This window comes from Pseudomonas sp. 65/3-MNA-CIBAN-0223, from assembly GCF_040310425.1.
Lineage (GTDB): Bacteria > Pseudomonadota > Gammaproteobacteria > Pseudomonadales > Pseudomonadaceae > Aquipseudomonas > Aquipseudomonas gregormendelii.
This window is the reverse complement of record NZ_JBEOPV010000001.1, coordinates 173,015-230,685: the sequence shown is the minus strand read 5'-3', so window position 1 is coordinate 230,685 and position 57,671 is coordinate 173,015. Positions and strand designations below refer to the sequence as shown.

Here is a 57,671-nt window from a genome sequence, read left to right as displayed (position 1 = left end):
GACGGACTACGACGGCACCCGGGCACTAGGACAGTGCCTGGAGCAACTGGTGGAGGCAGGTCTGGATCGACTGCCGCTACCGGGGCAAGGCCACACGCTGGAGCGATTCCAGCGGTTGGCCGAGGTGGGCGGGCATGATCTGCGGTTGTGCAAATTGTATGAAGGGCACACTGACGCGCTGGCGATTTTCCAGCAACTCGGTGCGTTTGCGCCGCCGCCTGGCAGTACCTGGGGCATGTGGGCGGCCGAACCGCCGAATGCCCGGGTTCGGCTGACTCATTCAGCGCAGGCCGTCGCGCTCAATGGTCGCAAGGCCTGGTGCTCCGGCGCCGCCGTGCTCAGTCATGCGCTATTGACTGCCTGGGACGAACAGGACCGTCAACAACTGGTGGCAGTCGCCCTTGATCAGCCAGGAGTCACCGTGACCGATGTGGGCTGGCAAGCGGTCGGCATGGGTGCAACCGGCAGCGTCGAGGTCCTCTTCGACGACGCCCAGGCGACCGCCATCGGTAACCCCGGCGATTACCTGCAACGCCCCGGATTCTGGCAAGGCGGGATCGGCATTGCCGCCTGCTGGTATGGCGCGGCCTGCAGCATTGCCGAGCGGTTGCGCGAGCATTGTGCGCAGCGCGCTGAACCCCACGCCCTGGCCCATCTGGGCGCCGTCGACAGTGCCTTGCAAGGCGCTGCCGCGGTGTTGCGTGCCAGCGCCCTGGCGATAGATGCCGCCCCTCTCAAAGACGCCGAATTGCTCGCCCGACGCGCCCGTGCAGTGGTTGAAAACGCCGCCGAGCAAGTCATACATCATGTCGGCCGCGCGCTGGGCGCCGGCCCTTATTGCAAAGACCTACAGTTCGCGCAACTGAGCGCCGACCTGCCGGTTTTTCTGCGCCAGAGTCACGCCGAGCGCGATCTCGCGGGTCTGGGCCACTTAATGCGTGAAGGGACATGGACGTTATGAAAACCAATCCAATTGTCGGCCAGGGCACGCCGCTGTATCAGTGGCAAGCCTCCAGTCAACTGGCGCAGCTACCGGTGATCGATGTTCTGCAATTGGTCCCCGAGGGCTCTCGCGCGGTGATCATTGCACCACACCCGGACGACGAGATCCTCGGCTGTGGCGGTTTCCTGCAGCTGCTGGCCGAGGCGGGCCGTGACCTGCAGTTGATTTCGGTGACCGATGGCAGCGCCAGTCATCCGGGTTCAAAACGCTGGCCGGTGGAACGCCTGAGCACCGTCCGCCCCCAGGAGTCGGTGGAAGCGCTGCGGCGGCTCGGGTTGCCATTGCACAGCTTGAGGTGGTTGCGCGGTGGTTTTGCCGACAGCCAGGTGGCGGCCAGAGAGGACGAATTGAGCACATTTATCGAGCGTCATCTACGCGCCAGTGATGTGGTGTTCACCACCTGGCGCGAAGACGGGCACTGCGATCACGAAGCGGTGGGGCGTGCCAGTGCCGAAGCGGCGCAGCGTGTCGGGGCGACTTTGCATGAACTGCCGGTGTGGACCTGGCACTGGGCAACGCCTGAAGACCGCAGTGTTCCCTGGCATCGAGCGCGCAAGATCCTGTTGTCGCCGCCGTTGATTGCCCGCAAACGCCACGCGATCCATGCCTTCGCCAGTCAGCTCGAGGGCGACCCACAGATCGGTTTGCCACCGGTGCTCGCGCCCTACGTGCTGGAGCGGCTGCTACAACCCTTTGAGGTGGTGTTCGTATGAGCGTCTCTGACCGATATTTTGACGGTTTGTTTGCCAACAGTGACGATCCCTGGGCATTCCGCCAGCGCTGGTACGAACAACGCAAACGGGCCATTACCCTGGCTGCGCTGCCCCGTCCGCGCTACCGCGCCATTTTCGAACCGGGGTGCGCCAACGGCGAATTGAGCGCCGACCTCGCCACCCGCTGCGACCGCCTGCTGTGTTGCGATACCGCCAGTGCCGCCGTCGCCCTCGCGCGTACGCGTTTGAGTCCGTTCAACCATGCGCAGGTGCATCAGGCACGTTTGCCCGAGCAATGGCCGAGTGAGAAATTCGACCTGATCGTAATCAGCGAGCTTGGCTACTACCTGGATGCCAAAGACCTCAAGCGCCTGATCGAACAAGCCTCGCATTCCCTCACGGCCGACGGTCAACTGTTGGCATGCCACTGGCGCCCGCCTATCGAAGGTTGTCCCCTGAATGCCCGCCAGGTGCATGACCTGCTGCACGAGCACCTGCACCTGCCGCGCCTGGTGCTGCATCAGGAAGCCGACTTCCTGCTGGAACTATGGAGTCGCGAACCGCGTTCTGTGGCCACCCTGGAAGGCCTGCGAAGCAGCACCTGACGACGCCCCCCTGCAGGAGCGAGCTCGCTCGCGATGGTCTTGAACGGTAACGCGGCGCTCTCAGGTCATTCATAAACACGCTCGCTCCTGCATGGGAGATCAACATCGGCAAAAAATACGTACCAGATAGAACATGCACGCGACGAATCGCAATACATGAGCAATACTCCTTGCGCGGCAATCCATGGTTTGGAGCGTGCGCACCCACGCTCATACTCCCGGAACAAGGACGTAGCCCGATGAAAACCGTTTCCTTCAGCGAAAGCAGCCTGCCTGCGCAGATCTGGAACAGCGCGGCGCAACTGGACAATATCCCCGTCATCAACACCCAGACCCTCGTTCCACCGGGCGCTCGCGCGGTGGTGATCTCGCCCCATCCTGGCGACGAAGTGATGATGTGCGGCGGCCTGCTGCAACTGCTCAGCGCCCTGGGCCATCCCCTGCAATTACTTTCCATGACCGACGGCAGTGCCAGTTATCCGGGCTCGCAACAGTGGTCGGAAAAACGCCTGAGCGTGTTTCGCTCCCAGGAAAGCGTCGAGGCCTTGCGCCGCCTGGGCATGCCGATGCACAGCCTGAAATGGATTCGTGGCGGTTTTACCGATAACGCCCTGGCAGAACACGAAGCCCAGCTGGCCGATTTCATCGCCCGCTACCTGCGCCCCGGCGACGTGGTATTCAGCACCTGGAGCGAGGACCGCCATCTGGATCACGATGCCGTGGGCCGTGCGGCGGCCAAGGCCGCGAAAAGAGTCGGCGCGGCCTTCAACGAAGTACCCATTCGCGCCTGGCACCGACCGATCCGAGACCGCGAGCAAATCCCTTGGCACCGTGCGCGCAAGGTGCGCCTCGACACCTGGACCGTGGCGCGCAAGAGCCACGCCACCCATGCCTATGCCAGCCAGCTCGATGGCGAGCCCGCCTTGGGCCTCGCCCCCCTGCTACCCCGGGTGCTGCTGGAACGAATGCGCCTGCCTTACGAAATCGTCTTCGTCTGACACCAATCCCTGTGGGAGCAAGGCTTGCCCGCGATGACGGTGGCAAATGCTCCACCACAAACCAGTTCCCAGGGCCAAGGGCCTGGACAACAATCGATCGCCGATTTTCGCTGAACTGCGCGCGCCCCCATCAGTCGCATAGATATGGAACCGACTACCAGGAGTCAACGTGACCAGTGATCCAACGCAGCAGGCACTTGAAGACATGCCGCTGACTACGCCACCGGCCATCCACCGCCTCAGAGTGCTGACGGTCAACACCCACAAGGGCTTCACCGCGCTCAACCGGCGCTTCATCCTTCCGGAATTGCGCGAAGCGGTACGCAGTACCTCGGCCGACCTGGTATTTCTCCAGGAAGTGGTGGGCGAACACGAGCGTCATTCTTCACGCTTCAACGACTGGCCACAGACTTCCCAGTACGAATTCCTCGCCGACAGCATGTGGAGTGACTTCGCCTACGGTCGCAATGCCGTCTACCCCGACGGTCATCATGGCAACGCATTGCTGTCCAAGTACCCCATTCGCGAATACCGCAACCTCGACGTGTCGATCACCGGCCCCGAACGACGGGGCCTGTTGCACTGCGTACTCGATGTTCCGGGGCATGCCGAAGTCCATGCGATCTGCGTCCACCTGAGCCTGCTGGAAAGTCATCGCCAGCTGCAGCTCCAGTTGCTGTGCCAACTGCTTGAGTCCCTCCCCGATGATGCACCGGTGATCATCGCCGGGGACTTCAACGACTGGCAGCTGCAAGGCAACGCCGCCCTCGCCCGGCGCGACTATCTGCATGAAGCCTTTGAACGCCATCACGGTCGTCCCGCCAAGACCTACCCGGCGCGGTTCCCCCTGTTGCGCCTGGACCGCATTTACCTGCGCAATGCCAGCAGCCATGACCCGCGAATACTGGGAAACAAGCCCTGGACGCACCTTTCTGATCACTTGCCGTTGGCGGTGGAAGTGCATCTTTAAGTCATCAATAAATCCGACCTGCTGTCATTTGTGTCAGTGGTTATCGGCGAGTTCTGTTGGTACGGTATCAATTGAAGCGTTGGACGCCTTTACACACCTGGAGATATGCATGGACATTGCGACAGGTTTGCCTAAGTACCGTATCAGTGACTACCGTTTCAGTGCCCTCGCCGTTTCCATTTGTCTAAGCCTTGGATCGCCACAATTCGCTCAAGCCAGCTGTACATTCACGCCCACCGCCGGCAACGATAACCATGTCTGCGACAGCGGCATCGGCGGCGCACTGACCGATCTCACCGGCAACAACACCCTGAGCTTTCCCACCAGCGGCACGGGCCAAATCATCGGCAACGTGAATTTTGGTGCGGGCAATGATGGCCTGGTCATGAATTCCGGGACATTGACTGGCACCCTGAACCAGGGTGATGGTTCAGACACGGTGTTGATCACCAACGGCGTGATCACCGGCGCGGTGAATCAGGGCAATCAGATCGATGACTTCGTCATGAGTGGCGGGCGGATCCAGTCCCTGGCCCAAGGCGACGGCCGCGACACCTTCCTGATGACCAATGGCACCATAGTCGGGGCCTTCGAGGACGGGGACGTGGCGAGGATGTCCGGCGGCACTATCGGTCGGGTCGACATGAAGCTCGACAACAACATCTTCGACATGTCTGGCGGCGAGATCATCGGCAATCTGGTGACCGGCTTCGGCCTCGACACCATCATCATCTCCGGCGGCAAAATCGGCGGCAACGTCAGCGTCAGCGGTGGCAATGACAGCATCACTGTCACCGGCGGCGAAATCGTCGGGGAGATTCGCGCCAGCGTCGGTAATGACATCCTCAACTGGAACGGCGGCGGGATCATCCGTTCGGCGATCCTGATGGGCGAAGGCAATGACCTCGCCACCCTTTCCAACCTCACTGAAACCAGCCTGGCACCGATGCCGAGCATGGACGGTGGTCCCGGCACCGACACCCTGAATTTCAATCAGACCACCACAGCCGGCGCCTCCCGCTACATCAACTGGGAGTCGCTGAACCTGAGCAATAATTCGCGCCTTGACCTGGCCAGCGATTCGCTGATCCTGGGTGACAGTGCCAGTGGCACCGGGCTTATCAACGTCGACGCCAGCAGCACCCTCACCTCGGTGCAAGGCAGCATCGCGCCGTTCACTGCAGGCCAGCTCGCGACCTTGAACAATGCCGGGACCATCGACCTCACCAGCGCCAATTCGCGCAGCAACGACACACTGACGGTACAGGGCAATTACGCCGGTAACGGTGGCAAGCTGCTGCTGCAAAGCGTGCTGGGCGATGACAGCTCCCCCAGCGATAAACTGGTGGTCAATAACGGTACCTTGACCGGCAACACCGTCATTACCGTGCAGAACCTGGGCGGAGTCGGCGGGGTCACTCAACAGAACGGCATCCAGCTGGTTGAGGCACAAGGCTCGGCCGTGGCCAGCAACGGAGCCTTCGCCCTTAACGGCGGCCTGATTTCCGCAGGCGCTTTCGATTACCGTCTGTTCAAAGGCGGGGTCACCGCCGGTACGGAAAACAGCTGGTACCTGCGCTCGGCGGTGGTCGCCCCTGCGGTGACGACCATCCCCAATCCGGATCCGGCGTTGCCGCCTATTACGGTACCCGTCGTTGCGATACCGGTCGCCGCGCCCGCCCCTCCGGCTCCCACTCCTGAACCGGGAAGCCCGCCGCTACCAGCACCGGCACCGCTGCCGCCGTTGCCCGAAGCCGTTGCGGGTGCCGCGCCGATTCCCCTTTACCGTCCCGAAGTCGCCACCTGGTCAGTGCTGCCCCCTGCTGCGGCCCAGTTGACCCTGACAGCGCTCGGCACTTTCCACGATCGCCAGGGCGATCAACGCCTGCTCACCGAAACCGGGGCGTTTGGTGCGGGCTGGGGCCGGGCTTACGGAAAGAATCTCGACCAGACCTGGTCAGGCACCGTAACGCCGCGCTTCGATGGTTCGCTCAAGGGCTTTCAAGTGGGCAATGACCTCTACGGCTCCCAAACCTCGGGCGGGCACACGCAGCGAATCGGGTTCTTCGTGGGGCACACCGGCATGAAGGGCAATGTCGACGGCTTCAACGAGGGCTTTGAAGACAAACGCGCCGGCAAGATCGACCTGCGTGGCGACCATGTCGGCTTGTACTGGACATTGGTGGGCAACAGCGGCTGGTACTTCGATAACGTGATCATGTCGACCCGCTTTGATGGCGACAACCGCTCAGAGCGTGGCCTGAAACTGGATACCCGTGGCCACGGGCTCACAGTGTCCAGTGAAGCCGGTTATCCCATTGCCCTCAATGACACCTGGGTGCTCGAGCCCCAGGCGCAAATCATTCATCAGAAGATCTCTCTGGACAGCCAGGACGACGGGATTTCCAGGGTTTCCTTCGACTCCGACGGCGCATGGACCGGGCGCCTGGGTGCAAGGCTAAAGGGCAGCTATCAGGTCGGCGGTCGCCCGCTCGAACCCTACCTGCGGGCGAACCTGTGGCATACGTTATCCGGGACAGACACGGTGACCTTTGACGACGTCGACAGGGTCATCACTGAACAGAAGGCCTCCTCCGCCGACATCGGTGTGGGCCTGAACGTGAGCCTGGCTTCATCCGTCAGCGTCTACGCCGGTGCCGACTACAGCACCAATATCGACAGCCAGGACTTGCGCGGACTGTTTGGAAATGTCGGCGTGAGAATTAGCTGGTAGCCGTCATATAAAGGCTCTGGCGCGCGGTTTTTTGACGATGCCTCGTACAAACAACCACTTGCAAGCGCGGCGGAAATCAGTCACTTATAGGGCTTAAATTAGCCCTACCATTTATCGGCCATTTTCTTGACGCGATGTCAAGGGTCTTCTTAGCTACAGGTTACTACCCCCGGAAAACTACCAGGAACAAGCCTCACACCGCTCATGCAGGGGCCGGTGCAGGTTTGGCCTACTCCATTCGGTCGCCCCTCATTCGGGGTAGGAGAGACGCCAAAGCGAGACAGCGCATGCGATTGCAAGGTAGACCGCCATGAGAACATCACTCCCCCCGCTTGAGATCAAAGCCACTTTCTACACCCTTTCGAGTTCGCTGCTGTTGTGCTCATCGGTGGGAGCACAAGCCGGGCCCGCGGAAGATGAGACCTTGCCCTGGTATCGCCAGGACGTCCCGACGATGTCACTACCTGCAATCAATATCACGGCCCCCTACCCCGGGCATGTCAGCGCAGCATCCGACGCCCGCAGTTCACGGCTGACCATCGAAGACGCCGCACCCTCGACCTGGGACCAGCTCTACGGCAAGCCTTCGCGCCAGGCCCAGGACGACGTGCTGGCGCAAGGCTTTTCCGGGCCCGGTGCCAGCGAGTCCTGGGGCCCGGCGCTACTGACGTTGCAAAGTGCCGGCGGGCATACCCAGCGCGTTGGGCTGATCGGCGGCGTCAGCCAGTTCCAGAGTAACGGCAATGGCCTGCTGACCAGTCGCGCCCAGGCCGACCCCGCCACGGACACCCTCAACCTGCAAGGCCAGAGCCTTGGCGCCTACTGGAGCCTCACCGGAGCGCAAGGCTGGCACGTCGACCTGACGGCCAGTGGTGGCCGGGTCAACGGCTTCAGCCGCAACGAACAGGGCGTGAGGCAAGTGACTGAAGGCAGCGCGTTGACACTCTCGGTGGAAGGCGGATTCCCCATTGGGTTAAGCGATAACTGGGTGGTTGAACCCCAGGCGCAACTGATCAATCAACGTATCACCCTCGACACGCCCTACTCGGGTTCAGGCAATGCTTCGGCGAGCGACCTCAACTCATGGAGCGGCCGGGTCGGAGCGCGGTTGAAAGGGAGTTACGACATCAATGGCCTGGGGGTCGAGCCGTATGTGCGGACCAACTTGTGGCACACGGTTTATACCGGCAACACGGTATCGCTGGATCAGGTCGACAAAATCAGCAGCAGCCGCAAGTCGTCAACCGTGGATTTGGGGCTGGGATTGGTGGCGAAGGTGACACCGGCGGTGAGCCTGTATGTCAGTGCCGATTACAGCAGTGATGTGGATGACAACGATTTGAACGGGTTGATCGGCAGTCTAGGCGTGCGGATGCGTTGGTGAGGTTTTTTTAACAGCAAAAGATCGTCCGAACGCGGCCCGAGCCTGCGGCAGCTCCTACAGGGCATTGCGTGTAGGAGCTGCCGCAGGCTCGGGCCGCGATCGGACGATCTTTTGATCTACCTTCTGACCTACGCCTCAGGCCGCAGAATCAACACCGCCAACGGCGGCAAATTCAGCGACAGTGACAGCGGCTGTCCGTGGCTGGGTTCTTCCTCGGTAAACGCCCCGCCCCCATTGCCATAATTGGACCCGGCGTACATCGCCGCGTCGCTGTTGATGACCTCGGTCCAGCGACCGGCAAACGGCACGCCCACTCGATAACCCTGGCGCGGCACAGGCGTGAAGTTGGCAACCACCAGAACCGGGCTGCCATCCTTGCTCCAGCGCAGGAAGGCATAGACGCTGTTGATCGCATCGTCGCCAATCAACCACTGGAAGCCCTGTGGCGCGTCGTCCTGGTCGTGCATCGCCGGTTCTTCGCGGTAGAACCGGTTGAGGTCGCCCACCAGCTTTTGCACACCCTTGTGTTCCGAGTACTGCAGCAGGTACCAATCCAGTTGCTGGTCGTGATTCCACTCGCGCCACTGGCCGAACTCGCAGCCCATGAACAGCAGTTTCTTGCCCGGGTGCGACCACATGAAGCTCAGGTAAGCCCGCAAGTTGGCAAATTTCTGCCAGCGGTCGCCGGGCATCTTGTCGATCAGCGAATGCTTGCCATGCACCACTTCGTCATGGGAAATCGGCAGGATGAAGCGCTCGGACCAGGCATACACCAGGCCAAAGCTCAGCTCGTTGTGATGATGCCCACGGTACACCGGGTCCTGCTGGATGTAGTGCAACGAATCGTGCATCCAGCCCATGTTCCATTTGTAGTCGAAACCCAGGCCGCCCTGTTGCGTGCTCTGGCTGACGCCGGGCCACGCGGTGGATTCCTCGGCGATCACCAGGGCACCTGGGGCCTCAAGGTTGACCACGTCATTGAGGTGGCGCAGGAAGTCGATCGCTTCCAGGTTCTCCCGCCCGCCGTGGCGGTTGGGCACCCATTCGCCGGCCTTGCGCGAGTAGTCGCGATAGAGCATCGAGGCCACCGCATCGACGCGCAGGCCGTCGACGTGGAAATGCTTGAGCCAATGCAGCCCCGAGGCCAGCATGTAGCCGTGCACTTCGGTGCGGCCGAGGTTGTAGATCAGCGTGTCCCAATCCTGGTGAAAACCTTCCTGCGGGTTGCCATATTCGTACAACGCGGTGCCGTCGAATTGCGCCAGGCCGTGGGTGTCGGTCGGGAAATGCGCCGGTACCCAGTCAAGGATCACACCAATATCCGCCAGGTGGCAGGCGTTGACGAAGGCGGCAAAATCATCCGGCGAACCGTAGCGGGCACTTGGAGCGAACTGCGACAGCAGCTGATAACCCCATGATCCACCGAACGGGTGCTCCATGATCGGCATCAGCTCGATGTGGGTGAAACCCAGTTCCTTCACGTAAGGAATCAACCGCTCGCCCAGTTCGTGCCAGGTGTACTGGCGGGCGACTTCGCCCAGGTCATCCAGCTCACACTGCCAGGAGCCGGCGTGCAGCTCGTAGATCGATAGCGGCGCACTGGGGTGCTGGCGCTCGATGCGCGACTGCATCCACGCCTGGTCCTGCCATTCGATGCTCAGGGGCGAGGCGACCTTGGACGCCGTGTCTGGAGGCAAGGTGGTCGCCAGGGCCATCGGGTCGGCCTTCAGCGGCAAGATACCGTTGGCGCCGAGGATTTCGTATTTGTAGGTTTCGCCCGCCTGCATGCGCGGGATGAACAGCTCCCAGACACCCGTCGGATGCCGCAGGCGCATCGGATGACGGCGGCCGTCCCAGTTGTTGAAATCACCCACCACCGAAACCCGCTTGGCATTCGGCGCCCAGACGGCAAACCGCACGCCATCGACCCCGTCTACCGTTTTCAACTGTGCACCGAGGCAACTGCTCAAATCCCGATGGTTGCCCTCGGCAAACAGGTACAGGTCCATCTCGCCCAACAAGGGACCGAAGCTGTAGGGATCCTCGGAAACCTGCTCGCCTCCGGCCCAGCGGGTGCGCAACAGGTAAGGCTGGGCGCGATCGAAATGCCCGACGAACAAGCCTGGGATCTGGGTGGCCTCAAGATTGCCCAGTTCCTCACCGGAATCCTTCGCCAGTACTTGCACGCTCAGGGCATCCGGCAGATAGGCCCGAATGAATTGCCCGCCGGCGTTATCGGCATGGGGACCGAGAATTGCAAAAGGGTCGGGATGTGCGGCGCGCACCAGCGCGTCGAGGTCCTGCGATCCGGGCAGCAGCGCTTCTTTAGCGTGACCCAGTTCCTTGTTCTGGAAACTCATGACTACTCTCCACCAAGATCGGAAAAGGGTTTAAGCCCACTCAATAATCCATACAAACCATGTAACGGCACAGGCAGCCAGGTTGGGCGATTCTCAGCCTCGTAGGCCACCTCGTACGCGGCCTTTTCCAGACCGAACAACGCCAGCGCAGCGTCCTCGCCTGCCGGATCTTGCCACGCATGTCCAAGACTAGCTGCCGCCAGCCGATAAGCGTCGACAAATGCCTGGCGAGCCTCATTTAAATAGCGCTCTGCGACCCTGACTCGCGCCGCCTGTGCCGCTTCGGTGTTATCGACATTGTGCACATTGATGGTCATGGCTGCCGCGTAATCAAACGAGCGCAATACCCCGCTCACATCCTTGTACGGACTGTGCTTGCCCCGTCGCTCATGCAGTGGCCGGGCCGGTTCACCTTCAAAGTCGATCAGATAGGCATCGCCCTTGATCACCAGCACCTGGCCCAGGTGCAAGTCGCCGTGTACACGAATCCGCAGGCCACCTGCCGCCTTTTTGCCCAGCTCCTGAACATGGCTCAGGATCGCCTTTTTGTTGTCCACCAAGCGACTGACCAGCGCCTGGTCGGCCGGGTTCAGTTCGGTTTGATGCTGCTTGAGCAACTTCAAAGCATGTTCCACTTGCGCGGCGACGTCCTTGGCCGAGGCCAGGGCTTCTTTTTGCGTGGTGACCTGCGGCGCGAAGTCCGGGTCATCGGTGGGCGCGGCGAGAACCTGATGCATTTCACCCAGGCGCTGGCCGAGCATGCCGGCAAAATCCTTCAGCTCGCCCAAGGCGTTGTAGTGCTGTTCCTGTTCCGAAATGGCTTGCGCCAGTTCGTCACGTAATGCGCGTTCGAGGTTGTTCTGCGTCCATTCCCAGGCATCGCCCTGATTGCTCAGGAAGCCTTGGGCGATCATCAGCAGCGTGTCCTCGCCTTCGGCGTCACGACGAATCACCGAGCCCAGCAATGGGGAGATATTGGCGAACCCGGCGTTGGTCAGGTACGCACTCATTTCCAGTTCAGGGTGGACCCCGGAGGCGATCTTGCGGATCAGTTTCAGCACCAGGCTTTTGCCGACCACGACCGAACTGTTGGACTGCTCGGCCGACAGATAGCGCACCTCCGACTCCGCGTTGAGGCCCAGTTGAGCCAGCGCGGGGGTCGGTTCAAAGCGGATATCACCTTCGTCAGACGCCAGTACGGTGTTGTTGTGCATACCCTCCAACACCGCACGAATGAAGTTTTCCAGGGCAAATGCATCGGTAATGATGCCGACCTGACGACCGCGGCGAACTCGGGACAGTGCCAGTTGCTGCGGCAGCGCCGGACCGACCTGATCCTCGGCGATAAAGCCGAAAGGCAGCTGATACCGACTGGTCTGGCCATTGCTGGTGACGTCGATTTCGCTCAGCAACACCGGATGCTCTGCGTCGCCAAAGCGCACGCCATAGGCCAGTTTTACCTGTTCGATGGTGGCGTCCTTGCCGGCAAACCAGCGGCGATTTTGCAGCCAGTTGGGCAAAATGCCCTGCTCCATCGTGGCGCGAGACGGCGCTTCGAGGAGTTCTTCCATGCGGTGCTTGAGCACCAGGGTGGTGAAGTCCGGCAGGCTTTGCGCCGGCTCCACATGCCAGCTGGGCATCTGGTTCTCCGCCGCCAGGCCAAACCAGTAGAAGCCATACGGCGCCAAGGTCAGGAGGAAGTTAAGCTGGCCGATCGGTGGGAACGCGTTCCCACCGAGCATTTCCACCGGCACCATGCCGGTGTAGGCCGACAGGTCGAGCTCGGCCGCCTGGGCACTGCGCGATACGTTGGCCACGCACAGAATGATCTCGTGTTTACCGTCTTCGCCGGTGAATTCACGGGTATACGCCAGGATTCGGCGATTGCTTGGCGAAAGCATTTTCAGGGTGCCGCGCCCGAATGCCTTGGACTGCTTGCGCACGGCAAGCATGCGCCGGGTCCAGTTGAGCAGCGAGTGCGGGTCGCCGGCCTGGGTCTCGACGTTCACCGACAGGTAACCGTATTGCGGGTCCATGATCGGTGGCAACACCAGACTGGCCGGGTCCGCGCGCGAGAAGCCGCCATTGCGGTCAATCGACCACTGCATGGGCGTACGCACGCCATCCCGGTCACCCAGGTAGATGTTGTCGCCCATGCCGATTTCGTCACCGTAGTACAGGGTCGGCGTGCCGGGCATCGACAACAGCAGGCTGTTGAGCAGTTCCACGCGGCGGCGGTCACGCTCCATCAAGGGTGCCAGGCGCCGGCGGATGCCCAGGTTGATGCGTGCGCGGCGATCAGCGGCGTAGTAGTTCCACAGGTAGTCGCGCTCCTTGTCGGTGACCATCTCCAGCGTCAGCTCATCATGGTTACGCAGGAAAATCGCCCACTGGCAGTTGGCGGGAATCTCCGGGGTCTGCCGCAGGATGTCGGTGATCGGGAAGCGGTCTTCCTGGGCCAGCGCCATGTACATGCGCGGCATCAGCGGGAAATGGAACGCCATGTGGCATTCATCGCCGTTTTGGCCCTGGGCATCGGTGTCGCCAAAATACAGTTGAGTGTCTTCAGGCCATTGATTGGCTTCGGCGAGCAGCATGCGGTCTGGGTAGTTGGCATCGATCTCGGCACGGATCTGCTTGAGGACGTCGTGGGTCTCCGGCAGGTTCTCGTTGTTGGTGCCGTCACGTTCGATCAGGTACGGAATAGCGTCCAGGCGAAGGCCGTCGATGCCCATGTCCAGCCAGTAGCGCATCACCGACAGCACGGCTTTCATGACTTGCGGGTTGTCGAAGTTCAGGTCCGGCTGGTGCGAATAAAAGCGGTGCCAGAAGTACTGCCCGGCCACCGGATCCCAGGTCCAGTTGGATTTCTCGGTATCGAGAAAGATGATGCGCGTGCCGTCGTATTTCTGGTCGTCATCGGACCACACGTAGAAGTCCCGGGCGGCCGAGCCTTCCTTGGCCTTGCGCGCCCGCTGGAACCAGGCGTGCTGGTCGGAGGTGTGGTTGATAACGAGCTCGGTGATCACCCGCAGGCCACGATCATGGGCCTCGGAGATGAACCGCCTGGCATCGGCCATGGTCCCGTAGTCAGGGTGTACACCGCGGTATTCGGCAATGTCGTAACCGTCGTCGCGACGCGGCGACGGATAGAACGGCAGCAGCCAGATGGTGTTGACGCCGAGGTCGGCAATGTAATCGAGTTTCGAGATCAGGCCGGGAAAGTCGCCGATCCCGTCGTTGTTGGAGTCGAAAAATGACTTGACGTGAACCTGATAGATCACCGCGTCCTTGTACCAGAGCGGGTCTTTGATAAAGGTGGCAGCCTTGGGTTTCTTCGCCATTTGAAACTCCTGTTGAATTCGATAAAGCGATGCACCTCGCAAATCACCCCTGTAGGGGCCGGCGTCAGGCTCGGATGGTCAGGACACTGAAATCCGCCAGATGCCGAACGATTGCTGAGCCGGGTCCAGGCGCATGAACTGGTACTTGCCGTGCCAGGTCCAGCGGTGCCCGTTCATCAAGTCCTCGCCCTGGGTGTGCGCGTCGTCCGGCAAACCCATTTCCCACAGCGGCAGCTCGAAATTCGCTTCCTGGGGGTTGTGCGGATCAAGGTTGACCGCTACCAGAATGAAGTTGCTGCCATCGACGCTACGCTTACCGAAATACAGGATGTTGTCGTTCCAGGCGTTGTAGATCTTCAAGCCAAGGTGCGAGTGCAAGGCCGGGTTTTGCCGGCGAATGCGGTTGAGCTGGGCGATCTCGGCGATGATGTTGCCCGGCGCGTTGTAATCCCTCGGGCGGATCTCGTACTTCTCCGAGTTGAGGTATTCCTCCTTGCCCGGCACCGGCGCCGCTTCGCACAACTCAAAGCCCGAATACATGCCCCACAGGCCTGAGCCCATGGTTGCCAGGGCCGCGCGGATCAGGAACCCGGCACGCCCGGACTCGTGCAGGAACGCCGGGTTGATGTCCGGTGTATTGACGAAGAAATTCGGGCGATAACATTCCCGCCATGGCGATTCGTTGAGTTCGGCCAGATAAGTCGACAGCTCGTACTTGGTGTTGCGCCAGGTGAAGTAGGTGTAGCTCTGGGAGTAACCGACCTTGCCCAGGCGCGCCATCATCGCGGGCGTGGTGAAGGCTTCCGCGAGAAAGATCACTTCCGGATACAGCGCACGCACGTCGGCGATCAGCCACTGCCAGAAAGGCAGGGGCTTGGTGTGCGGGTTATCGACGCGGAAGATCTTCACGCCCTCCTCGACCCAGCCCACCACGATGTCGCGCAGTTCGACCCAGAGACTCGGAATCGCATCAACGGCATAGAAGTCGACGTTAACGATGTCCTGGTATTTCTTCGGCGGGTTTTCGGCGTATTTGATCGTGCCGTCCGGACGCCAGTTGAACCAGCCCGGATGCTGTTGCAGCCATGGATGGTCCTGGGAACACTGGATCGCGAAATCCAGGGCGATCTCCAGGCCATGGTCGGCCGCTGCCGCCACCAGGCGACGGAAGTCCTCGCGGGTGCCCAGCTGCGAGTGAATGGCCTCATGCCCCCCCTCGGCACTGCCAATGGCATAGGGGCTGCCCGGGTCATCGGGACCGGCGGTCAGGGAATTGTTCGGGCCTTTGCGATGGCTGCGACCGATGGGATGAATCGGCGGGAAATACAGGACGTCGAAGCCCATGTCCTGGATCATCGGCAAGCGCGAGTGTACGTCGTTGAACGTGCCATGCCGGGCTGGATCGTCGGTGACGGAACGGGGAAAGAGTTCGTACCAGCTGGCAAACTGCGACAGTTCACGCTCAACGTCCACCGGGTACTCGGGGCTGAAACTGACAAAGGCCCGATGGTCGGCCTGAGCCATCAGGTCGGCGCTACGTTGGTGCAGAAACAGTGCAACCTGCTCGGTTTCGAGCAGCCCGGACAGCTCATGGTGCAAAGCCGCCAGTGCTTCGCTCAGAGGCCCTTCGGCACGCTCGGCGGCGTGCTGGACCTGAGTACGACCTTCCTGCAGTTCCAGGCTGACCGGCACCCGTGCGCTGTGCTTTTTCTCCAGTTCATAACAGAAGCTGGCGAACTGATCGATCCAGGCCTCCACAAAGAACACGTATCGGCCCTGGCGCTCGACGCGAAACTGGCCCTGAAAGCCGTTATTGCCCAGTTCGCCCATCACCGCGCTGTGCCAGCTGTCATCGCCCTCGGAGCGCCAACGCACCCGCACCGCCAGCTTGTCATGGCCGTCGGCAAACACCTTGCTGGTGACCACGACGTCCTGACCCACCACGGCTTTGACAGCGAACTGCCCGCCATCGAGGATCGGCATGGTGTCTTCAATCGCGATTCGCGGCAGCAAAAGTGCCTGCGACAACGGTATATGAGGGTTGTAGCTCAACTCTGCAGGCTTTTCAGACGTCATCGAGCATCTCTCCTTTACGCCCCATGGACGCTCTTGTACTGGGCCGACAATCGCAAAGCGCTCGGCCCCGGAATGAACTCACTTAGGTTCCGAGCGACCGGCGCAGGTAAAGTTCACGCTGATTGTTCAGTTCGATCACGTTGTTTCGATCACGGGAATCATTTCATGAGAGCCAGAGTCAATAGACTTAAGCACGACTCAAGCCATGTGCCACAGGAGATGCAGCGATGACGATTCCCAACCCTGTTGAAACGCCGGATCCGAATATCGACAATCCCGTTATTCCGCCAACCGATCCGCAGCCGGTGCCAGAGCAGGAGCCGCCTGGAACGGTCCCACCGCCACGGGAAGACCCGCCAGATACCATGCCGCCGGTGATTGTCTAATCCCGAGCCGCGAACCCTGTAAACCCTGTAGGAGCGAGCTTGCTCGCGATGGGCGCTAACGATGACGAGGGTAGCCTGACACCCAACGGCGCTCTCAGGTTCTTCGCGAGCAAGCTCGCTCCTACAGTAGGCCGTAATCGTCGTCGATGGCTGAGCAGTGAGCCGTTACAACAGGTGGCCGAGCCTGCTGGTTCGGCAATGGTTACGGTGCATCACCCCGATCTTTATCCAGCAACTTCAAAATCCTCGGCATCACGCTGAAAATCGCCAGTGCCAGCAACGTACTCAGCACTGCAGTCGACTCACGCCCCATGCCTGCCGACACTCCGATCGCTGCGGTCATCCACAACCCGGCTGCAGTGGTCAATCCCTTCACGTGGCCCTCTTCGCCTCCGGTATTTTTCAGAATGGTCCCGGCGCCAAGAAAACCGATGCCGGCAATTACCCCCTGCACCACCCGGCTCATGGCATCTGCCTGCGACCCGGACATTTGCGGCACCAGCACAAACAATGCGGCACCCAATGCCACCAGCATGTGGGTACGCACCCCGGCGGCCTTGCCTTTGTGCTCCCGTTCGAACCCCAAAATGCCGCCCAGGATCGCGGCGATCACCAGTCTCACAGTAATTCGTGTCAATTGTGCTGCATCGCCGATATCGGCGAATTCCGCTTGCAGGGTTTCCCATACTTCATGCCACCAGGCTTTCATGCGGCTGTCCTTGTGATTGTTCTGGAAGATGGACCACGCCAACCATTAATCGGTTGCACCGAACGATGCTGGCCGCCCATAGCCTAATGCTGCAGACCCCGCAGAAATAAGGACTCCGCCATGACCGTTCGCATCGAAAACCAGACTTGCTTCTTCACTACCGAGAACGGCGAAGAAATCCGCCTGTGTCCCGACGTCACCGTGATCACCGACTCGGACAAAGCCATGTCGGCGGTCGAACTCGATGGTCAGCGCGTCTACATCACTGAAGCAGAAGCTGATGCATTGACCGTAGCAGGCGCCGTAGATGGGCGTAAGCATTTGAAAGCCACCGACAGTGATTCGGTGATTTGACCGACGCAGATCAACCCGGCCGGCGAGTGCTTGCGACAGGCGCGCAGGGACCGGGCTGACAGCTGCTTCAAAGTGTCGCAGACAGCGGATCAGAGCCCATCTGATCCGCTTTTTATTGCGATCCCTGAGTCTGTTATGCAAACAGATCGACGCTCATAGTGCTCCGGCCTGATGGAGGCTGATGAGCGAAAGACCATGAGCGAAAGAATTCCCGTCCGAACCCTTGAGAGTGCCCCGTCCGTCCAGACTTTTGAGCCTTCGCGTGCAAAGACGAAGACCGGGTCCAGCGACAATCTGATTCACACCCGCAGTTTTACCGGCCTGTTTCGTACATTGCGCATGAGCGGTGCAGGGTTTCTGTTCCTGCTGTTCTTCGGCACGGTGTGGCTCAATTGGGGTGGGCGCCAGGCCGTGCTCTGGGACCTGTCCGAAAGCAAATTCCACATCTTTGGTGCAACCTTCTGGCCACAGGATTTCATCCTGCTCTCGGCGCTGCTGATCATCGCCGCATTTGGGCTGTTTGCGATCACCGTATTCGCCGGGAGGGTCTGGTGTGGCTACACCTGCCCCCAGAGCTCCTGGACCTGGATTTTCATGTGGTGCGAGAAAATCACTGAAGGCGAACGCAATCAGCGGATCAGACTGCAGGCGGCCCCCTGGACCTTCAACAAGCTCCTGCGGCGTTCGGCCAAGCACACGCTGTGGCTGGCGATCAGTCTGCTCACCGGTCTTACCTTCGTCGGCTATTTCACCCCGATCCGGCCCCTCGCCGAAGAATTGCTGACCCTGCAAATGGCCGGTGTCAGCCTGTTCTGGGTCCTGTTCTTTACCGGTGCCACCTACATCAATGCCGGCTGGTTGCGTGAAGCGGTGTGCATGCACATGTGCCCCTATGCGCGGTTCCAGAGCGTGATGTTCGACAAGGACACCCTGACCATTTCCTACGACTTCGCTCGCGGGGAACACCGTGGCCCGCGCAAGCGTGACGTAGCACCGGCTGCTGTCGGCCTGGGCGACTGCATCGACTGCCAGCTGTGCGTACAAGTGTGCCCGACCGGTATCGACATCCGCGACGGCTTGCAGATGGAGTGCATTGGTTGCGCAGCGTGCATTGATGCCTGTGATTCGATCATGGACAAGATGGGCTACGCCCGTGGATTGATCAGCTATACCTCCGAACACGAACTGCAGGGTGGCAAGACCCGTCTGTTAAGACCGCGACTGATCGGTTACACCGCCGTGCTGCTGGCGATGATCGGCGCCCTCGCCCTCGCGCTGGTGGAACGGCCAATGGTCTCGCTGGATGTCAGCAAGGACCGCGGGCTGTTCCGCGAGAACAGCCAGGGGCAGATCGAAAACATCTACAGCTTGAAGGTCATCAACAAGACCCAGGAGCACCAGGACTATCGCCTGATGCTGGTGGAGGGTGACGACTTCCAGTTGCAAGGCAAGACCGAACTAAGCCTGGCGCCAGGGGAAATTGTCGACGTGCCGGTGTCCGTGGCGATGACCACGCAGCGCCCGAGCTCCAGCTCGCAAAGCATTGTGTTCAAGATCATCGATACGGATGAGCCCGGGATCTACAGCGAAGCCAAGAGCCGGTTTGTTGCGCCGATGAACCGTTGATCCCTTAGACTGCTGTGCTGCCACAAGCGCACTGCAAAACCGGTGGGAGCGGGCTTGCCCGCGAAGAAGTCCCCCCGATTTCACAGAACAACCCAACCGGGCTTTAGATGAAACGCTACGAAAAATTCGCCGACGACATCGCTGAACTGATCCGCTCCGGCGTCCTCGGCCCCGGTCAGCGGGTACCTTCGGTGCGCTACGCCAGCCAGACCTACGGGGTCAGCCCATCCACCGTGTTCCAGGCTTATTACCTGCTGGAGCGGCGCGGTTTGATCCGCGCCAGGCCGCGCTCCGGCTACTTCGTCAACACCCACGCCCCGAGCCCTTTTTCCGAGCCGGAGATCAGCAGCCAGGTGAACGAATCAACCGAGGTCGACGTGAGCGAACTGGTGTTCTCGGTGCTCGATTCGATCAAGGACCCGAACACCGTGCCCTTTGGCTCGGCCTTCCCCAGCCCGGCGCTGTTTCCCCTGCAGCGCCTGTCACGCTCCCTGGCCAGCGCCACCCGGGACATGGATCCGCGCATGGTGGTCACCGACATGTCGCCGGGCAATCCACAGCTGCGCCGGCAGATTGCCCTGCGTTATATGGTGGGCGGGCTGATGTTGCCGATGGAGGAGCTGTTGATCACCAACGGCGCCCTGGAGGCACTGAACCTGTGCCTGCAGGCCGTGACCGAACCCGGCGACCTGGTCGCCATCGAGGCGCCGGCCTTCTACGCCTGCTTGCAGATTCTCGAGCGGCTCAAGCTCAAGGCGGTGGAAATTCCCGTGCACCCACGCGAGGGCATTGACCTGGCCGTGCTCGCGCAAACCCTGGAGCGCCATCCGATCAAGGCCTGCTGGTGCATGACCAGCTTCCAGAACCCCATGGGCGCGACCATGCCCGAGGCGAAGAAACAGGAACTGGTCGAGTTGTTGCGTCGGCATCAGGTGCCGCTGATCGAGGACGATGTCTACGCCGAACTGTATTACGGCCAACAGGCCCCCAAACCGGCCAAGGCCTTCGATACCGAGGGCCTGGTGATGCACTGCGGTTCGTTCGCCAAGAGCCTGGCCCCCGGATACCGCATTGGCTGGGTAGCTGCCGGGCGGTTCGCACAGAAGATCGAACGCCTGAAGCTGATGACTTCACTCTGCGCATCGATGCCAGCCCAGGCAGCAATTGCCGACTACCTGCAGCACGGCGGCTACGATCGACACTTGCGCAAATTGCGCTATGCGCTGGAGGAGCAGCAAAGCGCAATGCTCGCGGCCATTGCCCGGTACTTCCCGGCACAGACGCGGGTCAGCCAGCCTGCTGGCGGGTACTTCCTGTGGCTGGAGTTGCCGGAGCAGATGGACTCGTTGAAGCTGTTCCAGATGGCGCTCGCCCAAGGCATCAGCATCGCGCCGGGGCCGATTTTTTCACCGACCCGACGGTTCAGGAATTGTATCCGGCTGAATTATGGCAGTCCCTGGGATGAGACGGCGGAAAAGGCGATGGAGACGTTGGGGCGGATCGTCCGGTCTTTTTAAAGTCAAAAGCTTGAGCTTGAGCTCTTAGCGTCCGCCGCCCAGATCAATAAAGGTCCCCGTCGCATACGACGCCTTGTCCGACAGCAACCAGACAATCGCCTCAGCCACCTCATCCGGCCGCCCACCCCGGGCCATCGGGATCGCTGACTCCAGCTTGCTCACCCGATCCGGGTCGCCACTGAGGGCATGGAAATCGGTGTAGATGAATCCTGGCCGCACCGCATTGACCCGAATCCCCTCGCCCGCTACTTCCTTGGACAAGCCGATGGTGAAGCTGTCCAGCGCCCCTTTGGAAGCCGCGTAGTCGACGTATTCGTTGGGCGATCCCAGGCGCGACGCCACCGACGACACGTTGACGATGCTGCCACCCTGGCCGCCGTGCTTGGGGGACATGCGCAGGATCGCGTGCTTGGCGCAGAGAATGGGCGCCAGGACGTTGGTCTTGAGGATTTTGAGAATACGGAACTCGGACATTTCGTCCACGCGGGATTTGTGCCCGACGGTTCCGGCGTTGTTCACCAGGGCGGTCACACGGCCCAGTTCGGCGTCCACGCGGTTGAACAGCCCGACCACTTCATCCTCGATGCTCACATCGGCGCGTACCGCGATCGCCTGGGCCCCCATTGCGCGCACTTGTTCGAGTACCGCGTGTGCAGCTTCTTCGTCAGCCTGATAATTGATGCAGATCCGATAGCCCCGTTCAGCGGCCAGGAGCGCTGTCGCGGCGCCGATACCTCGGCCCCCACCGGTGATGACGATGACTTTGTCCATGCTGACTTTCCCCATTTTTTGCGTAAGCAGTCGGGGTCAAGAATAACCGCCATCGGCGGTTTTTGCATGGTCAGGGGTGTCATTACTGACGCCATCGCGGTCCATCAGACCGCCGCCATCTGCTCCCCACGAACAATATCCATCATGAAGCGCTCGGCCGGCAGCGGATGGCCGAGCAGATACCCTTGCAACGAGTCACAGCCCAACTGCGTCAGGAAGTCCTGCTGCACGTCGGTCTCCACCCCCTCCGCCACTATCCGCAGGCCCAGCGCCCGCCCCAGGGCGACGATGGCCGAAACGATGGCGGCGTCATCACTGTCGCGCTCCAGATCACGAACGAAACCACGGTCGATCTTCAACTCGTTGGCCGGCAGGCGCTTGAGGTACATCAGGCTGGAATAGCCGGTACCGAAGTCATCGATAGACAGGTCCACGCCCATGTCCGACAGCGCCTGCAGCACCGTCATGCTCGCATCGGCGTCGCTCATGGCCGTGGTTTCGGTGATTTCCAGAGTCAGGCTGTTGGCCGGCAGATGGTGAGTCGCCAGGGCCTTGGCGACGCTCTGGACCAGCCCGGCATGGCAAAACTGCAACGCCGAAAGATTCACCGCGATGCGCCAGTCGGTGTACCCCAGCACATACCACTCGCGCATCTGCCGGCAGGCTTCATTGAGCACCCATTCGCCGATCGGAATGATCAACCCGGTCTTTTCCGCCAGCTCGATGAACTTGTCCGGCAGCAGCATGCCCTGGGTCGGATGCACCCAGCGCAACAACGCCTCGGCACCGATCGGACGGCCATTGGCGGCATCGAACTTGGGTTGGTAATAAAGACTGAATTGCTGTTGCTCCAGTGCCGCGCGCAGGTCCTGCAACAGCTGCAGTTGCTTGCGCGCGTTGCTGTTCATTGAAGCGTCAAAGAAGCTGTAGCCGTTCTTGCCGGTCCCCTTGGCGTGATACATCGCGGCATCGGCGTTCATCAGCAATTCCTGGGCGGTTTCGCCGTTGCCCGGATAGACTGCAATGCCGACGCTGGCGGATATCTGCAGGTCATGTTCGGCGACGCGGAACGAACGCGCAATCAAGCCGACCTGGCGCGCGGCCAGATTCAGCGCGTCATCCTGCTCGGCCAGTTGCACCAGCAAGACGAACTCGTCACCGCCAATTCGCGCCAGGGTGTCCTGACTGCGCAGTTCCACCCGCAGGCGCTGGGCCACTTCGCACAACAACTGATCGCCCATATGGTGACCGAATGCATCATTGACTGGTTTAAAACCGTCCAGATCGATGAACATCAGCGCAAAACAGCCGCCCTGTTCACGCACCACCAGCATCGCCTGGTCGATGCGATCGGCGAGCAGCACCCTGTTCGGCAACCCGGTCAATGGATCATGCAGGGCCAGTTGGGTCAGTTCGCGGTTGGCCTCGGTCAGTGACTGGGCCAGATGCGCCGTTCGCGCTTCCATCCGCGCGTCGAGAATCGAAGTCAGCAAGGCGATGGTCAGCACCGCCAGGGTGGTAATCAGCACCAGGTTGTCCAGCCCGCTCCCGCTCAGGCCGCTGGACGCAGCGCCGCAAAAGCTGCCGTCGGGAAAGCGCGCCGCAGCCATCCCGGTATAGTGCATGCCGACAATCGCGATGCCCATGATCACTGCCGCACCGGCGCGCATCAGCGCAACATGGGGCGTGTGCTGACGCAGCCGGAAGGCGATCCATAAAGCCGCGCCCGAGGCACCCACCGCGATCAACAGCGAGGCACTGAACAACGCGGGATCGTAATCGATGCCCGGTTGCATGCGCATGGCCGCCATGCCGGTGTAGTGCATGGCGCTGATCCCGCTGCCCATGGTCAGCGCGCCGAACAGCAGCTGCCAGGCAGGTAGTCGGGGCTGGCTGACCAGCCACAGGGCGAAGCCACAGGACAGCATCGCAATCAGCAACGACAGCAGGGTCAGCGTGACGTCGTAGCCCAGGTCTATGGGCAGGGTGAACGCAAGCATGCCGATAAAATGCATCGACCATACGCCTACACCCATGGCAAAGGCGCCGCCAGCCGTCCACAACGCAACCGCAGGGCCCTTGGCCGTGGCAATACGTTCGGTGAGGTTGAGCGCAGTGTAGGAAGCGAGAATCGCGACGAACAGGGAAATGATAACCAGCGTGGGGGAATAGCTACCAATAAGCATCGGAGTTCTCGAAATGACCCGTACTGCTTCCCTGCCCGGCGGTGTTGAAGTTGGCGATTGTACTAACTCTCAGGAGGAACGCACTGAGAAAATCAGCAAAAGGCCATCAAGCCGATGAAACGCTTGTTTGAACAGTTAAACGGTGGGGCAATACCCTTATCTGTAGGTGCGAGCTTGCTCGCGATGGACGCTAACGATGACGCGTTTTGCCTGGAATAACGCGGTGTTCTGACGTCCATCGCGAGCAAGCTCGCTCCTACAGGAGGGACGCTACTGTGCGCTCTGCTCCAGCTGCCCATCCCAACCACCGCCCAGCGCTGCAATCAACTGCACGCTGGCGATCAACCGGCTCTGCAACAGGCTGAGCATGCTGCGTTCATTACTCAGAGCCGTCGCCTGTACAACCACCACGTCAATATAGGCAATCAACCCCGCCTTGTACTGGTTCTGGGTCAGGCGCAGGGAATCTCGGGCCGCATCCAGCGCCTGCTGGCGCACTTCGGATTCGTCTTCCAGCACCTTCAACTGCACCAGATAGTTCTCCACTTCACGGAAGCCGTCGAGTACGGTCTGGCGATACTTGGCCACGGTTTCATCGTAGGCGGCTTCGCTGCGGTCCACTTCAGCCGAGCGCTGGCCGCCGTCGAACAGGGTCATGGCCAGTTGGGGGCCGACGGACCAGAAGCGATTCGGCACGCTTATCCAGTTGGAAGAGGTGCTGCTGCTGTAGCCGCCGTTGAGGCTCAGTGTCAGGTCCGGGTAATACGCCGCCTTGGCCACGCCAATGTTGGCATTGGCCGCCATCACCGAGCGCTCGGCCGAGGCAATGTCCGGCCGCCGTTCCAGCAGTTGTGAAGGCAGGTTCAGCGGCACCTCGGGCAAGGTCGGGATATCACGGGATTCGGCCAGGTTGAACTGTGCTGGCGGCAAGCCGATCAGCACCGCAATGGCATTTTCGAACTGCGCGCGCTGCCAGATCAGGTCGACCATGTCGGCCTGGGTGCTCTTGAGCTGGGTCTGCGCCTGGGCCACTGCATCCTTGCCGGAGACTCCGGCGCGGTACTGGTTTTGGGTCATTTTCAGCGAGCGCTCGTAGGCTTCCACCGTCGCTTGCAGCAGGCGTTTTTGTTCGTCGATGACCCGCAACTGCAGGTAGTTCTGCACCAGTTCCGATTGCTGGCTCAGGCGCATGGCCGCCAGGTCGGCATAACTCGCCTGGGCATTGGCGGTGTCCGCTTCCAGGCCGCGGCGTAGCTTGCCCCAGACGTCAGCCTCCCAACTCACGCCGGCCTGCGCCGTGTAGGTGTCACGGATGCCACTGGAAGAACTGCTCAGGCTGGAACTGCTGCTACCGGTGCCCTGGCTGGAGCGGTTCTTGCCCACGGTCAGGTCCACCGTCGGAAAAAATGCGCCACGGGCGCTGCGCACCAGGGCCTGGGCCTGGCGGTACTGGGCTTCGGACTGGGCGACGGTCTGGTTGGCGCTGTTGAGTTTGTCGATCAGGCCGTTGAGCTGCTGATCGCCATACAATTCCCACCAGGCTCCGCGCGCCAGCGAATCGCTGGGGTTGGCCTGACGCCAGCCGGCCGCTTCCTTGTACTGCACCGGGGCCGCCGCTTGCGGGCGCTGGTAATCCGGCCCGATGGCGCAAGCACTGAGCAACGACACGCACAGTGCCAGGCTCAGCAGGCGCGAGCCGCGAGCCGGGACCAGGGGTGTGGCCAGGGTGAAAAGCGAACGGTCAGTCATAGCGGAGTTTCCAGAGCAGCATCGGTACGCACCCCACGCCAGTGGTTGAAGCGATGGCGCAGTTTGTCGAGATAGAGGTAGACCACCGGGGTGGTGTAAAGGGTCAGCACCTGGCTGAAGATCAGCCCGCCAATAATCGTCAGGCCCAACGGCTGGCGCATTTCGGCCCCTTCGGCGCGACTGAGCAGCAAGGGCAAGGCCCCGAGAATCGCGGCCAGGGTGGTCATCAGGATGGGCCGCAGACGCTGCAGGCAGGCGCTGCGAATCGATTCCAGCGGCGCCAGGCCCTGATGCCGCTCGAGCTGCAAGGCCAGGTCGATCATCAGGATCGCGTTTTTCTTCACCACGCCAATCAGCAGAAACAGCCCCAACAGCGAGATCAGGCTGAATTCCCCGCCCAGCGCATAGATCGACAGCAATGCGCCGACGCCGGCAGACGGCAAGGTCGAGAGGATGGTCAGTGGATGTATGTAGCTTTCATAGAGCACGCCCAGCACCAGGTACACCGCGACCAGCGCGCCAAGGATCATCCATGGCTGGCTCTTCTGCGTGGCAGCGAACGCGTCAGCAGTCCCGGCGACTTTGACAATCACGTCTTCCGGCATGCCCAGCCGCGCAATCGCCCGCTCGATGGCGGCGGTCCCCTGCTCCACCGTCACGCCTTCGGCCATGTCGAAGGAGATGCTTTCGGAGGCGAACTGGCCCTCGTGGCTGACCCGGTCGTCTTCCAGGCTGTTTTCGTAATGGGCAATGGTCGACAGCGGAACCCGTGCACCGTCGGCAGTAATCACCTGCACTTGCTTGAGGGTAATCGGGTCCTGGGCGTACTTCTGGTTGACCTCCATCACCACTTGATACTGGTTCAGGCTGTCGTAGATGGTCGAGATCTGCCGCTGGCTGTAGGCGTTGTTGAGCACCGAAGTGACCATGTTCATGTCGATGCCCAGGCGTTTGGCCTGATCGCGGTCGACAATCAGCGTGACTTGCTGAGCGCCGCGGCCTTCACGGGCGTCGATGGCCGTCAGTTCGGGCAAAGCCTTCAGCGCGGTCACGACCTTCGGGTACCACTCACGCAATGAGCCCAGGTCCGCGCTTTGCAGGATGTAGGAGTATTGCGAGGTGGTCTGCTCGCGGCCACCGCCGAATTGCAAATCCTGGTCCGCCATCAGCATCAGTTGCGCACCGGGAACCTTGGGCATCTCCTTGCGCAAGCGCTCGATGACCTTCTGGGCGGAGATGTTGCGCTCCTTAATCGGTTTGAGGCGCACCAGCATGAAGGCGTTGTTGGTGCCGTTGCTGCCGCCAATGAAACCGGCGACGCTCTCAACGGCCGGGTCTTTCAATACTGCACGACGGAAAACCTCCATCTTGGGTTGCATCACGGTGAATGACAGCCCGTCATCCCCGCGCACGAAACCGATCAGCTGACCGGTATCCTGCTGCGGCATAAATGTTTTAGGAACAACAATATACAGCGCAATGTTAACGCCGATTGTCACGAACAGACTGAGCAGTGTCAGGCGCCGATGGCGCAGCACCCAGTCGAGGCTGGTGGCGTATTTGGCGACCATCCAGTCGTTGGTCCGGCGGCTGACGCGCTGCAGGCGGTTCTCCTGGCCCGGCGTATGGGGCTTGAGCCAGCGGGCGCAAAGCATTGGCGTGAGGGTCAGCGAAACCACCAGCGAGACCACGATGGACGCCGCCAGGGTGATGGAAAATTCGCGGAACAGGCTTTCAATGATGCCGCCCATGAACAGGATCGACAGGAACACCGCCACCAGCGAGACGTTCATCGACAACAGGGTGAAACCGACCTCTTCGGCCCCCAGATAAGCGGCCTTCATCGGCGGCACACCCTCGTCGATGTGCCGGGAAATGTTCTCCAGCACCACGATGGCGTCGTCCACCACCAGCCCGGTCGCCAGGATCAGCGCCATCAGCGACAGGTTGTTCAGGGAGAACCCGTAGAGGTACATCACCGCAAACGTACCGACCAGCGACACCGGCACTGCCAGGGTCGGAATCAGCGAAGCACGGAAGTTGCCGAGGAACAGGAACACCACCAGGATCACCAGCGCCACGGCGATCAGCAAGGTCATTTCCGCTTCATGCAGGGTGGCCTTGATCACCGGCGAACGGTCCATGGCCAGGTTCAGCTTGACGCTGGCCGGCAGCACGGCCTGCAGCGCGGGCAACTGGGCCTTGATTTCGTTGACGGTCTCGATGATGTTGGCGCCGGCCTGGCGGTTGATGACCAGCAGCACTGCGGCGTCGTCGTTGAAGAAGCCGCTGTTGTAGCGGTCTTCGACGCCATCGCTGACCTTGGCCACATCCTTGAGGCGCAATGCCGCGCCGTCGGCGTAGTGAATGATCAGCGACTCGTAGTCCTTGGCCTTTTCCAGCTGGTCGTTGGCCTGGATCTGCCACAGCCGCTCGCCGTCCTCGACCGCGCCCTTGGGCCGGCGCACGTTGGCGTTGGCGATGGCCGTGCGCACATCATCGAGGGCCACGCCGTACTGGTTGAGCGCCTGGGGTTCGAGCTCGATGCGCACCGCAGGCAGGGAACTGCCGCCGATCTGCACTTCGCCCACGCCCTGCACCTGCGACAGGCTCTGGGACAGAATGGTCGAGGCCAGGTCGTACAGCTGGCCCTTCTCCAGCACATCCGAGGTCAGGGACAGCACCATGATCGGCGCCTGGGACGGGTTGACCTTCTTGTAGGTCGGCATACTGCGCATGCCACTGGGCAGCAGATTGCGCGACGCGTTGATCGCCGCCTGCACTTCCCGCGCCGCGCCGTTGATATCGCGGTCGAGGTCAAATTGCAGGATCACCCTGGTCGAGCCCTGGCTGGATCGGCTGCTCATGGTGTTGACCCCGGCAATCGCCCCGAACGAACGTTCCAGCGGCGTGGCCACGGTCGACGCCATGACCTCGGGGCTGGCACCCGGCAGGCTGGCCTGGACCACGATCACCGGGAAATCCATTTGCGGCAGCGGCGATACCGGCAACAGGCCGAAGCTCACGCCGCCCAGCAACATGATCGCCAGGCTCAACAGCATGGTAGCGACCGGCCGCTTGATGAAAGGTCCGGACAGGTTCATGGCTGCTCTACCGCTTCCACGGGTTCGGATTTATGACCCCAACGACGACCCAGACGATCGAAGTAGAGGTAGATGACCGGGGTGGTAAACAAGGTCAGGACCTGGCTCACCAGCAACCCGCCCACCATCACCAGTCCCAGGGGCTGGCGCAGTTCCGCGCCGGAGCCGGTGGCCAGCATCAGCGGTACCGCACCAAACAAGGCTGCCAGGGTGGTCATCAGGATCGGCCGAAAGCGCAGCAATGCCGCCTGGTAGATCGCCGTCTCCGGGTCCAGCCCCTGATTACGTTCGGCGTCGAGGGCGAAGTCGATCATCATGATCGCGTTCTTCTTGACGATACCGATCAGCAGGATGATGCCGATGATCGCGATCATGCCCAGGTCATTGCCACTCAACAGCAACGCCAGCAAGGCGCCCACTGCGGCCGAGGGCAAGGTCGAGAGGATGGTGATCGGGTGGATGTAGCTCTCGTAAAGCACGCCCAGCACGATGTACATGGTCACCACCGCCGCCAGGATCAGCAGCAACGTGCTCGACAACGACGCCTGGAACGCTTCGGCCGCGCCCTGGAACTGGGTCTGCACGCCCAGCGGCATGCCAATGTCCTGCTGCACCTGTTCAATGATGTCCACGGCATGCCCCAGCGCCACGCCGGGAGCGAGGTTGAACGACATCATCACCGCCGGGAACTGGCCAATGTGGGTGATTGCCAGCTGAGCCTGACGTTGCTCGATGTGGGCCAGGCTGGACAGGCGCACCTGGCCGCCATCGGTGGTCTTGACGTGGATCTGGTTCAAGGCATCCGGGCCGATTTTCTCGCCGGACTGCGCCTGCAGCACCACGCGATACTGGCTGGCCTGGGTATAGATGGTAGAGATCTGTCGCTGGCCGAACGCGTCATACAGGGCGTCGGTGATATTCGCTACCGAAACCCCAACCCGGGACGCCGCGTCGCGGTCGATCACCAGGTAGACCTGCAGGCCCTTGTCCTGCAAGTCGCTGGCCACGTCCGTCAGCTCGGGTCGCTGGGCCAGGGCCTCGACCAGACGGCCGCTCCACAGGCTGAGCAACTCCGAGTCCGGGGACGACATGCTGAACTGGTACTGCGTGCGGCTGACCCGATCCTCGATGGTCAGGTCCTGCACCGGCTGCATGAACAGGCGAATACCGACCAGTTTGTCTACTTCGGGTTGCAGGCGGGCGATGATTTCGCTGGCGCTCAGGTCCCGGGCGCTGTGAGGCTTGAGGTTGATCAGCAAGCGCCCGCTGTTGAGCGTCGAGTTGTCACCATCGACGCCAATGTAGGACGACAGGCTTTCCACCGCCGGATCAGCCAGGATGATTTTCGCCAGGTCCTGCTGACGCTGGCTCATGGCAGCAAAGGAAATCGACTGCGGGGCTTCGGAGATGCCCTGGATCACCCCGGTGTCCTGCACCGGAAAAAAACCCTTGGGCACGATCATGTACAGGAACACCGTCAGCGCCAGTGTGCCGACCGCCACCAGCAGCGTCAGCGGCTGATGTTTGAGCACCCACTGCAACTTGCGCCCATAAGCGGCGATCATCCAGTCGATGACGGCGCCACTGGCACGATAGAAACGCCCCTGCTCCTTTTCTTCGGGCTCGCGCTTGAGCAGCCGCGCGCACATCATCGGCGTCAGGGTCAGGGATACGACCAGGGAAATCAGGATGGCCACCGCCAGGGTGATGGCGAACTCGCGGAACAGGCGCCCTACCACGTCGGCCATGAACAGCAACGGAATCAGTACGGCGATCAGCGACAGCGTCAGGGAAATCAGGGTGAAACCGATCTGTTTGGCGCCCTTGAGCGCGGCGTTCAACGGGGTTTCGCCTTCTTCGATATAGCGGGAAATGTTTTCCAGCATTACGATCGCATCGTCCACCACAAACCCGGTGGCGATGGTCAGGGCCATCAGGGTCAGGTTGTTGACCGAGAACCCGGCGAGGTACATCACGCCAAAGGTGCCGATCAGCGACAGCGGCACGGCAACCGAGGGGATGATGGTCGCGCTGGCGCGGCGCAGGAACAGGAACGTCACCATGACCACCAGGGCAATGGCGATCAGCAGTTCGTGCTGCACGTCCGTCACCGAAGCGCGGATGGTCTGGGTCCGGTCGGTGAGCACGGTGACCTCGAGGCCGGCCGGCAGGTTGTCAGTGATGCTCGGCAGCAGCGCCTTGATCCGGTCCACCACTTCGATGACGTTGGCCCCGGGCTGGCGCTGGATATTGAGCAGGACCGCCTGGTTTTCATTGGCCCACGCGGCCAGCCGTTCGTTCTCGGCCCCGTCGACGATCTCTGCCACGTCCTTGAGCCGCAACGGCGCGCCGTTGGCGTACGCGAGGATCAGGTTGGCGTAGTCCGCGGGCGAAGTCAGTTGATCGTTGGCATCGAGCATCGACACCCGGGTCGGGCCGTCGAAGTTGCCTTTGGGCTGGTTGACGTTGGACGCACCGATCAGGGTGCGTACATCGGCCAGGTTCAGGCCGTTGGCCGCCAGGGCCTCCGGGTTGACCTTGATCCGCACCGCCTGGCGCTGGCCGCCGGCGATGCTGACCATGCCGACCCCGCTGATCTGGGCGATTTTCTGCGCCATGCGCGTATCGACCAGGTCATTGAGCTTGGGCAGCAACATGGTCTTGGAGGTGATCGCCAGGGTCAGGACCGGGGTGTCCGCCGGGTTGACCTTGTTGTACACCGGTGGTGCCGGCAGGTCGCTGGGCAGCAGGTTGGTAGCGGCGTTGATCGCGGCCTGGACCTGTTGCTCGGCGACGTCCATGTTGATGTCGAGGCTGAAGCGCAGGGTCAGCACCGATGCGCCGCCGGAGCTGGTCGAAGCCATCTGCGTGAGGCCGGGCATCTGCCCGAACTGGCGTTCAAGCGGCGCGGTCACGGCGCTGGTCATGACATCCGGGCTGGCGCCGGGGTACAGCGTCATCACGCGAATGGTCGGGTAATCGACCTGAGGCAGCGCCGACACCGGCAGCAAGCGGTAGGCGATAATGCCGGCCAGGATAATGGCCAGCATGCTAAGCGTCGTGGCTACCGGGCGAAGGATAAACAGCCGCGAGATGTTCATGCGCCGCCCTTTTTCGCCTTGTCGGTCGCAGTGCTATCAGGCGACGAGGCCGCCGACTTGCCCTGAAGGTGTTCGGTGGGCGCGGTCGGCACGTCCTTGCTGTCATTGACCACTTCCACTTCACTGCCTTCCTTGAGGCGGTCGGTGCCCTCGAGCACTACGCGGTCGCCGGCGGCCAGGCCTTCGGTGATCACGGTGTTGTCACCGTCACTGGCACCGACTTTCAACTGGCGAATGGTGACCTTCTTGTCGCCATCGAGGGCGTAGACGAAGGTGCCATTGGTGCCGAACTGGATGGCGGCCGAAGGTGCCAGCACGACATTTTTCAGGGTGTCGGCCAACAGGTGGACGTTGACGAACTGGTTGGGAAACAGCGACTGGTCGCGGTTGTCGTAGCGGGCCTTGAATTTGAGGGTGCCTGTGGTTACGTCGATCTGGTTGTCGAGGCTCTGCAGCACGCCGGTCGCCTGCAATTTGGTGTCCCCCCGGTCCCAGGCTTCAGCAGGTAGCTTGGCCCCCGAACGATAACGCTCCAGCACCACGCTCAGGTTGTTTTCCGGCAAGGTGAAGGCGACGCTGATCGGTTGGGTCTGGGTGATGATGGCCAAGGCCGTGGTGTCATTGGCGGCCACCAGGTTGCCAACGTCCAGCTGACGCAAACCTACACGGCCGGCAATCGGTGCGCGAATTTTGGTGAATTCGAGATTGAGCTTGGCGTCATTGACCGCTGCCTGATTGGTCTTGACCGTGCCCTGATACTGGCCGACCAGCGCCTCGGCTGTGTCCAGGGTCTGCTTGGCGATGCTGTCTTCGCGATACAGGCCACGGTAGCGTTCGACATCCACCTGGGCGTTTTTCAACTGCGCCTGGTTCTGCAGCAGGGTTCCTTCGGCCTGAAGCAAGGCATTCTGGTATGGACGCGGGTCGATCTCCGCCAGCAGGTCGCCGGCCTTGACCATCTGGCCTTCCTCAAAGGCAATCTTCACCAGTTCGCCGCCGACCCGGCTACGCACATTGATGGTGTTGAGCGCGGTTACAGTACCCAGCGCCTTGTAGTAAAGGGGAAAATCACCCTTCACAGCCGGCGCCACACGCACCGGAATCGGCCCGGTCGCGCCGCCGAACCCCGGCCGCATCCCCCCGGATTTGCCGGTATGCCCGGCCGCAGCTTTCTGCCCTGCAGACTCTTTCTGGTCGCCTGCGGGCCAGAATTTCCAGCAGACGCCAGCGACGACCAACAGAACTAGCAGGCCGAACAGCCAGCGACGGGGACTACGGGAGGAGGATTGCATTGAATGATCAACCATTGGGCGCGTGGGCTTCTTCTACGGGAGGCTGAACGATAAGCACTGGTGGGTATTAAGCAAAGCGGCTTTACCGGCAATTTACCTTCGGCTTACGTAACAGGATGTTTGTCCAAGACACTGATACAGATACACAAATGAAAACGGCCTGGACAGGGCCAGGCCGTTAACAATTGTAAGCCCGAACTTATTTCAATACAGCAAGCGCCGCTTCGTAATTCGGTTCTTCAGCAATTTCCTTGACCAGTTCGCTGTGCAGGACGTTGTCGTTTTCGTCCAGGACCACCACCGCACGGGCGGTCAGGCCTTTGAGCGGACCGTCGGCAATTGCCACGCCGTAGTTCTCGATGAACTCGGCACCGCGCAGGGTCGACAGGTTCTGCACGTTTTCCAGGCCTTCGGAACCGCAGAAACGCGCCTGGGCGAACGGCAGGTCAGCGGAGATGCACAACACCACGGTGTTGGCCACGTCGTTGGCCTGGGCGTTGAACTTGCGCACGGAGGTGGCGCAGGTCGGAGTGTCGACGCTTGGGAAGATGTTCAGCACTTTGCGTTTGCCGGCGAAGCTTGCCAGGGTCACGTCGGACAGATTGCCGGCAACCAGGGAAAAGGCTGGCGCCTTGGAACCGGCTTGTGGCAGTTGGCCGTTGACTTGAACCGGAGAGCCTTTAAGAGTGACTTGAGCCATGAACTGAGTCCTTCTGAACGTTGATGTGGAGATTTTTGAAGAGGCCGAAGTTAACCACGAAATGGGCTGGCGACCTATGCCCGGATACAAATTGTGGTGTATCAGCCAGCGACTGTAATCGTTGACGTCGATCGCCTGCACAAGCTGCGCAGGCGCTGTCGGGACGGATGGTGCTTGTCACCAAAACCCCGTAGGAGCTGCCGAAGGCTGCGATCTTTTGATCTTGATTATAAAAAACAAGATCAAAAGATCGCAGCAGCTACCAGAGCAATCGGGATCACTTCGTAAGGCTTCAGGCCTTCAGTCTTGCTGCTGGCGGCGGTAATGGCGGCGCGCACCACGATCACACCCGGGCCAGGCCCTGCGGCCAGCGGCAAGGACTTGCCAATTTCGCGCTTGAGCGCCTGGTCGATTGACACGGGCCTGGCATCCGGCAAAGCTGCACCGATGCTGCACGCGCGCCTGAAGGTAATCGCACCTGGACTACGGAAGTCGCAATGCCTGAACATAAGAATAAAGCTGCAGATCCTAAGCCTGAATCGCCTTCCAATCTGACGGGGCGCTTGCTGTTTCCGGTCATCATCGCGACGCTGCTCCTGGCAGTGGCGGGGATCGGCTGGTTTCTGCTGAGCAGCACACCAACCCCGGTTGCCCTCGCACCTGCTCCGACTGCCCAACCAGCCAAGGCGCGCCCCGTCGCAATGGCCCCCGCGACCATGGTCGACGAAGTGCAATGCCAAGGCTGCCACAGTCCCCAGGTCAAGGATTGGCAAGGTTCCCATCACCAACTGGCCATGCAGGACGCCAATACCGACACGGTGCTGGGTGACTTCAATAACGTCAGCTTCAAGGCGGAAAACGAAACCACACGCTTCTCGCGCAAGGACGATGCTTTCTGGGTCAACACCCCTGGCATCGATGGCCAGAATGCGGACTTCAAGGTGGCCTACACCTTTGGCATCGCGCCGTTGCAGCAATACCTGATAGAAGTCGGCGAAGGTCGGCTGCAGGCGTTGGGTGTGGCGTGGGATACCGAAAAGCATCGCTGGTTTCACCTGTACCCGGGCCAGGGCGTCAACTTCAAGAATCCGTTGCACTGGAGCAAGCCGAGCCAGAACGCCAATTTCATGTGCGTCGAGTGCCACACCACCGGCTTCAAGCGCAATTTCGATGCCGCAAAAAACACCTTTGACAGTCAGTGGAATAGCCTCGGTGTCGGCTGCCAGGCATGCCATGGCCCGGCCTCGAACCATCTGCAGTGGACGGCGAAAAAAGGTGACCTGGTGCACAAGGGTTTTGCCGTGGATCTCAAGGACCAGAACGCAACCGTCGAACTGGAAACCTGCGCCCGCTGCCATTCCCGGCGAGCGCCCCTGGGAGACGGTTTTACCGTCGGCAAGCGGCTGATGGACGACTACCTGCCCAGCGCACTGACGCGCGAACTGTATGCGCTGGACGGCAAGATCAAGGATGAGGTGTTCGAGCACGGCTCCTTCGCCCAGAGCAAAATGGCCGACAAGGGCGTGCGCTGCAGCAATTGCCACAACCCTCACAGTAACGAACTGAAGGCGCCCGGTAATGGCGTCTGCCTGCAATGCCACAACACGGCGGGCAAGACCGCCGTCGCCGGGGTGGACGGCAAGGGCTTGCAAGCGAAGAACTACGACTCCATCGAACACACCCGGCACACCATGGGGCAACCCGGCTCGCAATGCGTGGATTGCCATATGCCCGGCAAGTTCTACATGGGCAACGACTTCCGTCACGACCACAGCTTCAGCATTCCCAACCCGGAACGAGCAAAAAAACTCGGCACGCCGGACGCCTGCCTGACCTGTCACCAGGGGAAGGCTGGTGACAAGGTCACTGAACAGTTCAAGCTCTGGAACGCCGCCTCTGCCCCGCAGGCCCCGCGCTACGACGAAAGCCTGTGGCTGATCCGCAATGGCCAGCCCGGTGCCGCCCAAGCCCTGAAAGAGCAGTTGCAACGCAGCAATTTGCCGGCTATCCAGCGCGCGACGCTGCTGGCCGAGTTGGCGCTGTACCCCAGCGAACAGGCCTTGAAACTGGCAAGCAAAGACTTGAACAACCCGGCGCCCCAGGTACGTGAAAGCGCCATCCGGGCGATCAGCGCCATCCTGCCGCCGGCCGAACGCGCACCCCTGCTGACGCCATTGCTGGTTGACCCGGTGAAGGCCGTACGGATTGCCGCCGCACGCGACCTGCTCGGCGCGGCCCGCGATGGTTTGGGTAACGCCCGGGGCAATTGGGACGTGGCAATCGGCGAGTATGAAGCGGTGCAGAATAGCCTGGCCGAACGTGCCGAAGCCAACCTCAACCTCGCCATGCTGTATCAGGCCAACGGGCGCAGCGCTGAAGTCGAAGGGTTGTTGCGCACTGCGCTCAAGCGCGACCCCGACTTCTACCCGGCACTGGTCACCCTGGTGCAATGGCTGGAAGCGGCCGGACGCAAACAGGAAGCGCAGGCACTCCTCGACCAGGGCCTCAAGGACCACCCGGAAGCAGCGCTGCTCCAGCATTCCCTTGGCCTGGCCCTGATTCGCGCCGGCAAAACCGCCCAAGCCATGCCTGCCCTGCTCAAGGCGGCCCGACTGGAGCCGCAGAACGCGCAATACGGCTATGTACTGGCCGTAGCGCTGCACGACAGCGGCAAGGTTGACGAGGCTTGCCTGGAGCTGGAACGGCTGCTCAAGGAACAGCCGGCCAATCGCAACGCACGACTTTCGCTGATCCAGTATTACCTGGAGAACGGCCAGGAACCCAAGGCCCAGGCATTGCTGCAAGGCTGGAAGAAAATGAACATGGGCGACCCGGCGTTGAAATAACGGCCCGTCCGGCACCGCACTCCAGGTTCCCCTGCCTGATGGCGCTCTCGGGCACCTGGCATCAGTTACGCACCGATTCGACCCTGCGCAGGCTGACGCCCGCAGAGTCAAATCCCGCAAGATCAGAGTGTGTTATCTGTCTTTCAGCCGCGCTCGCGGGGGATCAGGCTTTGCAGTTGCTGCGCGAGGAAATTCGCATCGAAGGCAAAGGTATCCGCGTCCTTCAGGCCGTTGGTCTTGCGCCACTGCCAGCTGTTGGAGGGCGGCAGGCAGACCAGCGAAACGCTGCCATAACGGGCAGCCGTCAGGCCCATGACCGCCAGGGAAATCTGCCCGCCCGTGCCCATCACATCGGGAACGAATTCCACAGGCTTGCCAGCGATCACGATGCTCAGCTTCTCGGTATTGAACTTCGACGTTTCCACCGGAACACTTGGCCCGAATGCAACATAAGCCTCGCGACTGACTTCCAGCAGGTTGGGCGTCTTGACCGGTTCCAGCCACAGCTGGATCTGGTCGAACAACTCGCCTATACGCGTCGCCCACACGGCCGATTGCGCCTCAAACAGTTGCTTCTTGTGCGCTTCGCTATCGGCGTATTGGCGAAGCATCTGACCCAATTGCTGTACGTCGTCCATTGCGGTGTCCTTTGGTTGAAGCAGTGCTGCGGACATTGAGCATGGCAGAAGCGAGCCGCCGGCGTACGACTAAACGCGCCAGCGGTGTTTTTTTGCGCTGCCGGCCCAATCAGCGGGAGGCGAGCCCATCAAGAACTCGGGGTTTGGCGGAAACTTACGGCCAGGCGATTCCAGCTGTTAATGGTCGTGACGGCAACGGTCAGGTCGACCATTTCAGCCTCACTGAATTGCTCCCGGGCCTGGGCGTAGACGTCGTCCGGAACATGGCTTTGAGCGAGCAGCGTGACCGCCTCGGCCCAGGCCAGTGCGGCGCGCTCACGGGGGTTGAAGAAGTCACTGTCGCGCCACACCACGATCGAATACAGCCGCCGATCAGTCTCGCCCAGGCGTCGCGCATCCACCGAGTGCATGTCAGTGCAGAACGCGCAGCCATTGAGCTGTGAAGCGCGGATCTTGATCAGGTGCAACAACTGCGGTTCGATGCTGAGATGGCTGGTGAGGGCCTCCATGGCGATCATGGCTTTCATCGCCTTGGGCGATGCGCTGTAGTAATCCAGGCGGGAATTCATGGCGAGCCTCGCGGGCCGATAGAGTCAGCCTACGGTAGGCGCGCAACGTGGATCGTTACAGGTCCAATTCGGCGAATTAACCGTTGACCACTGCGGCGCCAGGCCAATCTGCGGTTTTTTACCCGCACAACTACTGCATGTTCGCTCATGCGGGTAATCTTGCGCGATCGCACACGCCCCTGAATCGCCCCCGGAGCCCCGCCGGTATGGAACTTCATGTCGTCATCAACGGCCGCAAGGACCTGGCGGGCCAGTTGTACAAGCAACTGCGCAGCGCCATCGAATCCGGCCGCCTGGCGGCTGGCACCCAGTTGCCGCCCAGCCGCTTGCTGGCAGAGCAACTGGGCATCTCGCGCAAGACCATTTCCGATACCTATGCCCAGCTGACCTACGAGAACTTCCTTACCGGCGTCATCGGCAAAGGTACGTACGTCAACGCCCGCCCGGCCAAAATCACTCGCAAACAGAGCCATTCGGACCTGGCCAGTGCGCAAATCATCGAATCCTGGCGCAGCTTGCCGGTGTTCTTGCGCCACCCGACGCTGGACGGTTCACTGCGCTACGACTTTATTGGTGGCGCCACCAGCAAGGGGCAATTTCCCCAGGACGACTGGCGCAGGTGCACGGCACACGCCCTGCGCCAGATGTCCGGCTCCAAGGGCTTCTACAGCCAGCCTGAAGGCCTGCCGGCGCTGCGCAATGCAATAGCCCGGCATATTGCTTTTTCCCGTGGGGTCAATTGCCAGGATGACGATGTGGTGGTGTGCAACGGCGCACAACAGGCGCTGGACCTGATCTCCCGGGTGCTGACCCGTCCCGGCGGCCTGGTGGCCATGGAAGATCCCGGCTATCCACCGGCGCGCCTGCTGTTTGGCAGCCACGGTGCGACGGTGATCGGTGTGCCGGTGGATAGCGAAGGCATTCAGGTCGACAAGATCCCCTTGGGCACGCGGCTGATCTACGTCACGCCCTCCCATCAATTCCCGCTCGGCATCCCCATGAGCACGCAACGTCGGCTGGCGCTGCTGGAGCGCGCTTATGAGCTGGGGGCGATCATCATCGAGGACGATTACGACAGCGAATTCCGCTATGAGGGGCGGCCGACAGACTCGCTGCAAAGCATGGACGAGCGCGGCATCGTGGCTTACGTCGGTACCTTTTCCAAAACCCTGTTGCCGGAGTTGCGCCTGGGTTATGCGATCTTGCCCCCGGCGATCCTCGAAGCGGTGATTCGCGCCAAGCAGCTCACCGACCTGCACACCTCGACCCTGCCCCAGTGGGCGCTGGCCAAGTTCATCGCCGAGGGGTGCCTGCTCAAGCACATCAGGCGTTGCCACACGATCTATGCCGGTCGACGCGAGCGTATTCTCGAACGCGCAGCCACGGACCTTGCACCCTGGCTCGAAGCGGTGCCTTCCACGGCAGGCTTTCACATGGTGCTGATGTTCAAGGTGCCTATCGATATGCCATTGCTGGTGGAATTGGCGAAAAAAGTCGAAGTCGGGCTGTATCCGATCGAGGGTTTCTACTACCAGCAGACGCCAAGAGACGGGCTGCTCATGGGTTTTGGTGCTATCGAAACCCTGGACATCGACCTGGCCCTGAACCGTTTGCGCGACATTCTGCAGCAGGTCGCCTAATCGATTGGCGTAGGGGTTTATCAGGCGATTGGCTATTGGTGGTCCCGGGGCGCAAGCCTATCCTGCTAAGGCGTTTATCCCTCAGTGAGCAGGATTCGTCCGGCCTGATTCAGGAGTGTGAGCAATGTCCACCGAAGTCATCAATACCGTACAGGTGCAGGCCGCTGCCGGCCGCTCCGACGAGCTTGGCAAGCAACTGCAGAGAATTGTTGAAACCCTGCGCCAGCAGCCAGGCTGCGAGTCGTACATGGTCGACCGCTGCCCCGAGGACAGTAACCGCTGGAACGTCAGCGCCCGCTGGCAATCGGAAGCGGCCATGCAGATGCATTTCAACTGCCCTGAAGTACAAGGCTTTATCGGCCTGATCGACAACCAACTGGCCAATGCGGTGGATTTCAACAGTTTCCCCATCCGCTAGATTGGTCACCTGACCTTCCAGGGAATTGGCTGTTTGCCTGGCCTCACCTGCGCACTAATGTGGGTTCGGACAACCCCATTCTTCCAGGTGATAAACATGAAAACCCTGCGCTTACTCGCTGCTCCCCTTGCGGCACTGGCCCTGACCGTTTCCGCTGCTGCACTGGCCCACGAAGCTGCGCCATCGGAAAAGGTCACGGTGCTGCAAGACCAGATGCTGAAAAACGTGCCCGGCAAAAAAGCCTTGATGATCGAGGTCGATTACCAGCCCGGACAGGCCTCTATCGCTCACAAGCATGAAGGCACCGCCATGGCCTACGTGCTGTCCGGCGAGATCATCTCGCAGGTCAAAGGCGAACAAGCAGTGTCGTACAAGGCTGGTGAATACTGGTACGAGCCCGCCGGCTCGGAACACCTGGTCTCGAAAAACGCCAGCGCAACCCAACCCGCGAAACTGTTGGTATTCATGGTGCTGTCGCCGGACGAGAAAGTGTTGATCCCGTTGAAAAACTGATAGCTGAGCAAAGGTCCATAAATAATCAGGCCCATTGCAATTATTTGGGCCTTTTTATTTCTCCGAGCGATGAGTCGCCAATCTTTACGCCGAACAAAACTAATGACTGCATCCGTGCCGTCACATGCGCCATTTCATTAAATGCTGACAGGGCTAATCTTTGAATGACTGCCGAATCGATGTCGGCGACAAACTTCATGAATTAAGCTGTTTCACTGGAGTAACACCATGAAACGCATGCTGATCAGTACACTGACAATGACGGTTATCATAACGGGCTGCTCCGTTCCAACTGCACCTGAATCGGTTGGTCCTCTGCATGGGATATTCTCCCAACCGGTAGGCCGCAGCGCTTCCACCAAGGTGCCCAGCGGGCCCGACAAATCCGTAGGCATTGTCTACAGTCGCAATACCCAGACCAATCGCGCTTACCTCAATGATTACCGCGCCAACGCGGGAACGGGCTTCGGCCAGAGCCTGCTGGTGCAATCCATTCATGACGCCTACGTGGCCACCTCTGCACCGGACAGGGCAGTGGACTGGGTCAAAGCTTCGTTGCAGCGCCAGTTTGGCTCTGTGACGGAATACCCGGACATGCAGAGCCTGCGCGCGGCGAGGCCGGATGTGGCAGCAGTCGTTGATGCCCGCAGCCAGTTGATTACCTCGCGCAGTTCGGATGTGGAAGCGGATATCAGTGCGCACTTTTATGATCGCAACCTTGACTATATCGGCACCGCTCGCGGGTACGACACCAGGTCATTGAGCCCTTTATGGGCTGATTACAAGCGCAGCGAAGAGATAGTTGCAGATATCAACGAACAGCAGGAAGTGCAAGTTCGGGCATTGCAGAAGTTTGACCAGTCGCTCAGTAATTTATTGACCGGACCGACAAGTAATGTATCGATGATTGATGATAACAAAAGCGATAAGTTGTATTGAGTCTAATGGCCCCTTCGCGGGCAAGCCCGCTCCCACAGGGTTCGGTGTAGTGTGGAGATTATGTGTCCAACACAAAACTCTGTGGGAGCGGGCTTGCCCGCGAAGGGGCCCTTGCAGCTACACCCCAACAAAAAAAACCCGCATCTCTCAATGCGGGTTTTTTTCATTCAGCGACTGTTCAAGCCGCCGGTTCCAGCTCTGCGCTGACCGTTGCAGGAGCAGGCACTACGGCTTGCCCGCTCAAGGCCAGGTCCAGCAACTCCCGGTTGGCCACGGCGTACATGGCGTAGTCCGTGCCACTGGCGGCGCGGATTTCCACCAGCATTGCGCGCCAGCGTTCGATCATGCTCGCGTGCTCTGCCATCCACAGTGCCAGGCGTGTTTCCACGTCCTGGGAACCGTCGCCCTGTTGCAGGACCGAGATGGTGATCGCACGCTGTTGCCAGTCGACGTCGTCGCGGAACGCTTCACGGGCCAGGGCCTGCCAGTTGTTTTCAACCGGCAAGGCACTGATCTGCTGCAGGTACCAGGTAATGTCCAGTGCGCTGCCCACGGCGAAGTAGGCCTTGGCCACGTCCGCAGGGTTCTGGCCGGTCACGTCGGAGGCCTCGATGATCGGCAGCAACGTGTACAGGTGCGAAGTACCAGCCACCATGCGTGCGAGCAGTTCCGGCACACCGGCTTCAACGTACGCCTCGTAGCGCGCCTGCCAGTTCTCGTGGATCTCGCCACTGAGCAGTTCGTCGAGCTTGAGACCCAGCTCCTTCAGGTGCGGACCGAAGTGGGCGACGTCACGGGCAGCATTCTGCTCGTTGCGACGGGCACGCAGGAACCAGCGCGTAGCGCGGCGACCCAGGCGCATCAGCTCGTCCATCAGCTCCAGCTGCACGTCTGCCGACACCTGGTAGTCCAGGGCTTCGATCTGACGGAACCAGTGCGGGAGGTGGAAAATGTCGCGCACGATTACATAGGCGCCGGCCACGTTCGCCGGGCTCATGCCGGTCGACTCTTTGAGTCGTTGAACGAAGGTGATGCCCATGTGGTTGACCAGGTCGTTGGCGATCTGGGTGCTGACGATTTCGCGCTTCAGACGGTGACGGCGCATGGCCGCGGAGAACTTGCTCACCAGGCTTGGCGGGAAAGCGGTTTCCATGTCGCGGGTCAGGTAGTCGTCGTCCGGCACCAGGGAGCCCAGCAACTGCTCCTTGAGGTCGATCTTGCTGTAGGAGATCAGCACCGACAGCTCGGCACGCGTCAGGCCATGGCCTTCGGCGATGCGTTCGTTGATCGCTTCCTCGGACGGCAGGAACTCGATGGCGCGGTCCAGCTTGCCGCGGCTTTCCAGGTCGTTCATCAAGCGCTTGTATTCGGCAATCCGTGGCAAGGCACGGCGAGCTGCCAGGGACAGCGCCTGCGTTTGCTTGTAGTTGTTGCCGAGCACCAGGTTGCCCACTTCGTCGGTCATGCTCGCCAGCAACAGGTTGCGTTGCTTGTCGGTCATGTCGCCGGCCTGAACCACTTCGTTCAGCAGGATCTTGATGTTCACTTCATGGTCGGAGCAGTCCACGCCACCGGCGTTGTCGATGAAGTCGGTGTTGGAACCGCCACCATTGAGGCCGAATTCCACGCGACCGAGCTGGGTCATGCCCAGGTTACCGCCCTCGCCCACGACCTTGCAGCGCAGTTCATTGCCGTTCACGCGCAGTGCATCGTTGGCCTTGTCGCCAACGTCGGCGTGGCTTTCGCTGCTGGCCTTGACATAGGTGCCGATGCCGCCGTTCCACAACAGGTCCACCGGCGCCTTGAGCAAGGCGTTCAGCAGTTCGGTCGGGGTCAGCTTGTCGGCCTTGATGTCGAAGCGCTCTTTCATCTGCGGGGAAATCGCGATGCTTTTGGCGCTACGGGAGAAGATCCCGCCACCCTCGGACATGATGCTGGTGTCGTAGTCCGACCAGGCCGAACGCGGCAGGTCGAACAGGCGCTGACGCTCAGCGAAGCTGTTGGCCGGCTGCGGGTTCGGGTCGATGAAGATGTGCAGGTGGTTGAACGCTGCGACCAGTTGCAGCTTGTCGGACATCAGCAAGCCGTTACCGAACACGTCGCCGGCCATGTCGCCGACGCCCACCACGGTGATGCTGTCTTCCTGGACGTTGATGCCGCGCTCGCGGAAGTGGCGTTGTACACCCACCCACGCGCCCTTGGCGGTGATGCCCATTTTCTTGTGGTCGTAACCGGCGGAACCACCGGAGGCGAACGCGTCACCGAGCCAGAAACCGTAGTCGATGGCAATGCCGTTGGCGATGTCGGAGAAGGTCGCAGTGCCCTTGTCCGCAGCCACCACCAGGTACGGGTCATCGTCGTCATGGCGCACAACGTTGACCGGCGGTACCAGCGCACCGTCTTTGAGGTTGTCGGTGATGTCCAGCAGGCCGGAAATGAAGATGCGATAGCAGGCGATGCCCTCTGCCGCAATCTCGTCACGGCTGCCGCCCAATGGCAGGCGCCGTGGCAGGAAGCCGCCCTTCGCACCCACGGGCACGATGACCGAGTTCTTCACTTGCTGGGCTTTTACCAGGCCCAGGACTTCGGTACGGAAGTCTTCTTCACGATCAGACCAGCGCAGACCGCCACGAGCGACATTGCCGAAGCGCAGGTGCACGCCTTCAACACGAGGCGAGTAGACGAAGATTTCGAACTTCGGTACTGGCTTTGGCAGCTCGGGAATCTGATGCGGGTTGAACTTGAAGCTGAAGTACGACTTGTTATGGCCGTTGGCATCAGTCTGATAGAAGTTGGTGCGCAGCGTGGCCTTGATCAGGTCCAGGTAGCGACGCAGGATGCGGTCTTCGTTCAACACCTGGACATCGTCCAGTGCGGTGACGATGGCTTGTTCCAGACGTTGCTGCTTGTCTTCCAGATCGTCGCCGGTGAGCTTGCGCGCCAGGTAGAAACGGGTCTTGAACAACCGGGTCAGCTCGCGAGCGATGTCGGTGTGGTTGTTCAGGGTGCTGGCGATGTAGCCCAGGTCGAAGCCCAGGCGGATCTGCTTCATGTAGCGCGCGTAGGCACGCAGCAGCGCCACGTCACGCCATGGCAGGCCGGCGGTCAGTACCAGGCGGTTGAACGCATCGTTCTCGGCATCGCCACGCACGATGTGGACGAACGCGTCCTGCAAGGTGTCGTTGAGTTGCTGGATATCGAGGTCCAGGCCTTCGGCGGCGGTGAAGGCGAAATCGTGAATCCAGAACTCGCGGCCATTGTTGTGGCGCAGGCGGTACGGGAATTCACCGAGCACACGCAGCCCGAGGTTTTCCAGGATCGGCAACACGTCGGACAGGGCCAGCGGGGTATCGGCGTGATACAGCTTGCAGTGCAGCTCGCGCTTGCCGGAGACCTGGCCCAGCGGCTGATAGAAGCTCATCACCAGCGGATTTTTTTCGTTCAGGCTCAACAGGTGCTGCATGTCGACCACAGCCGAATGCGCCGCGAAACGCTCGCGATAGCCGGCTGGGAAGCCTTTGGGAAAGTCTGCCAGCACGTTGGTGCCACTGGCTTCGCCGAAGCTCTCAACGGTGAGGCTGGCGTAGTCGTCCTGCCAGCTGCGGCAGGCCTGCACCACTTCTTTTTCCAGCAGGACCGGGTCGATGTCCAGGCGGTTCTTTGGATCAACCCGCAGAATCAGTTGCACACGGGCCAGCACGGACTCGGAGAAGAAGGTCCAGAACTCGCAGTCCGAAGCCTTCAAGCGATCCATCAGCACTTGCTGGATCTTCTGGCGCACTTCGGTGGAGTAGATGTCGCGCGGCACGTAGGCCAGGCAATAGCAGAAACGACCGTACGGGTCTTTGCGCAGGAACACGCGAATCTTGTTGCGTTCCTGGATCTGCACGATCGACATCACGGTGGCGAACAGCTCGTCAACCGGGGTCTGGAACAGGTCGTCGCGTGGCAGTACTTCAACCACCTGCGCCAGTTCCTTGCCCAGGTGAGCCTTGGCCTGGAAGCCGGAGCGGCGTTCGATTTCCTCGACCTTGCGGCGGATGTACGGAATGACCCGCACGCTCTCGCCATACACCGAAGAGGTGTACAGGCCCATGAAACGGCATTCCTTGATGACTTTGCCGTCGGCATCGATCTCACGGATCGACACGTAGTCAGGGTAAGCCGGACGGTGCACACGGCTTGGGTGCGCGGCCTTGGCGAACGACAGCAGGGTCGGTTCGCGCAGGTACTTCACGGCATAGTCTTCGATGCGCAGGTCGTCGTAGGTCAGGCCGGTGCGCAGCAATTTGGTCAGGCCAAGGAACGAATCCTGGTCGTAGACGATGTGGCCGCCATCGGCTTCATCGCTTACCACGAATTCTTCGTAGCCGAGGAAGGTGAAGTGGTTGCCCACCAGCCATTCCAGGAAGCTTTTGATTTCGTTCTTTTCTTCAGGGTCGACAGCAAACTGGCTGTTATCGAGGCCGGTCAGGATTTCCTGGACCTTGGCTTTCATCGGCTCGAAATCGGCGACCGCCACGCGGACCTCACCGAGCACCTGCTCCAGCTCTTTGCTCAACACGTTCAGTTCGGCCGCGTTGGCGCAGCGGTCGATTTCCAGGTACATCAGGGATTCCTGGAGAATCCCTTCGCCCTGGGTGCCTTTTGGCAGGATTTCCAGCAACTCGCCCTTGCTGCCGCGACGCACGCTCAGCACAGTGGTTTGCAGGGTATGAATGCTGTAGCCGCGACGGTTCAGCTCGGTACGCACCGAGTCCACCAGGAACGGCAGGTCGTGGTGCAGCACTTCGACCGCAGTGTGGGTCGACTGCCAGCCGTGGCGTTCGTAATCAGGGTTGTAGACGCGCACTTGCGGCTGCGCGTGATCGAAGCGCTCAAGCAGGCGCCACGCAGAAAGGGTGCACCCGGCGAGGTCGGACAACCGACGTTGAGTCAGCTCGTCGAGGGAAATGATGCCGAAAAATTGTTCAGCAAACAGCGCCACTTGTGGCAGTGCCTGTTCACTGATGTGCTGCGCCAGTGCCGCTTGCAGTTGGTGCTGGAAGTCGGCTTTGCTGGCTGCGGTGAAGAACGCCATCTGTGTTACTCCGCTTGGGCTTGTTATTGATGGAAGCGTCGCGTGCAAAACCCCTCGCGGGGCTATCCGTCACCCTGTTCCTGATTCTCGGGCAGAGGAAACAGGGTCACAGGTGGGTGAAGCTGGACGAGACACTCGGGTCACATTCACCTTCCATGAATGGGCATCTGCAAAAACCACTGCGCGATGGATTGCGCACTGTCTTTACGGGTATCCATTCGATGCGCAGCTTAACGAGTGCGACAATGTGCCTGCTTGCGGTGCTGCGACATATTCGGTCATCCGCACGCAGGTTGTAGGCTGCGCATCGAACAACACTAGCAGTCGCGCGACAAAAAGGCCGGCTTAAGCCCTGTTTTGCGGCACATTCGTGCTGGAAGTGACCAGTAACGCCTCGAATGTTCACGACACATGCTCTGACACTCAGACGAGCAGAAATTCCCGGCGGCTGGCAGAATTGCCCTTTCTTCACCTCAACAACGCTCCTCGAGCCAGGATTTACCCATGCAAATGACCACCGCCCTGTTGATCGTCAACCCATGCGATGACGAAGAAGACAACATGGCCATGCTCGCCTGCCACAGCGAGCAGGGCGAGATGTTCCTGATGACCCGCTACCCGGACGAAGACGCGCTGGACATCACCCTGGACGGTGAGCCTTCGACCCTGGAAGGTGTAAAAGTGACCCTGAGCCCTACCCGCCTGCTGATCGAAATCGCTCCAGGGGATGTCGATGTGCTGAATGGGGATGATTGCCTGGAGATCATTCACAGCACTGCGGCGGGTGACCTGCCTGAGGTGGAGGAGACTTTGCAGAACATTCTCAAGGGGACCGGGACCTATATCAGCCAGATTGGCTGACAGACCGTATTCGCGGGCAATAATGATGAATGAGTAAGCTTTGCTCGCGAAAAGCCCGAGAACGCCTCGAGGCACCGCGGCTCGCGCATTCCCCTTGACGACCATCGTGAGCAAACTCGCTCATACAGAAACGGCCGGATATTGATAGAAAATATCGAAACTGACACAAACCTGTAAGAGTTCAGTTGTCAGCGAAGGCACCCTCGCCCGCCATTACTGCGACCTAATCCTCCATATTTAGCGTCCCACCATAATCGCCTAGAGGTATTGAGCTCTCTCACATTGGATCCGTTTTGATTCCAAAACGAACATTAATCTAAAAATCTTAAACATCGTAAGCCACTCAGATAATTACTTAATAGAATACATTTCAACCAATCAACAGTCCGACCAGAGATTTATCCTACAAAACAACAAGAAAAAACCTACAAATAAAAATCATGTTTCACCGGCCCGCATGGTTGAACAATAGAAAAACCTCTGATACTAATAAATCACTTGCGAAAAATGCCGCAAGTGAGGCGCACACTAACGAGCGCCTTCAACTAATACCAAGGAGTTTTATCATGGGTAGAAAACGCACGGAGCTGACCCCAATTGAAGGCATGCCGCTGGGCATAAATGTGACAGATGGCCTTCTGGCAACTGAAGTCCACTTCTTCACCTCGCTAACCAACTGACACTCGCCGTTACAACACCTGAGAAAAATGCCGAAAGAAACCCTTTCGGCATTTAAACATCGAGAGGCAAATCATGTCCGAGCGAGAGTTTAGTCCGCCTGAAGCACTATCAAAAATTGAAAAATAATTCACTCACTAAATTTTAGCGCTAGAACGAAATTCGCAGACAACAGCCGTTTTGTAGCCACAGCAGAACTCTTCGACAAAGATAACAACCTGATAGATTCCGGTGCAGGAAAAGGTCCAGACTCACTTGTAGGGGCTTTAGCTGAATCCATTGAACACTTCAGCACTTTCTGTTTTAATGCCGACAACATTAGTATTCAGCGCTGCGAGTTTATAGCGTCTCAAAAAGCTGCTGAACACGATGGCTTTCTTGCAAGCATCCCGTGCGCGGAGGAATCAATAGAGTCATTCAAACTGATCACGGCCGACAAAACCAAAGAGCTTTTCGTTCCGTGCATTCTTCTTCGCCCCACCATGAACCGTAAGTCATGGAGTGACGCAAGCGCCAGCGTGCAATTTCTTAATCGTTATGCTTCAAACTCAGGGATCGCATTTGGCTGCACCAAATCAGAAGCGTTACTACACGGAACAAACGAGGTTATCGAAAGACACATCTTGTCTCGCTTTTTTATGGCGATATGTAGTATCGGTCCTGCCCTAAAATTATACGCTCCGTCTCGAGGCCTGCTTGCAAAATCGCTCCAATATGATGCTGACGCGATAGCGCTGGCTGACAAGCTACAAGTCATCGTCATAAAAAACGTTATGAACGTTTTCTTTTCTGTCGCTATACCTAAGTCCGGCCCTGGCGACATGCATCTATCAGCAATTGGTTCAGGTTGTTCACTGGACATATGTATCGCCATTCAGAGAGCCGTTACGGAGCAATTTCAAGTCAACGTTTTATATGACGACAGGCAAGACGAGCTCGACAGAAATACACTTGATTTTCTAGCCAGCTCAAATAAACTGAAGAGCCTTATTGATTTTTCGCCTGTGAAAAATATAAATCTTCCTTTGATCGAGCCCACACCTTCAATCTTCGAAAAAAGCGTTTCACTTCAACTTGAAGCGCTTGAAAAATACATCTCGCGCACTGGCGGAGCCATCTACCACAGAGTCGTTGCCGATTATTCTAGCAACGGAATAGTTTGCCAATCCTATATCCCCGGCCTTGAACGATTCAACCTGATTAGAAATGGCTGTTTAGTTGCCCCTCAGCAAGTACTTCTACAAGCACCTAAATACGCCAACCCTTAACAAACAGGCACCTCATGCAAACACTTATTAGAACAACTTGCAAGAAGCATGCAGGGCTGCTGACCTCAACCATCACCACAATAATCGCGCTAAAGCTTATAGCTCTAGCGCCACCTTTGTTGGTTGGCAAGATTGTCGACGCGCTACACACTGACAATCACGCAGACCTCAATATGCTTCTGCTGCTAACCATCGGTTATACACTGGCGGGATGCCTCCAAGCGATTATAAACCCTCTACAAATATTCTTTTTATCCAAACTTGTGCAGCACGTGACAATGAACGCCTCCATCGACTGGATTGCAAAATTAATGCGCAAAGAGTTCCTCCAGTTCAGCTCGTGGCGCATCGGACAATTCATAAAATCAGTAGAGCGCGGGATTACAGCGCACGAGCAATTATTAACGTTTTTCGTCACCACAGGACTTCCGCTGTGCCTGGAATTCCTTATCGTAGGCGGTGCATTTTATTATATGGGTGGCGCTAAAGTATTCCTGGCGATGACAGGCCTTGGCATCGTTTACCTGTTCGTCACCCATCGAATCATCCGCTGGCGCAGAAAGCACATTGATGCCGTCAACGAGCAAGAGGATGAAGTCAGCGCACTGCTGTACAACACCTTGAGCTCCGGCAAATCCATCAAACTGGAAGGTGCTGAATTCTGCGCAACTGAACGACTGAACCGCGCCTTCAATAACTACGCCAAAGCGGCGATCACCGTAGCAAGCTCAGGTGGCTTCCTCACTGGGGCAAAAGTACTGTTTGTCAGTCTTTCAACGGGAGGCCTACTCGGATGGGGCGTCTTCGATCAGTTGTCGGGAGAGCCAGGTATCAGCGTTGGGCAACTGGTCGCCATATTCTCAATTGCAGGTAGCTTTTTACTTAATATCACCGCGCTGAGCGAAGGCTATCGGGTGCTGGATCAGTTTCTCGCGGACCAGCGTCGCCTCCAGCAGTTACTGGCACTGCCAGACTTTGACGACGACAGTCGCCGCGCCGAAAAAACCTCCGGTGAGGAATCTACATTGGTGCTCGCACCCTGTGTGATCACCGACGGCGGCAGCGTCAGGCTGAGCATCGAGAAAGCTTTTACTTTCACACAAGGCCAGTCCGTCGCCATCACGGGCCCCAGTGGCGCAGGTAAATCGACCTTGCTGGAAGCCCTGGTCGGTCTGAATGTGTCGGCAAGAAATTCGCTGAGCCTGGACGACACGTGCGTTTCCAGGTTGAACGCCCAGGCACACTTGCAACTCCTGAGGTATTGCCCTCAATCACCGCAGTTCCTGGAGGGTTCCTTTGACAGATCAGTGCTATTTGGAATCGACCCCTCTCCAGCGTTGAACCAGGCAATACAGCGACTCGACCTTGAAGATATCGTTTCCCAGCGCCACCTCACTGAAAACGCCTCCAATGTTTCTGGCGGCGAAGCTAAACGCCTGTCTCTGCTCCGGCTGATCAACCGGCCAGGGCGTTTTAATCTGTTCGACGAGCCCAGTGCGTCGATCGAGCCGAAACTGGCCGGCCCGGTGTGGGATTTGCTTTTCGACACCTTCGCCGGGCGGGGATTGATTTGTGTGACACACGATGTCGGTCACTTGCACCGTTTTGATCGCGTGATCGTCATGCACAACGGGGCAGTCGTTGAAGATGGGCCATGGTGTGAGTTAGTCAACCGGGCGACAGTGACATCCTTGTTGAGCGACCTTCAGCCATAGAAAAAACACGCTGCGCATGAGCGCCCGCCATTCAATTCCCCCATTTCACGCAAAAAGCCGTTAGTCGCCACCCCCCGCCATGCATTAAAGTAACGCCCCCAGCCCTCGGCGTTATCGCAACGTCTGCGGTCACCCTTTCCAGGAACAGTCATCGATGGAACATCGTGAAGCGCTGCTCGCGCTGCGAACCTTTCTTTCAACGCAGATTCTCGGCCAGGAAAAACTCATCGAGCGCTTGCTCATCGCCTTGCTCGCCGACGGCCATATGCTGGTCGAGGGCGCTCCCGGGCTGGCTAAAACCAAGGCCATCAAGGAGCTCGCCGAGGGCATCGAGGCGCAGTTCCATCGAATCCAGTTCACCCCCGACCTGTTGCCCGCCGACATCACCGGCACGGAAATCTATCGGCCGGAAACCGGCAGCTTCGTGTTCCAGCAAGGGCCGATCTTCCATAACCTGGTGCTGGCTGACGAGATCAACCGGGCCCCGGCCAAGGTGCAGTCGGCGTTGCTGGAGGCCATGGCCGAGCGCCAGGTCAGCGTTGGGCGCAGTACTTATGACTTGTCGCCGCTGTTCCTGGTGATGGCGACGCAAAACCCCATCGAACAGGAAGGCACCTATCCCCTGCCCGAGGCCCAGCTTGACCGCTTCCTGATGCACGTGAAGATCGGCTTTCCGGATGCCGCAGTCGAGCGCCGGATCCTGCAGCAGGCCCGCGGCGAAGCGCTTAACGGCGAAACCAAACCCGAGCGTCGGGTCAGCCAGCAGGCGATCTTCGCCGCGCGCAAGGAAATCCTCGGGCTGTACATGGCTGACGCCGTGGAGGAGTACCTGGTGCAACTGGTCATGGCCACCCGCACCCCGGGCAAGTTCGATCCGGAGATGGCCGAGTGGATCGCTTATGGCGCAAGCCCGCGGGGCTCGATCGCCCTGGACCGCTGCGCCAGGGCTCATGCCTGGCTCGCGGGTCGCGACTTCGTCAGCCCGGAAGACATCCAGGCGGTGTTGTTCGACGTATTGCGTCACCGCATCATTCTGTCCTTCGAAGCCGAAGCCGCAGGCATTGACCAGGACCGGGTGGTCCAGCGGATTCTCGACGTCGTAGCCGTCGCTTGACCCCGATGAACAGCCTCCCGCAACCCGAGCCGGGTATTCGTGTCAGCCTCGCCGAATTGATCGAAATGCGCCATCGCGTGCGCGAGGTGCAGCTGTTTTCCACGCCGAGCCAGCGCAGCCCGTTGATTGGCCTGCATCACTCCAAGCTGCGCGGCCGGGGCGTGGATTTCGATCAGGTACGGGTCTACCAGGCAGGGGACGATGTGCGCACCATCGATTGGCGCGTGACCGCGCGCACTCAGGAACCCCACACCAAGTTGTTCCATGAAGAGCGCGAGCGGCCGATTTTTATCATGGTCGAACAGAGCCGCCGGCTGTTTTTCGGCTCCGGGCTGATGTTCAAGTCGGTGCTGGCTGCCCAGGCAGCGAGCCTGATCGGCTGGGCTGCGTTGGGCCATAATGACCGCGTGGGCGGCCTGGTGTTCGGCGACAATGAGCATTACGAGATCAAGCCGCGCCGCAGCAAGCAAAGCCTGCTGCAACTGCTCAACCGCCTGGTGCGGGTCAACCAGTCCCTGCACACCGAGGGCGAGACCCATCGCGACGCCCTCAACCTGGCCCTGCGCCGCGCCCGGGAAGTGCTCCGTCCGGGCAGCCTGGTGATCGTGATCTGCGATGAGCGCGCCCTGACGGAAGGCTCCGAGCAACAGCTGAGCCTGTTATCGCGCCATTGCGACCTGCTGCTGCTGCCGGTGTCCGACCCCCTCGATCATGCCCTGCCCGCTGCGGGGCTGTTGCGCTTCGCCGAGCGCGGCGCGCAACTGGAACTCGACACCCTCAATTTCGAGCTGCGCCAGGCCTATCGCGCCCAGGCTGAAGCGCGCGTCGCCCGCTGGGAACTGCTGGCGCAGAAGTTGCGGGTGCTGCTGATGCCCCTGAGCACCCAAAGTGAAATGGTCGAGCAACTGCGCGAGTACCTCAACCCGCAAAAACCGGGGAAAGGTCGATGAGCAGCCTCGAGCAATTGCAACCGCTGATCACCCCCTCCCCGATCGGTTTCTGGCCACCCGCGCCCGGCTGGTGGCTGCTGCTGTTGCTACTGCCACTGCTCGGCTTCGGCCTGTGGCAGCTGCGTCGGTTGATTCCCGACAAGCGCCCGATCGTGCGCGCCGAGCAACCGCTGGACCCGGTGCGTATCGCCGCCCTGGCGGAACTGGCCATGATGCCCAAGCCCTACGATGGCGCGCCGGCGGGCGCCTGGTTGCAGCAACTCAACGGGCTGCTCAAACGCCTGTGCCGCAACCACTACCCCTACAGCCAGAGCCACACGCTCAACGGGCGCAAATGGCTGGCGTTCCTCGATAACCGCTGCCCGGCTGCCGGACTGACGCGCTGGATGGTGCTGGTCGAAGGTGCCTACAAGCCCGAGTGCAAACTCGATGACAAGGCCATCGCCGGCCTGACCCAGGCCATCGACACCTGGATTCGCAAACATGTTTGAGTTCGCCTGGCCGTGGATCTTCGCCCTGCTGCCGCTGCCCTGGTTGATGCGGGTGCTGCTGCCGGTGGCCGACAGTGGCGAGCCCGCACTGAAAGTCAGCTTTCTCAATGACCTTGAAGGCCTCGCTCGACGTCGTGCCCGCGCCAATCTCCCGGCCTGGCGCCAGCAGGCACCGTACATTTTGCTGTGGCTGTTGTTACTGATAGCTGCTGCACGCCCGCAATGGCTCGGCGAGCCGCTGCCAATCGCCGCCAGTGGTCGCGACCTGCTGGTGGCCGTGGACGTCTCCGGTTCCATGGATTTCCCCGACATGCGCTGGCAGGACGAAAACGTCAGCCGGTTGGATCTGGTCCAGCACTTGCTGGGGGATTTTCTCGAGGGTCGCGAGGGCGATCGGGTCGGCCTGATCCTGTTCGGCAGTCAGGCCTACCTGCAAGCCCCGCTGACCTTTGACCGGCGCACCGTGCGGGTATGGCTCGACGAGGCTCGGATCGGCATCGCCGGCAAGAACACCGCTATTGGCGATGCCATTGGCCTGGCCCTGAAACGCCTGCGATTGCGCCCGGCCAACAGCCGCGTGCTGATCCTGGTCACGGACGGCGCCAACAATGGTGGCGAGATCGATCCGCTGACGGCCGCGCGCCTGGCCGCCAATGAGGGCGTAAAGATCTACCCGATCGGTATCGGCGCCGATCCCGAGGAAAGCGGCACTGCAGGTTTTCTCGGCGTCAACCCGAGCCTGGACCTGGACGAGCCGTCGCTCAAGGCGATCGCCAAGGTCACCGGCGGCCGCTACTTCCGCGCACGCGACGGCAAGGAGCTGGAGTCGATCAAAGACACCCTCGACCAGCTGGAGCCGGTGACTCAGCAGCCGACCCAGGCGCGCCCGGCCCAATCGCTTTACCACTGGCCGCTGGCACTCGCGCTGGTGTTGAGCATGTTGCTGGTGGCCCGCGAACGCTGGCCAAACAACCTGATGCAACGCCTGTTCACCAAGGAACTGTTCTTGCAATCGCAACTGCCCGGCTGGCGCAAACGACTTGAGCGCCTGCGCCTGCGGAGACGCCGATGAGCGCGCTCTGGCCCTTCTGGTTCCGTCCCGCCTGGCTTCTGGTATTGCCGCTGCTGGCCTGGTTGCTGTGGCAGCTGTGGCACCGGCAAAAACGGGCGGGTCGCTGGCAGATGATCTTGCCGCCGGCCTTCCATGCGGCGCTGCTCAGTGGCGGCAGTGGACGCGATAGCAAGCTGCCTTGGGTGGCCCTCGGCCTGGCCTGGACGCTGGGGCTTGTGGCCCTGCTTGGGCCGGGTTGGGAGCGCGTCGAGCAAACCAGCCAGAAACCTGCCGACCCACTGGTGGTGGTGCTGGAGCTGACCCCGGAAATGCTCGCCACGGATGTGCCGCCAAACCGCCTGGAGCAAGCGCGGCGCAAGCTGTTCGATCTGCTGCAGCATCGCAGCGATGCGCAAACGGCGATCGTTGTCTATGCCGGCAGCGCCCATACACTGGTGCCCCTGACCGACGACCTGGCCACCAGCCGCAATCTTCTGGACGCACTCAAGCCATCGCTGATGCCGCAACCGGGCCATCGCGCTGACCTGGCGGTGGTCAAGGCACTTGCGCTGCTCAAGCAGGCGGCGCTTGGCGACGGACGCATCCTGCTGATTGGCGCCACCCTCACCGAACAGGAGCGTCAGGGCATTCGCCAGGCACTGGGGGGCCAGTCCACACAATTGCTGATGCTCGGGATCGGCACCGCCGAGGGCGCGCCGATCACCCAGGAGGATGGCAGCTTCCTCAAGGACGACCAGGGCGCGATCCTGGTGCCTCGCCTCGACGAGCCCAGCCTCAAAGCGTTCGCCAACGCCATGGACGGCCGCTACCGCCACGCTCGCCTGGAGGACACCGACCTGCGGGCCCTGGGACTGTTTGACGGTCCGCGGGCAATGCGCAACGACGGCCAGACCCTGCGCCTCGACACCTGGGCGGATCAGGGTTACTGGCTGTTGTTGCCGCTGCTGTTGCTGGCGGCATGCGCCGGTCGACGGGGCTGGCTGTTCTGCCTGCCGCTGCTGTTGCTGATGCCGCAGAAAAGTTACGCCTTCGAGTTCGAAGACCTGTGGTTGCGCCCGGACCAGCAAGGGCTGCACCTGCTCAAGCAGAAGCGCCCGGCCGAGGCAGCGCAGCACTTCCAGGATCCACAGTGGCAAGGTGTCGCGCTCTATGAGGCTGGCGACTACAGTGGCGCCGCCCAGCGGTTTGCCCAGGGCGACGACGCGCATGCCCACTACAATCGTGGCAATGCCCTGGCTCGCAGCGGTGAACTCGAAGCGGCACTGGACGCGTACGACCAGGCACTGGAACGCCAGCCGGATTTGCGTCCGGCGCTGACCAACAAGGCGCTGGTGGAAGACCTGCTCAAGCAGAAGACCACCCCGCCGGCGGTGGAGGCGCAGCAGGAACCCGACGACCCGTCACCGGCTTCCGAGCCCGAGCCGGCCCCTGGCGCCGCGACCCAGCCGGCCAGCGAAGGTGAGTCCGCCAGCGATGCACCGCAGGCCAGCCCGGAGCCCGGCGAAGATGAGCCGACCACCCCGCCAAAACCCGGGGCCAATGAAGTGCCCGGCAGCGAACTGGGCGACGAACAGCACACCACGCCGCCGTTGCGCCCGGCCGCCGAGGCGATTGACGGCGAGCAGCGCCAGGCCCTGGAGCAATGGCTGCGCAAGATCCCGGATGACCCGGGAGAGTTGCTCAGACGCAAATTCTGGTACGAACAGCAACAACATCAGGATCAGGGAACCACTCGATGAACCGCTTCACCGCCTCCTTACTCGCACTGCTGTGCTGGACCGTTCAAGCCCAGGCGGCGGGCCTGGTCGCCAGCGTCGATCGCGGCCGCCTGAGCTCCGGCGAGACCGTGGAGCTGACCCTGGAATCGGATGATGTGACCCAATTCGGCAAACCGGACCTGGCGCCACTGGAGCCCTTCTTCGAAGTACGCGGTACCCGCCAGGTCAACCAGCTCAATACCCTCAACGGTGACAACCAGGCCACCACCCGCTGGATCGTTACCCTGCTGCCCCGGCAGAACGGCAGCGTGGTCATTCCCTCGTTGCAGCTGGGCGATGCGCACAGCGAGCCACTTACCGTGCAAGTGGTCGAGGGCGAAACCCAGGACGGCGCGAAAAAGCTGCAGCCGGTTTTCCTCGAAGTCAGCCTGGATCAGACCAGCGTGTACGTGCAGGCCCAGGCGATCCTGACCTTGCGCATTTATCACTCGGTGTCGCTGTACGACGACAGCAGCCTGACGCCCTTGCAGATCCCCGATGCGCGGATCGAGCAATTGGGCGAGTCGCGGACCTACGAGAAAGTCATCAACGACCTGCGCCACGGCGTGATCGAGATGCGCTATGCCATCTACCCCCAGCACAGCGGCGAATTAACCATTCCGGCGCAGGTATTCAGCGCCACCCTGGTCGATACACAACCGGCCCAGGACGGCGACGCCCAGGCACCGAAATCCGGAAAACTGATGCGCGTTGGCTCCCCGGCCATCCTGCTCGACGTCAAGGCCAAGCCCGCCACCTGGCCCGCCGACGTACCCTGGCTGCCGGCGCGCAGCATCAGCCTGAGCGAGAGCTGGAACCCACCTGCGGACCAGGCTCAAGTGGGCGATTCACTGACCCGCAGCCTGACCCTGAAGGCCGAGGGCCTGGCCAGTTCGCAGCTGCCACCGCTGCCGGCCACCGAGATCAACGGGCTGCGCCGCTATCCCGATCAACCGGTACTGGCCAACCACAACGGTGAGCGCGGCCTGGTCGGCAGCCGCGAGGAACGCGAGGCCCTGGTACCGACCCGCAGCGGTGCGATCGAGTTGCCTGCCGTCGACGTGGTCTGGTGGAACACGTTCGAAGATCACCTGGAGCACACCAGCCTGGCCGCGCAAACCCTGCAGGTGGCCAACAACCCCAGCCTGGTGGTCGACACCCCCGCGAGCACCCCGCAAGCCATGAGCAGCGCCGACAGCGAAACCCTGTGGTGGTGGAAACTCAGCACGTTGCTTCTGGCCTGCACCACATTACTGGGGTTCGGCCTGTGGTGGCGTGCGCGCTGGCAACCGGCGATCCTGCGTGCTGCGCAGACAGGCCCGAGCCCACGTACCGTGCTCGACGAGCTCAAGCGCGCCTGCCAGGCCAACGATTCTCACGCCACCCGCCAGGCCCTGGATGCCTGGGCTCGACAACAACCGGAAACCCTGGCCGACATGG

At 60.7% G+C, this 57,671-nt stretch carries 39 protein-coding genes and 2 pseudogenes (2 of these 41 running past the window's edge); 26 read left to right on the top strand and 15 right to left on the bottom strand.

Annotated features, from left to right (window positions below):
* The 7 genes from AAEZ09_RS00935 to AAEZ09_RS00905 form a co-directional block, all read left to right on the top strand.
* On the top strand, positions 1–961 hold the 3' portion of the coding sequence (locus AAEZ09_RS00935) for an acyl-CoA dehydrogenase family protein (protein ID WP_350597655.1). Its footprint begins 32 nt before the window's first position; the window shows 961 of its 993 coding nt (coding positions 33–993); the start codon falls outside the window, past its left edge; it ends in the stop codon at positions 959–961.
* Positions 958–1,716 carry a PIG-L deacetylase family protein gene (locus AAEZ09_RS00930; RefSeq protein WP_350597652.1) on the top strand — a complete coding sequence of 253 codons (759 nt, stop codon included), beginning with the start codon at positions 958–960 and terminating at the stop codon, positions 1,714–1,716. The genes AAEZ09_RS00935 and AAEZ09_RS00930 overlap by 4 nt, the downstream gene beginning before the upstream one ends.
* On the top strand, positions 1,713–2,321 hold the full coding sequence (locus tag AAEZ09_RS00925) for an SAM-dependent methyltransferase (RefSeq protein ID WP_350597650.1): 609 nt from the start codon (positions 1,713–1,715) through the stop codon (positions 2,319–2,321). The genes AAEZ09_RS00930 and AAEZ09_RS00925 overlap by 4 nt, the downstream gene beginning before the upstream one ends.
* 239 nt (positions 2,322–2,560) lie before the next feature.
* Positions 2,561–3,319, top strand: a complete 759-nt coding sequence (locus AAEZ09_RS00920; RefSeq protein ID WP_045058610.1) for a PIG-L deacetylase family protein — start codon at positions 2,561–2,563, stop codon at positions 3,317–3,319.
* A 169-nt stretch (positions 3,320–3,488) separates the two neighbouring features.
* Positions 3,489–4,289, top strand: a complete 801-nt coding sequence (locus AAEZ09_RS00915) for an endonuclease/exonuclease/phosphatase family protein (RefSeq protein WP_350597647.1) — start codon at positions 3,489–3,491, stop codon at positions 4,287–4,289.
* 109 nt (positions 4,290–4,398) lie between these two features.
* Positions 4,399–7,023, top strand: coding sequence for an autotransporter family protein (locus AAEZ09_RS00910; protein ID WP_350597646.1), 2,625 nt, complete (start codon positions 4,399–4,401; stop codon positions 7,021–7,023).
* Positions 7,024–7,333: 310 nt separating this feature from the next.
* Entirely contained in the window at positions 7,334–8,407 is a 1,074-nt protein-coding gene (locus AAEZ09_RS00905) for an autotransporter domain-containing protein (protein ID WP_205892326.1), read from the top strand.
* Between the two features lie 128 nt (positions 8,408–8,535).
* Here AAEZ09_RS00905 and glgB read toward each other — a convergent pair whose 3' ends face one another.
* The 3 genes from glgB to AAEZ09_RS00890 form a co-directional block, all read right to left on the bottom strand.
* Complete coding sequence (gene glgB, locus AAEZ09_RS00900) at positions 8,536–10,767, bottom strand: 1,4-alpha-glucan branching protein GlgB (protein WP_045058614.1); 2,232 nt, start codon at positions 10,765–10,767, stop codon at positions 8,536–8,538.
* A 2-nt stretch (positions 10,768–10,769) separates the two neighbouring features.
* Positions 10,770–14,111 carry a maltose alpha-D-glucosyltransferase gene (gene treS / locus AAEZ09_RS00895; RefSeq protein ID WP_350597644.1) on the bottom strand — a complete coding sequence of 1,114 codons (3,342 nt, stop codon included), beginning with the start codon at positions 14,109–14,111 and terminating at the stop codon, positions 10,770–10,772.
* 78 nt (positions 14,112–14,189) lie between these two features.
* Positions 14,190–16,187, bottom strand: a complete 1,998-nt coding sequence (locus tag AAEZ09_RS00890; RefSeq protein WP_350597642.1) for an alpha-1,4-glucan--maltose-1-phosphate maltosyltransferase — start codon at positions 16,185–16,187, stop codon at positions 14,190–14,192.
* Between the two features lie 227 nt (positions 16,188–16,414).
* Here AAEZ09_RS00890 and AAEZ09_RS00885 point away from each other — a divergent pair, with 227 nt between their 5' ends.
* Together AAEZ09_RS00885 and AAEZ09_RS00880 are read left to right on the top strand one after the other, a co-directional pair.
* Positions 16,415–16,573 (top strand): hypothetical protein, encoded by a 159-nt coding sequence (locus AAEZ09_RS00885; protein WP_205892322.1) that lies wholly within the window; start codon positions 16,415–16,417, stop codon positions 16,571–16,573.
* 48 nt (positions 16,574–16,621) lie between these two features.
* Positions 16,622–16,702, top strand: a pseudogene (locus AAEZ09_RS00880) (outer membrane lipoprotein carrier protein LolA); the annotation flags it as partial.
* 73 nt (positions 16,703–16,775) lie between these two features.
* Here the strand turns inward: AAEZ09_RS00880 and AAEZ09_RS00875 are convergent.
* Entirely contained in the window at positions 16,776–17,282 is a 507-nt protein-coding gene (locus AAEZ09_RS00875) for an MgtC/SapB family protein (protein ID WP_045058617.1), read from the bottom strand.
* 120 nt (positions 17,283–17,402) lie between these two features.
* On the opposite strand from AAEZ09_RS00875, the gene AAEZ09_RS00870 reads away from it, so the two are divergent.
* The 3 genes from AAEZ09_RS00870 to mapR all read left to right on the top strand — a co-directional run bounded on the left by AAEZ09_RS00870 (position 17,403) and on the right by mapR (position 20,779).
* Positions 17,403–17,636, top strand: a complete 234-nt coding sequence (locus tag AAEZ09_RS00870) for a DUF3203 family protein (RefSeq protein WP_045058618.1) — start codon at positions 17,403–17,405, stop codon at positions 17,634–17,636.
* A gap of 195 nt (positions 17,637–17,831) precedes the next feature.
* Complete coding sequence (gene ccoG / locus AAEZ09_RS00865; protein ID WP_350597639.1) at positions 17,832–19,262, top strand: cytochrome c oxidase accessory protein CcoG; 1,431 nt, start codon at positions 17,832–17,834, stop codon at positions 19,260–19,262.
* A 107-nt stretch (positions 19,263–19,369) separates the two neighbouring features.
* Complete coding sequence (gene mapR / locus AAEZ09_RS00860) at positions 19,370–20,779, top strand: GntR family transcriptional regulator MpaR (RefSeq protein ID WP_045058620.1); 1,410 nt, start codon at positions 19,370–19,372, stop codon at positions 20,777–20,779.
* A gap of 24 nt (positions 20,780–20,803) precedes the next feature.
* Here the strand turns inward: mapR and AAEZ09_RS00855 are convergent, their stop codons facing one another.
* The 8 genes and pseudogenes from AAEZ09_RS00855 to AAEZ09_RS00820 all read right to left on the bottom strand — a co-directional run.
* Positions 20,804–21,550, bottom strand: coding sequence for an SDR family oxidoreductase (locus AAEZ09_RS00855; protein ID WP_205892319.1), 747 nt, complete (start codon positions 21,548–21,550; stop codon positions 20,804–20,806).
* 104 nt (positions 21,551–21,654) lie between these two features.
* Positions 21,655–23,736, bottom strand: a complete 2,082-nt coding sequence (locus tag AAEZ09_RS00850) for a putative bifunctional diguanylate cyclase/phosphodiesterase (RefSeq protein ID WP_350597637.1) — start codon at positions 23,734–23,736, stop codon at positions 21,655–21,657.
* A gap of 270 nt (positions 23,737–24,006) precedes the next feature.
* Positions 24,007–25,485, bottom strand: coding sequence for an efflux transporter outer membrane subunit (locus tag AAEZ09_RS00845; RefSeq protein ID WP_350597635.1), 1,479 nt, complete (start codon positions 25,483–25,485; stop codon positions 24,007–24,009).
* A complete protein-coding gene (locus AAEZ09_RS00840; protein ID WP_350597634.1) occupies positions 25,482–28,589 on the bottom strand; it encodes an efflux RND transporter permease subunit in 3,108 nt (1,035 codons plus the stop codon). Before AAEZ09_RS00840 ends, AAEZ09_RS00845 begins: the two co-directional genes overlap by 4 nt.
* Positions 28,586–31,690, bottom strand: a complete 3,105-nt coding sequence (locus AAEZ09_RS00835) for an MdtB/MuxB family multidrug efflux RND transporter permease subunit (RefSeq protein WP_350597632.1) — start codon at positions 31,688–31,690, stop codon at positions 28,586–28,588. The genes AAEZ09_RS00840 and AAEZ09_RS00835 overlap by 4 nt, the downstream gene beginning before the upstream one ends.
* Positions 31,687–32,997 (bottom strand): MdtA/MuxA family multidrug efflux RND transporter periplasmic adaptor subunit, encoded by a 1,311-nt coding sequence (locus tag AAEZ09_RS00830; protein ID WP_045058626.1) that lies wholly within the window; start codon positions 32,995–32,997, stop codon positions 31,687–31,689. The genes AAEZ09_RS00835 and AAEZ09_RS00830 overlap by 4 nt, the downstream gene beginning before the upstream one ends.
* A gap of 184 nt (positions 32,998–33,181) precedes the next feature.
* Positions 33,182–33,682 (bottom strand): thiol peroxidase, encoded by a 501-nt coding sequence (gene tpx / locus AAEZ09_RS00825; RefSeq protein WP_045058627.1) that lies wholly within the window; start codon positions 33,680–33,682, stop codon positions 33,182–33,184.
* Between the two features lie 248 nt (positions 33,683–33,930).
* Positions 33,931–34,092 (bottom strand): annotated as a pseudogene (locus AAEZ09_RS00820) (DUF3313 family protein); the annotation flags it as partial.
* A gap of 87 nt (positions 34,093–34,179) precedes the next feature.
* Here AAEZ09_RS00820 and AAEZ09_RS00815 point away from each other — a divergent pair.
* On the top strand, positions 34,180–36,528 hold the full coding sequence (locus AAEZ09_RS00815) for a tetratricopeptide repeat protein (RefSeq protein ID WP_350597628.1): 2,349 nt from the start codon (positions 34,180–34,182) through the stop codon (positions 36,526–36,528).
* A gap of 143 nt (positions 36,529–36,671) precedes the next feature.
* On the opposite strand, the gene AAEZ09_RS00810 is transcribed toward AAEZ09_RS00815, so the two are convergent.
* A complete protein-coding gene (locus AAEZ09_RS00810; protein ID WP_045058629.1) occupies positions 36,672–37,166 on the bottom strand; it encodes a hypothetical protein in 495 nt (164 codons plus the stop codon).
* A 128-nt stretch (positions 37,167–37,294) separates the two neighbouring features.
* Positions 37,295–37,735 carry a carboxymuconolactone decarboxylase family protein gene (locus AAEZ09_RS00805; RefSeq protein ID WP_350597626.1) on the bottom strand — a complete coding sequence of 147 codons (441 nt, stop codon included), beginning with the start codon at positions 37,733–37,735 and terminating at the stop codon, positions 37,295–37,297.
* 206 nt (positions 37,736–37,941) lie between these two features.
* On the opposite strand from AAEZ09_RS00805, the gene pdxR reads away from it, so the two are divergent.
* The 4 genes from pdxR to AAEZ09_RS00785 all read left to right on the top strand — a co-directional run bounded on the left by pdxR (position 37,942) and on the right by AAEZ09_RS00785 (position 41,245).
* On the top strand, positions 37,942–39,375 hold the full coding sequence (gene pdxR / locus AAEZ09_RS00800) for a MocR-like pyridoxine biosynthesis transcription factor PdxR (RefSeq protein ID WP_350597624.1): 1,434 nt from the start codon (positions 37,942–37,944) through the stop codon (positions 39,373–39,375).
* A gap of 124 nt (positions 39,376–39,499) precedes the next feature.
* Positions 39,500–39,793, top strand: a complete 294-nt coding sequence (locus AAEZ09_RS00795; protein ID WP_205892309.1) for a putative quinol monooxygenase — start codon at positions 39,500–39,502, stop codon at positions 39,791–39,793.
* Positions 39,794–39,889: 96 nt separating this feature from the next.
* A complete protein-coding gene (locus tag AAEZ09_RS00790; protein ID WP_350597621.1) occupies positions 39,890–40,306 on the top strand; it encodes a cupin domain-containing protein in 417 nt (138 codons plus the stop codon).
* A 228-nt stretch (positions 40,307–40,534) separates the two neighbouring features.
* The gene (locus AAEZ09_RS00785) at positions 40,535–41,245 is read left to right on the top strand and encodes an ATPase (protein ID WP_350597619.1); all 711 of its coding nucleotides are present in this window, start codon (positions 40,535–40,537) and stop codon (positions 41,243–41,245) included.
* Positions 41,246–41,423: 178 nt separating this feature from the next.
* On the opposite strand, the gene AAEZ09_RS00780 is transcribed toward AAEZ09_RS00785, so the two are convergent.
* Positions 41,424–46,325: an NAD-glutamate dehydrogenase gene (locus AAEZ09_RS00780; protein ID WP_350597617.1), complete on the bottom strand. Its 4,902-nt coding sequence runs from the start codon at positions 46,323–46,325 to the stop codon at positions 41,424–41,426.
* Positions 46,326–46,829: 504 nt separating this feature from the next.
* Here AAEZ09_RS00780 and AAEZ09_RS00775 point away from each other — a divergent pair.
* The 9 genes from AAEZ09_RS00775 to AAEZ09_RS00735 all read left to right on the top strand — a co-directional run.
* Positions 46,830–47,186, top strand: a complete 357-nt coding sequence (locus AAEZ09_RS00775; protein ID WP_350597614.1) for a hypothetical protein — start codon at positions 46,830–46,832, stop codon at positions 47,184–47,186.
* An 803-nt stretch (positions 47,187–47,989) separates the two neighbouring features.
* Positions 47,990–49,132, top strand: coding sequence for a YcaO-like family protein (locus AAEZ09_RS00770; protein ID WP_350597823.1), 1,143 nt, complete (start codon positions 47,990–47,992; stop codon positions 49,130–49,132).
* A gap of 14 nt (positions 49,133–49,146) precedes the next feature.
* Positions 49,147–50,847, top strand: a complete 1,701-nt coding sequence (locus AAEZ09_RS00765) for an ATP-binding cassette domain-containing protein (protein WP_350597612.1) — start codon at positions 49,147–49,149, stop codon at positions 50,845–50,847.
* A gap of 154 nt (positions 50,848–51,001) precedes the next feature.
* Positions 51,002–51,961: an AAA family ATPase gene (locus AAEZ09_RS00760; RefSeq protein ID WP_122839725.1), complete on the top strand. Its 960-nt coding sequence runs from the start codon at positions 51,002–51,004 to the stop codon at positions 51,959–51,961.
* A 5-nt stretch (positions 51,962–51,966) separates the two neighbouring features.
* Complete coding sequence (locus AAEZ09_RS00755; RefSeq protein ID WP_045058637.1) at positions 51,967–52,911, top strand: DUF58 domain-containing protein; 945 nt, start codon at positions 51,967–51,969, stop codon at positions 52,909–52,911.
* The gene (locus tag AAEZ09_RS00750; protein ID WP_045058638.1) at positions 52,908–53,402 is read left to right on the top strand and encodes a DUF4381 domain-containing protein; all 495 of its coding nucleotides are present in this window, start codon (positions 52,908–52,910) and stop codon (positions 53,400–53,402) included. The genes AAEZ09_RS00755 and AAEZ09_RS00750 overlap by 4 nt, the downstream gene beginning before the upstream one ends.
* Entirely contained in the window at positions 53,395–54,474 is a 1,080-nt protein-coding gene (locus AAEZ09_RS00745; protein WP_350597609.1) for a vWA domain-containing protein, read from the top strand. The genes AAEZ09_RS00750 and AAEZ09_RS00745 overlap by 8 nt, the downstream gene beginning before the upstream one ends.
* A complete protein-coding gene (locus AAEZ09_RS00740) occupies positions 54,471–56,213 on the top strand; it encodes a tetratricopeptide repeat protein (RefSeq protein WP_350597606.1) in 1,743 nt (580 codons plus the stop codon). Before AAEZ09_RS00745 ends, AAEZ09_RS00740 begins: the two co-directional genes overlap by 4 nt.
* Positions 56,210–57,671 carry the 5' portion of a BatD family protein gene (locus AAEZ09_RS00735; protein ID WP_350597604.1) on the top strand. 179 nt of this gene lie beyond the right edge of the window, so only the first 1,462 of its 1,641 coding nucleotides appear in the window; the start codon lies at positions 56,210–56,212; its stop codon lies off the right edge, out of view. The genes AAEZ09_RS00740 and AAEZ09_RS00735 overlap by 4 nt, the downstream gene beginning before the upstream one ends.

What these genes read in the sequence shown, in the direction of transcription:
- AAEZ09_RS00905 (WP_205892326.1), top strand. Translation starts at nt 7,334, where the DNA reads ATGAGAACATCACTCCCCCCGCTTGAGATCAAAGCCACTTTCTACACC.
- AAEZ09_RS00890 (WP_350597642.1), bottom strand. Translation starts at nt 16,187, where the DNA reads ATGACGTCTGAAAAGCCTGCAGAGTTGAGCTACAACCCTCATATACCG.
- ccoG (WP_350597639.1), top strand. Translation starts at nt 17,832, where the DNA reads ATGAGCGAAAGAATTCCCGTCCGAACCCTTGAGAGTGCCCCGTCCGTC.
- AAEZ09_RS00855 (WP_205892319.1), bottom strand. Translation starts at nt 21,550, where the DNA reads ATGGACAAAGTCATCGTCATCACCGGTGGGGGCCGAGGTATCGGCGCC.
- AAEZ09_RS00795 (WP_205892309.1), top strand. Translation starts at nt 39,500, where the DNA reads ATGTCCACCGAAGTCATCAATACCGTACAGGTGCAGGCCGCTGCCGGC.
- AAEZ09_RS00845 (WP_350597635.1), bottom strand. Translation starts at nt 25,485, where the DNA reads ATGACTGACCGTTCGCTTTTCACCCTGGCCACACCCCTGGTCCCGGCT.
- AAEZ09_RS00765 (WP_350597612.1), top strand. Translation starts at nt 49,147, where the DNA reads ATGCAAACACTTATTAGAACAACTTGCAAGAAGCATGCAGGGCTGCTG.
- mapR (WP_045058620.1), top strand. Translation starts at nt 19,370, where the DNA reads ATGAAACGCTACGAAAAATTCGCCGACGACATCGCTGAACTGATCCGC.
- AAEZ09_RS00790 (WP_350597621.1), top strand. Translation starts at nt 39,890, where the DNA reads ATGAAAACCCTGCGCTTACTCGCTGCTCCCCTTGCGGCACTGGCCCTG.
- AAEZ09_RS00875 (WP_045058617.1), bottom strand. Translation starts at nt 17,282, where the DNA reads ATGAAAGCCTGGTGGCATGAAGTATGGGAAACCCTGCAAGCGGAATTC.
- AAEZ09_RS00925 (WP_350597650.1), top strand. Translation starts at nt 1,713, where the DNA reads ATGAGCGTCTCTGACCGATATTTTGACGGTTTGTTTGCCAACAGTGAC.
- AAEZ09_RS00740 (WP_350597606.1), top strand. Translation starts at nt 54,471, where the DNA reads ATGAGCGCGCTCTGGCCCTTCTGGTTCCGTCCCGCCTGGCTTCTGGTA.
- AAEZ09_RS00815 (WP_350597628.1), top strand. Translation starts at nt 34,180, where the DNA reads ATGCCTGAACATAAGAATAAAGCTGCAGATCCTAAGCCTGAATCGCCT.
- glgB (WP_045058614.1), bottom strand. Translation starts at nt 10,767, where the DNA reads ATGAGTTTCCAGAACAAGGAACTGGGTCACGCTAAAGAAGCGCTGCTG.
- AAEZ09_RS00775 (WP_350597614.1), top strand. Translation starts at nt 46,830, where the DNA reads ATGCAAATGACCACCGCCCTGTTGATCGTCAACCCATGCGATGACGAA.
- AAEZ09_RS00755 (WP_045058637.1), top strand. Translation starts at nt 51,967, where the DNA reads ATGAACAGCCTCCCGCAACCCGAGCCGGGTATTCGTGTCAGCCTCGCC.
- AAEZ09_RS00830 (WP_045058626.1), bottom strand. Translation starts at nt 32,997, where the DNA reads ATGGTTGATCATTCAATGCAATCCTCCTCCCGTAGTCCCCGTCGCTGG.
- AAEZ09_RS00835 (WP_350597632.1), bottom strand. Translation starts at nt 31,690, where the DNA reads ATGAACATCTCGCGGCTGTTTATCCTTCGCCCGGTAGCCACGACGCTT.
- AAEZ09_RS00870 (WP_045058618.1), top strand. Translation starts at nt 17,403, where the DNA reads ATGACCGTTCGCATCGAAAACCAGACTTGCTTCTTCACTACCGAGAAC.
- tpx (WP_045058627.1), bottom strand. Translation starts at nt 33,682, where the DNA reads ATGGCTCAAGTCACTCTTAAAGGCTCTCCGGTTCAAGTCAACGGCCAA.
- AAEZ09_RS00805 (WP_350597626.1), bottom strand. Translation starts at nt 37,735, where the DNA reads ATGAATTCCCGCCTGGATTACTACAGCGCATCGCCCAAGGCGATGAAA.
- AAEZ09_RS00780 (WP_350597617.1), bottom strand. Translation starts at nt 46,325, where the DNA reads ATGGCGTTCTTCACCGCAGCCAGCAAAGCCGACTTCCAGCACCAACTG.
- treS (WP_350597644.1), bottom strand. Translation starts at nt 14,111, where the DNA reads ATGGCGAAGAAACCCAAGGCTGCCACCTTTATCAAAGACCCGCTCTGG.
- pdxR (WP_350597624.1), top strand. Translation starts at nt 37,942, where the DNA reads ATGGAACTTCATGTCGTCATCAACGGCCGCAAGGACCTGGCGGGCCAG.
- AAEZ09_RS00930 (WP_350597652.1), top strand. Translation starts at nt 958, where the DNA reads ATGAAAACCAATCCAATTGTCGGCCAGGGCACGCCGCTGTATCAGTGG.
- AAEZ09_RS00885 (WP_205892322.1), top strand. Translation starts at nt 16,415, where the DNA reads ATGACGATTCCCAACCCTGTTGAAACGCCGGATCCGAATATCGACAAT.
- AAEZ09_RS00760 (WP_122839725.1), top strand. Translation starts at nt 51,002, where the DNA reads ATGGAACATCGTGAAGCGCTGCTCGCGCTGCGAACCTTTCTTTCAACG.
- AAEZ09_RS00745 (WP_350597609.1), top strand. Translation starts at nt 53,395, where the DNA reads ATGTTTGAGTTCGCCTGGCCGTGGATCTTCGCCCTGCTGCCGCTGCCC.
- AAEZ09_RS00910 (WP_350597646.1), top strand. Translation starts at nt 4,399, where the DNA reads ATGGACATTGCGACAGGTTTGCCTAAGTACCGTATCAGTGACTACCGT.
- AAEZ09_RS00840 (WP_350597634.1), bottom strand. Translation starts at nt 28,589, where the DNA reads ATGAACCTGTCCGGACCTTTCATCAAGCGGCCGGTCGCTACCATGCTG.
- AAEZ09_RS00750 (WP_045058638.1), top strand. Translation starts at nt 52,908, where the DNA reads ATGAGCAGCCTCGAGCAATTGCAACCGCTGATCACCCCCTCCCCGATC.
- AAEZ09_RS00920 (WP_045058610.1), top strand. Translation starts at nt 2,561, where the DNA reads ATGAAAACCGTTTCCTTCAGCGAAAGCAGCCTGCCTGCGCAGATCTGG.
- AAEZ09_RS00810 (WP_045058629.1), bottom strand. Translation starts at nt 37,166, where the DNA reads ATGGACGACGTACAGCAATTGGGTCAGATGCTTCGCCAATACGCCGAT.
- AAEZ09_RS00785 (WP_350597619.1), top strand. Translation starts at nt 40,535, where the DNA reads ATGAAACGCATGCTGATCAGTACACTGACAATGACGGTTATCATAACG.
- AAEZ09_RS00850 (WP_350597637.1), bottom strand. Translation starts at nt 23,736, where the DNA reads ATGCTTATTGGTAGCTATTCCCCCACGCTGGTTATCATTTCCCTGTTC.